The organism is Acidovorax sp. FW305-C-20-28, from assembly GCF_058783375.1.
The window spans coordinates 56,810-109,527 of sequence record NZ_JBYSYM010000014.1 but is presented as its reverse complement, the minus strand read 5'-3'; the positions used below and the strand labels follow the sequence as shown (position 1 = coordinate 109,527).

Here is a 52,718-nt window from a genome sequence, read left to right as displayed (position 1 = left end):
CCGGCGGACCATACGACCGGCTTCGAGCTTTCCTCCATGGCCGAACTGCAGTCCGCCGCCGCCGAGCTGGAGCGACTGGGCCACGCCGTGCGCGAAGGCCGGCCCGATGAGTGCGAGCAGCGCCGGGTGCAGGCCTTCATCGGCTTCAACGATCCGAGCGGCAATGCCATCGAGCTCGCCGTCGCGCCCTTCCACAGCGGCGTGCGTTTCTTCCCGACGCGCGACACGGGCAACACCGGCTTCTCGCACGTGGGCCTGCGCAGCACCGACCCGGCGCGCGACGAGCGCTTCTGGACCACGGTGCTCAGCGCCAAGGTCAGCGACCGCATCGGCGCCGCACCGCTCCTGCGCATCGACGAGGTGCACCACAAGATCGCGCTCTTCCCCTCCGCGTATGCCGGGGTGCAGCACATCAACCACCAGGTGGCGTCGATCGACGACCTGATGCGCGCCTGGTACCTGCTGCAGTCGCGCGGCATCCGCGTGGTGTTCGGGCCGGGCAAGCACCCGACCTCGGGCGCCATGTTCCTCTACTTCGAGGGGCCGGACGGCATGGTCTATGAGTTCTCCAGCGGCGTGCGCATGGTCACCGACCCCGATGCACCGCCGCGCCAGTTCCCGTTCCACCCGACCTCGTTCTGCATGTGGGGATCGGTGCCGGATATTCCGGAATTCCGCTAGGGCCTGGCTGAGACCTGCTCCATCAGCGCCAGGTAGTGCGGCAGCGGCGGGGTGGCCCGCCCCGGCACCTTGGCCAGGTCGTCGTAGCGGCGCAGGCGAATCGCCTCCTGCGCAAAAGGCTGTTCGGCAAACCGGGCGCATTCGACCAGGCCATAGGCGCCGCCCTGTAGCTCCAGGCTGTGCTGCGATGCGGGTGAGAGCGCAGCCCAATAGCCTGCATCCACCGCGCACAGGTAGCGCTTGGCGTCCACATGCATGCGGATGGGTTCGAGAACCGCATCGGGCAGCACGCCACGCAGGAACGGCAGGGCCACGTACTGGTGCAGGTCGTCATGGCGCGGCGCGCGGGCCTCGTGCTCGGCGGCGGCGGGCGCCAGCAGGTGGCCCAGGTCGTGCAGCAGGGCTGCAACCACGGTGGCCCCGGTCTCGCCGGCTTCTTCGGCGAGGTGCGCGCACTGCAGCGCGTGGTCGAGCTGGCTCACGGCCTCGCGGCCGTACTGCCTTTGCCCGCGTTCGGTGAGCAGCAGGGCGATGTCGTGCGGGGCCAGTGCCATGGCGTATCCCTAGATCATGGTTTTGCGGATGCGCGCCGACACCAGGTCGATCAGGCTCACGGTGACCACGATGATGAGCATCACCGCGCAGGTCTCGGCGTACTGGAAGCCGCGAATGATCTCCCACAACACCACGCCGATGCCGCCGGCCCCCACCATGCCCACCACCGAGGCCGAGCGCACATTGGCCTCGAAGCGGTAGAGCGTGTAGGAGATCCACAGCGGCATCACCTGCGGGATCACGCCATAGATGATTTCGTGCAGTGCGCTCGCACCGGTGGAGCGGATGCCCTCCACGGGCTGCGGGTCGATGGCTTCCACGGCTTCGGAGAACAGCTTGGCCAGCGTGCCCGAGGTGTGGATCCACAGCGCCAGCACACCGGCGAAGGGCCCCAGGCCCACGGCCACCACGAAGAGCATGGCGAACACCATCTCGTTGATGGCACGGCAGGCATCGAGCACTCGGCGCACCGGCTGGTTGATCCACCAGGGCGCGATGTTGGACGAGGCCAGCAGTGCCAGGGGAACGGCGCTCACCACCGCGAGCGCCGTGCCCCACAGCGCGATCTGCAGCGTGACCAGCATCTCCTGCACGTAGATGCGCCACTGCCCGAAGTTGGGCGGAAAGAACTCGGCCGCGTACTGGGCCATGTTGCCCGAGTCGCGGACCAGATCGAGCGGGCGCATGTCGGCGCCCTTCCACGATGCGGCCAGCACCAGCAGCAGGATGCCCCAGGACAGATACCAGGCGAGGCTGCGCTTGGGCGCCGCGGTGCCCGCCAGGGTCGCGAGCGAAGGGGTCAATGCGGAAGACATGGCAGGAACGGGCCGGGTGCGTTGCTTACTTCAGCGAAGCCAGTTGCTGGTCGATCTCGGCCAGGCGGGTCTTCTTGTCGGCGTCGGCCAGCGTGGTGTCACCTTCGATCTTGTTGCGCTTGCCGAACAGATCGAGCTGGCGGATGGGCATGAGCTGGGCATTGGTCGATGGCTTGAAGCCCGAGAGCTTGGAGATCTTCATCACGATCTCCTTCTCGCGCGCATCGGTCTTGGCGTAGTTGAAGAAGAAGTCCTTGATCTTGGCCTTGAGCGGCTCGGGCAGGTCCTTGCGCATCACCAGCGGATCGAGCGCAATCAGCGGCGAGGTCCAGACGATCTTCAGGTCCTTGAACTTCTCGGGCTGGCGCTCCTTGATCTTTTCGAGGTTTTCGCTGTTGTTGGTGGCCACGTCGACCTGCTTGTTGGCCACGGCCAGGGCATTGGTCTCGTGGTTGGCGCTGCGCACCACCTTGAAGTGGGTCTTGGCGTCGATCTTGTTCTGTGCAAAGGCGTAGTAGCCAGGCACCAGGAAGCCCGAGGTGGAGTTGGGATCGCCGTTGCCGAAACTCAGCGACTTGCCGTTCTTGAGCACATCGTCCAGCGTGGCCAGCGGGCTGTCCTTGTGCACGATCAGGTGCGAGTAGTAGCCCTGGGTGCCGTCGGCGTTGACCATCTGCGCGAACACTTCGCCGTTGGCGCGGTCCACGGCCTCCATGGCCGACTTGTTGCCCAGCCAGGCGACCTGCATCTTGTTGAAGCGCATGGCTTCGATGAGGCCGGCATAGTCGGAGGCGAAGAAGGCATTGACCTTGAGGCCGGTCTGCTTGGCCATGTCGTCCAGCAGGGGCTGCCAGTCGGCCTTGAGGTTCTGCGTCGCCTCGGTCGAGATCATGCCGAAGTTGATGTCCTGGGCGAGGGCGCCCGTCGTCAGCCCCAGGCCGAGGGCCAAGGCTGCGCACAGTTTCTTGAACATGGGTGGCTCCAGTGAAAGGAAAAACAGTCGGAAGGAACGCGCAAACGCGCAAGGGAATCGAAGAAGGCCTCAGGCGGCCTGCGCCAGGGGCTGCACCCAGCCATGGGCGGGCTGCTGCACGGGGGCGGCGGCAGGCACCTGCGGCAAGGCCGCTCCCAGGATTTCGTCGGCCTGCACGCCATAGAGTTCGCGCAGCAGCGCGGGCGTGAGGTCGGCCGAGGGGCCGTCGTAGACCACGCGGCCCTGGTGCAGGGCGACCACGCGCGGGCAGTACTTGATGGCCACGTCCACCTGGTGCAGCGAGACGATGACGGTGCTGCCGTCTTCGCGGTTGATGCGCGCCAGGATGTCCATGACCTTGCGCGAGGACTCGGGATCAAGCGAGGCGATGGGCTCGTCCGCCAGCACCACCTTGGCGCCCTGCACCAGGGTGCGCGCAATCGCGGCACGCTGCTGCTGCCCGCCCGAGAGCGTGGAGGCGCGCTGCGCATGGCAGTCGGCAATGCCCACGCGGGCCAGCGCCTCCAGCGCCAGGGCGCGCTCGTGCGGGCGGAACACGCGCAGCCAGCCGCGCCAGCGGGGCGTGCGGTGCAGCATGCCCACCAGCACGTTCATCATCACGGGCAGGCGGTCGACCAGGTTGAACTGCTGGAACACGAAGCCCACCTGCGAGCGCACCTTGCGGATGTCACGGTGGATGCGCCCGCCCTGCTGCACGCAGCGGCCGTCGACCTCGACCAGCGAGTGGCTGTCGCCATCGGCCACCACCAAGCCCGCCACATGGCGCAACAGGGTGGACTTGCCCGAGCCCGAGGCCCCGATCAAGGCCACCATCTCGCCGGCATGCACCGTGAGGTCGATGCCACGCAGTGCATGCTTGCCATTGGCGAAATGCTTGTTCAGTTGCTCTATGCGAAGGGCGATGGGCATGGCCGGCTCCAAGTCGTCTATACAAATGCAGTGTGAAAGCGCGCCGTGACAGTGCTTTGACAGTTGCGGGAAATTTGGATGTCAGAACACGTTCAGAGAACGCGCTGCCCCTCGCGCCAGACGCCGCGCACCACGGCCTGCTGCGCTCCGCCGGGCAGATCGACTAGGTGCACCTGCACCAGGTCGGCGCGCAGGCCGGGCGCCAGCTCGCCGCGGTCGGCCATGCCCGAGGCGCGTGCCGGGTTGCGCGTGACGGTGGCCACGGCCTCGGGCAGGGTGAGGATGCCGTCGTGCACCAGGCGCATCACGGCGCTCAGCAGGCTGCCGGGCACGTAATCGGACGAAAGGATGTCCAAAAGGCCCTGGCGCGCCAGCTCGGACGCCGCCACATTGCCCGAGTGCGAGCCGCCGCGCACCACATTGGGCCCGCCCATCACGGTGAGCAGGCCGCGCGCGTGCGCTGCCTGGGCCGCCGCCAGCGTGGTCGGGAACTCGGACATGCCCGCGCCTTCGGCATGGGCCTGCTCCACATGGGCCACCGTGGTGTCGTCGTGGCTGGCCAGGGCAATGCCATGGGTGCGGCAGTAGTCCACGAAATAGGCGCGGTGCGGCTCGGCATACTGCGCCTGCAGGGTGGCGGCATGCTGCACCTGGCGCTCGAACTTCTCGCTGCTCCAGCCCTTCTTGCCGGTGTAGTAGGTGCGCGCCTGCTCGATGTTCTCCCACTGGCGCTGGCCCGGGGTGTGGTCCATCAGCGAGATCAGCGACAGCCGCGGATGCCCGTGGAAGGGGCCGAACAGGTCGATGGTGTTGGGCGCCGGCAGCTCGCAGCGCACGTGCAGGTGGTGGTCGGCGCGCAGCAGATGGCGCTCGGTGCAGGTGTCGATGGTGTCGAGCACCTGGTTCCAGGCGCTGCCGCGCAGGCTCTCCGCATCGGCCTCGCCCACGCCCAGGGCGTCGAGCACGGTGGTGATGCCGGCCGCCGCAATCTCGGCATCGTGGGCCAGCAGCGCGGGCATCGCGGCCCATTGCACCTTGGGGCGCGGCATCAGGTGGCGCTCGAAGTTGTCGGTATGCACCTCAACCAGGCCGGGCAGCAGGTAGTCGCCGCCCAGGTCGATGCCCTGCAGCGCCGCCGTGCCGCCCGAGGCCAGGGCGGCGATGCGCCCGCCCTGCACCGAGAGCGAGCCCTGCACCACTTCGCCGGGCAGCACCATGCGGGCGTTGTGGAAGACCGCTGCGGTGCTCATGCGCCCACCCCGCGGAAATCCGCCACGTTCACGCGCCGCGTGGCCACGGCCGCGCCCACGTGCGCGTCGTGGAAGATGCCGACCAGCGCGGCACCGCGCGCCACGGCCTCGCGGACCAGGGCGATCACCGTGTCGGTGTTGGCCGCGTCGAGCGAGGCCGTGGGCTCGTCGAGCAGCAAGAGGGGCTTGGGCTTGATCATGTTGCGCGCGATGTTGATGCGCTGCTGCTCCCCGCCCGAGAAGGTGGCAGGTGGCAGGTGCCACAGGCGTTCCGGGATGCGCAGGCGGGTGAGCCAGGCGCGGGCGGTCTCGCGTGCCGCTTCCAGGGCGGCCTCGTCGTCGCCGGCGTCCTCGGCCAGGGGCTCGGCCACCACGTCGAGCGCGCCCACGCGGGGGATCACGCGCAGGAACTGGCTCACATAGCCGACGGTGTCGCGCCGCAGCTGCACCAGCTCGCGCGGCGTGGCCTGGGTCACGTCCACGGCCGGGCCGGTGGCCGGCTGCACGGTGATGCGGCCCGCATTGGCGCGGTAGTTGGCGTAGACCAGCTTGAGCAGCGTGCTCTTGCCCATGCCCGATGGGCCATCGAGCACCACGCATTCGCCGGGGCCGACGGCGAGGTCCACCTGGGCGAGCACGGGCAGCTCGATGCCGTTCTGGTGGTGCAGGGTGAAGCGCTTGGCCACGCCCTGGAGTTCCAGGATGGGCGCATTGGTGGGGGTCGTCATCATGGTTGCAGTACCGAGGAAACGAGGAGCTGGGTGTAGGGGTGCTGGGGGTCATCGAGCACCTGATCGGTCAAGCCCGACTCGACCACGCGGCCGCGCTGCATCACCACCATGCGGTGGGCCAGCAGCCGGGCCACGGCCAGGTCGTGCGTGACCACGATGGCCGCCAGCTGCATCTGCCGCGTGAGCTGGCGCAGCAGGTCCAAGAGACGCGCCTGCACCGAGACATCGAGGCCCGAGGTCGGCTCGTCCATGAACACCAGGCGCGGCCGGGTGACCAGGTTGCGGGCGATCTGCAGGCGCTGGCGCATGCCGCCGGAGAAGGCGCGTGGCGCGTCGTCGATGCGGCTGGCGTCGATCTCCACGCGCCGCAGCCACTCGGTGGCCGTGGCGCGCAAGCGGCCGTAGTGGCGCTCGCCCAGGCCCATGAGGCGCTCGCCCACGTTGGCCCCGGCCGACACGTCCATGCGCAGGCCGTCGGCCGCGTTCTGGTGCACAAAGCCCCAGTCGGTGCGTGCCAGCAGGCGCTGCTGCGCCTCGCTCATGGCCAGCACGTCCTGCAGCGCGCCGCTGCGGTCCTGGAAGTGCACGCTGCCCGCATCGGGCCGGGCGCGCGCGGCCACCGCGTTGAGCAGGGTGGACTTGCCCGAGCCGGACTCGCCGACCACGGCCAGCACCTCGCCGGGCCACAGGTCGAACGAGGCGTCCTGCAGCGCCACGCGCTGGCCGTAGCGCTTGCCGATGCCGCGCACACTGAGCAGAGGGGTGGGGGATGGAGAAAGGGTGGCGTCCATGTCAAGGCTCGATCGAGAAGCTCAGGCCATGCTGCGCAAAGCCCAGGGATTCGTAGAAGGCATGCGCATCGGTGCGCCTGCGGTGGGACGAGAGCGCCAGCTTGTAGCAGCCGGCCTCGCGCGCCAGCTGCACGGCGTGGGCCATCATCTGGCGGCCGATGCCCTGGCCCTTGCGGTCGGCGGCGACCACCACGTCCTCGACAATGGCCGAGGGCGCGCCCCGGTGCGCCAGGTTGTGCATGACCAGCAGGCTGTAGGTGCCGAGCACGTCGGCACCAGGCTCCGCACTTTCGCAAGCCACCCACAGGCGGTAGCTCGGGTAGGCGCGGAACTGCGCCAGCACGGCCCGCGCTTCACCGAGCGTGAGCACGTGCTCGGGGCTGTCCTCGATACCCTGGTACAGGGCCAGCACCTCGTCCAGGTCGGCCTCCGTGGCCTCGCGCACGAGCACGGCGCTCATGCGCCCTCCCCGGCCGGCACGGCGGCCGCAGACGCCTGGCGCTCCTGGCAGTAGTCGGAGTCGGAGCAGACGTGCATGCGCGTGCCCTGGTCGTCGGTGATGACCTCGTCGAGAAAACTGTCCGTGGCGCCGCACAGGGCGCAGGGGCAATCCCAGCGCTGCACCTCGAAGGGGTGGTCCTCGAAGCCCAGGCTCTCCACCGGCGTGTAGGGCGGCACGGCGTAGATGCGCTTTTCGCGGCCCGCGCCAAAGAGCTGCAGCGCGGGGTTCATGTGCATCTTGGGGTTGTCGAACTTGGGGATAGGCGACGGCGCCATCACATAGCGGTGGTTGACCAGCACCGGGTAGTCGTAGGTGGTGGCAATGTGGCCGTAGCGCGCGATGTCCTCGTACAGCTTGACGTGCATGAGCCCGTACTCGGCCAGGCCGTGCAGGGTGCGCGTCTCGGTCTCGCGCGGCTCCAGGCGCTGCATGGGCTCGGGCACCGGCACCTGGTAGACGAGGACCTGGCCCTCGGCCAGCGGCGTCTCGGGGATGCGGTGGCGCGTCTGGATCAGCGTGGCATCGGCCGTGCGCGTGGTGGTGGCCACGCCCGTGGTGCGCTCGAAGAAGCGGCGGATGTTGACGGCGTTGACCGTGTCGTCCGAGCCCTGGTCGATGACCTTGAGCCGGTCTTCGGGCCCGATGATGGCCGCCGTGACCTGGATGCCGCCCGTGCCCCAGCCGTAGGGCAGCGGCATCTCGCGCGAGCCGAATGGCACCTGGTAGCCCGGAACGGCCACGGCCTTGAGGATGGCCCGGCGGATCATGCGCTTGGTGCGCTCGTCCAGGTAGGCGAAGTTGAAGTCGCCGCCGGTGGCGGCCGCATCGGCGGGCAGGTCCATCAGCCCGGGTTCGTGGGGCGCGTTCATGCGTCGTCTCCTGGCAGGGGGGTGTCCGACGCCGTGGCGCGCATGCGGCGCACCAGTTCCAGCTCGGACTGGAAATCCACGTAATGCGGCAGCTTCAGGTGCTGCACGAAGCCCGAGGCTTCGAGGCTGTCGCTGTGCGAGAGCACGAACTCCTGCATCTGCGCAGGCGACTCCACGGGCTCGCCCAGTTCGTCGGCGCGCAGCGCGCGGTCCACCAGGCTCATGGCCATGGCCTTGCGCTCGCTGTGGCCGAAGGCCAGGCCGTAGCCGCGCGTGAACTGCGGCGGTGTGCTCTTGCTGCCCGCGAACTGGTTGACCATCTCGCACTCGGTGATCTCCATGTCGCCGATGGAGATGGCAAAGCCCAGTTCCTCGGGCGCGATCTCCACGGCCACCGTGCCCAGGCGCAGCTCGCCCACGAAGGGGTGCGAGTGCGCATAGCCGCGCTGGGTGGAATACGCCATGGCCAGCAGAAAGCCCTCGTCACCGCGCGCCAGGCTCTGCAGCCGCGTGGCACGGTTGGCCGGAAAGCGCAGCGGCTCGCGCGTGAGGTCAACGGGCGCCGGGTCGCCCTCGGGCACGGGGCGGGTCTCGATCAGCCCTTCCTGGTTGAGCAGATCCACCACGCGCGGCGTGGCGGCGGGTGCGTCGGCCAGCGGCGCGGGCGCTGCCGCAGCGGCGGGGGCCTGGCCCTGCGCCAGCAGCGTGAAGTCGAGCAGGCGCTGGGTGTAGTCGTAGGTGGGGCCCAGCACCTGGCCGCCGGGCAGGTCCTTGAAGGTGGCCGAAATGCGGCGGTGAAGCTGCATGCGCGCCGTGTTCAGCGGGTGCGTGGTGCCCAGACGCGGCAAGGTGGCGCGGTAGGCGCGCAGCAGAAAGATCGCCTCGACCAGATCGCCCGCGGCCTGCTTGATGGCCAGGGCCGCGAGCTCGGGGTCGTAGACCGAGCCTTCGGTCATCACGCGGTCCACAGCCAGCTTGAGCTGGTCTTGGATCTGCGCCACCGAGAGCTCAGGCTCCGCGGTGTCGCCCCGGCGCTGCTCGGCCAGCAGGCGGTAGCTGTTGAGGATGGCGGTTTCCCCGCCCTTGACGGCAACGTACATGGGCTTCAGGCCTCCACGGTGGCAGGATGGATGCGGGCGGTGCGCGGCAAGCCGGCGATGTGCGTGGCGGTGGCCAGCACCAGGTCCACCCCGCGCGGAAAGGCGCCGTGGTTCGCGGCCCACTGGCGCCCGAAATCCTCCGGCAGCCCGGCCACGCGCAGGTGCTGCACCGATGGGATGCCGGGGCCCGTCAGGCGCCAGGCGCCCGCGCCTTCCACGGCGGGGGCCAGCACCTGCACGTCGACCACGCAGGTGGCGGACTGGTCGGGGTACTCGTCGCTGCCACACGCCAGGCTGCTCAGGCCCGGCAGGGCGTCGCCCGCGCCCACCCAGACAAAGCGGGCCTGGGCAGGCGCATCCACCAGGACGCAGCCGGTGTGAAAGCGCAGCCAGGTGCCGGCCTGGCTGGCCGCCAGGGTGGGCGAGAGCCACAGCGTGCATTCGCTGTCGAGCAGGGCCAGCAGCACCGCGGCCGATGCGGCGTGGCCGGTGGCGGGCACCTCGGCGTCGTGCGCCATGGCGACCGGGTTGCCCGGCTGCGACAGCGCCTGCAGCACCGCGCGGAACACGCCCTGGCTGCCCAGGGCCTCGTTGGAAAAGCCCGCGCCCAATGCGGACAGGGAGGTCGTCGGGGTCGCGCTCATTCCTGGTCCTCCTCGCCGCCGTCGTCGTTGATGCTGCCGCTCTCGCGCGCCACCGTGAAGAAATCCACCCGCGTGCTCGCGGCGCGCGCCTGGCGCTCGGCCTGCTGCTGGGCCAGATGGCGGCGGATGGGATCGAGCAGGCCGGTGTCGAGCGTGGCCTGGTGCCCCGGGTCCTGCAGCAGCGCGTCGGCCAGCGCCGCCAACTGCACCTGGCGGTGCGAACGGCCCAGCACATAGGCCACGCCCACGGTGGCCTCGGCGTCTGCGGAGGGCTGCACGCGCAGCGCGCAGCGGGTGACCGTGACCTCGCCCAGGTTGAAACGCTCGCCTGTGCCACCGGCACGGCCCTGCACCATCATCAGGCCGGTTTCGGGGGCGCGCAGCCAGCGCGCGGGCAGCTCGGCATGGGCCTGCAACGCGGGCTCCAGCAGGCCGAGCGGCGCCCTGGCGAGCAGCGCCATCCAGTGCGCCCGCGCCAGCGGCCGGCCCGGGCCGGGGTTGTCAAAGGCTTGAAACATGAAGGTGGTACCCTTAAAGTTGTATAGACAAATTGAACAACTGGCGCCAGCTTAGACAGCGCGCATGTAGGTTTCATGACAGCGACCACCAGCCCCTCTTTTCTTGCCGAGCCCCCCACCCGCCCAGCCCGCGACAGCTTCTGGACCCGCATTGCGGCCGAGCTGGCCGAGGCCATCGGCAACGGCGTCTACCCACCGGGCCAGCGCCTGCCGTCGGAACATGCGCTGGCCGAGCAGTTCGGCGTGAACCGCCACACCATCCGCCGCTCGCTGGCCAGCCTGTGCAGCCAGGGCCTGGTGCGCATCACCCAAGGCAGCGGCACCTATGTGGAAGACTTCGCGGTGGACTTGGCGCTGGGCAAGCGTGTGCGCCACCAGCAGGGCCTGGCGCAGGCCGGCCTGCGCGGCAGCCTGGTGGTGCTGCAGGAGCAGACCGTGCGCGCCACGGCCGCCCTGGCCAAGGCGCTGCAGGTGCCTGTGCGCAGCCCGCTGCTGGCGCTGCGCGTGATCGGCCAGGCCGAGGGCCAGCCGTTGCACGTGAGCGAGCGCTACTTCCCCCTGCCCCGCTTCGCGGGCCTGGCCGCCGTGGTGCACGAGACCGGCTCCATCACCGCGGGCTTTTCCGCGCACGGCGTGGCCGACTACACGCGGCGCGAAAGCCGCATCACCGCCGAGCTGCCCGATACGGCCGTGGCCGCCGAACTGCGCCAGCCCGCCACGCGCCCCGTGCTGCTCGTGGAAAGCCTGAACGTGGACCTCGAAGACACGCCCATCGAATGGGCGCGCGCCTGGTTCGCGGGCGACCGCGTCAAACTCACGGTCACCCATGACGAATAACGCCACCACCTCCGCCCACCGCTATGCGGTCTACTTCGCACCCCACCCAGGCACCTTGGCCTGGCTGGCCGGCAGCCACTGGCTGGGCCGCTGCGCCGCCCAGTTGCAGCCCCTGCCCCAGCTGGACATCCACGGCGTGGCCAAGGACGAGCTGGAGCGCCTGACCGCCGCACCGCGCCGCTACGGCTGGCATGCCACGCTCAAGGCCCCGTTCGCCCTGGCCCCGGGCGTCGACTGGCTCACCCTGCACCACGCCGTGCAGACCCTGGCCCAGGGCCTGCGTCCCTTTGCCATGCCCCCCATGGTGGTGGAACGCATCGGCGACTTCCTGGCGCTGGTGCCCACGCCCGCGCACCCAGCCAATGCCGAGATCCAGGCCGCCGCGGCTGCCTGCGTGGCGCAGTTGCATCCGCTGGCTGCGCCGCTGTCCAAACAGGATCTGGCACGCCGCAGGTGTGCGGGGCTGACCGCCCGGCAGGACGAACTGCTGCAGCAGTGGGGCTATCCCTTCGTGTTCGATGAGTTCCGCTTCCACCTGTCGCTGACCGGGTCGCTCGCGGGCGCGGACGACGAGATCGTGGAGCTGGTGCAGGATGCAGCGGACCAGTTCTTTGCCGACCTGCCACCGCTGCGTTTCAGCAGCCTGGCCCTGTTCGCCGAACCGGCGCCGGGCGCTGACTTTGTGCTGCTGGACCACCTGGAGCTGGGCGCATGAACTCAGCCAGGCTGCTGTATTTCATGGGCCCCTCGGGTGCGGGCAAGGACAGCCTGCTCGACTGGCTGCGCCAGCACCTGCCGGCCGGCCTGCCCGTGCAGTGGGCGCGGCGCACCATCAGCCGCCCGGCTGCACCCGGGGGCGAGGTGCACGAGAGCACCACGCCCGGCGACCACTCCGCGCTGCGCGCTGCCGACGCGTTTGCCCTGCACTGGGAAGCCAATGGCCTGGCCTATGGCGTGCGCCATGGCGAACTGGAACCGCTGGCCCGGGGCCGCTGGCTGCTGGTCAACGGCTCACGCGCCTACCTGCCCGAGGCACTGCAGCGCTACCCGACCCTGGTGGCCGTGCACATCACAGCCAGCCCCGAAGTGCTGCGCCAGCGCATCCTGTCGCGCGGGCGCGAAAGCGCAGAGCAGGCAGAGCAGCGCGTGCAGCGCGCCCTGCAGTTCCAGGCGCCTGCGGGTGCGGCCGGCATCGAGGTACGCAACGACACCAGCCTGGACGCCGCGGGCCGCCAGTTGCTGCAGGCCCTGGAGCAACTGCCCGGCTGGCCGAACCCGGTCAGCGCCCCGGCACGCTGAAGTCCGCCCGCGCCTTGAGCGCCTTCGCGCGCGCGTGGCAGCCTTCGAGATGGTCATTGACCAGGCCCATGGCCTGCATGAAGGCATACACCGTGGTCGGGCCGACAAAGCTCCAGCCGCGCTTCTTGAGGTCCTTGGACATGGCCACCGAGCCCGGTGAGGTGATGAAGGTGCGCGCCACCTCGCGCGTGATGCGCTCGGGCCGCTCCCCCGCGGGTGGCTCGTAACGCCAGGCATAGTTCGCGAGCGAGCCGAACTCCTGGCGCAATTCCAGCACCCGCTGGGCGTTGTTGATGGTCGAGACGATCTTGCCCCGGTGGCGCACGATGGCCGCGTCCTGCACCAGGCGCTCCACATCCTTCTCGGTGAAGCGGGCCACCTGCTCCGCATCGAACTGCGCGAACGCAGCGCGAAAACCTTCGCGCTTGTTCAGGATGGTGAGCCAGCTCAGGCCCGATTGGAAGCCCTCCAGGCACAGCTTCTCGAACAGGCGCCGGTCGTCCGCCACCGGAAACCCCCACTCGCTGTCATGGTAGTGGCGGTACAGCGGCGTGGCCTGGCACCAGGTGCAGCGCGGGCAGCCGGCTTCGTCGGCGAACAGGCCATCGGGGATGGTGGTGGCGGCATCGGTCATGGCCGCATTCTAGAAACCCGCCACGCCATGCTGCTGACAAGCCCTCGCGGTTCCGCAGAGAACGCCATGTGTCTACACTGGTCAACCCAACATGCCCATCGCCCTCCGTTTCCGATCCCGCTCCACCCGCCTGGCGCTCCTGGCCGCGACCAGCCTGCTTCTGTCGGGCTGCGCTGGCAGCACCCTGGGCTACTACTGGCAGTCGGTGCGCGGCCATGTGCAGCTGATGGGTGCGGCCGAGCCGCTGGAGGACTGGATCGCGCGCAGCGACATCTCCGTGCCGCTGCGCGAGCGCCTGCAACTGGCCCAGCGCGCACGCGCCTTCGCGGTGGCGGAGCTCGGCCTGCCCGACAACGCCAGCTACCGCCGCTATGCCGACCTGAAACGCACGGCCGCCGTGTGGAACGTGGTGGCCGCACCGCCCTACTCGCTCACCTTGCACACCTGGTGCTTTCCGGTCACGGGCTGCATCGGCTACCGCGGGTATTTCACCGAGGCCGATGCCAAAGCCGAAGCAGCCCAGCTCGCCCAGCAGGGCCTGGAGGTCGAGGTCTACGGCGTGCCCGCCTATTCAACGTTGGGCTACATGAACTGGGCCGGGGGCGACCCGCTGCTCAACACCTTCATCGGCTGGCCCGAGGGCGAATTCGTGCGCCTGCTGTTCCACGAGCTGGCCCACCAGGTCGTCTACGCCAAGGGCGACACGCTGTTCAATGAATCGTTTGCCACCGCCGTGGAGCGCCTGGGCAGTGCGCGCTGGCTGGCCCAGCAGGCCACGCCCCAGGCCAGTGCGGCCTTTGCCGCAAGCGAGGCGCGCCGCCGCGACTTCCGCGCCCTGACCCAGGCCACGCGCGAACGCCTCGCGAAGATCTACGCCCAGGAGGGGGTGCCCGACAAGGAGGCACAGAAGGCCGGGGCCATGCAGGCCTTCCGCGCCGACTACGCAGCCCTGCGCGAGCGCTGGCAGGCCACGCCGGCCCAGACCGCGGGCTATGACCGCTGGGTGGCCAGTGCCAACAACGCGAGTTTCGGCGCCCAGGCGGCCTACAACGAATTCGTGCCCGCCTTCGAGGCGCTGTTCGAACGCGAGGGCCGCGACTGGCGACGGTTCTATGATGCCGTACGCGCGCTGAGCGAACAACCGCAGGCGCAGCGCCACGAGGTGCTGCGCGCCCTGCACCCCAAAGAGGAGACCCCTGGTGCCTGACATCCACATCCACCGCGAACACCATCTGGGCTTCAAGGAAGCCCGCAAGGTCGCCTTTTCCTGGGCCGAAAAGGCCGAGGAAAAATTCGACATGGAATGCACCTACGAAGAGGGCGACACCGAAGACACGCTGTACTTCACCCGCTCCGGCGTGAAGGGCACGCTGCTGGTCGACGCCCAGCGCTTCGAGATGAAGGCGCAGCTCGGCTTCCTGTTCGGCGCTTTCAAGGACCGCATCGAAGCCGAGATCGGCGAGCAGCTCGACGCGCTGCTCAATGCGCCTGCAGCCGGCAAGAAGGCCGCGCCCAAGAAGAAGGTTGCCGACGACGCCCCGGCCAAGCCCGCCGCCAAAGCGCCGCCCAAAGCCAAAAAGGCCTGACGATGGCCATGGCAACGCCTGCACACGACACCCTCAGCGAACTGCTGCACACGCGCTACAGCTGCCGCTCCTTCCTGCCCGAGGCGCTGCCCCGGTCCACCATCGAGCGCATCCTGGCCACCGCGCAGCGCACGGCCTCGTGGTGCAACGCCCAGCCCTGGCAGGTGCACATCGCCAGCGGCGCAACCCTGGACCGGCTGCGCAGCGCCTTCCAGCAGGCGATTGCCAGCACACAGCCCACGCCCGACCTGCCCTGGCCGCGCGAGTACCGCGGCTTGTACCAGGAGCGCCGGCGCGAATGCGGCTACGGCCTGTACGAGGCGCTGGGCATCGCCAAGGGCGACCGCGCCGCATCGGCCCGCCAGGCGGCCGAAAACTTCAGCATGTTCGGCGCACCGCACGTGGCCATCGTGAGCAGCGACGAGGCCCTGGGCGTCTATGGCGCCGTGGACTGCGGCGCCTATGTGGGCAACTTCCTGCTGGCCGCGCACAGCCTGGGCGTGGCCTCGGTGCCGCAGGCGGCGCTGGCCTCCTACCCCAGCGTGCTGCGCGAGGTGCTGGGCATCGGCGACGACCGCACCATCGTCTGCGGCATCTCCTTCGGCCTGGCCGACCCGGCACACCCGGCCAACCAGTTCCGCACCACGCGGGCCGATCCGGCCAGCAGCGTGGTGTGGCGCGATTGAGCATGCCCTCCCCGGGCACCCGCGTGGTGCTGCAATGCTTCAACGGCACCACCGAGGGCCCGCCGGACAGAAAACCCTCGGACGACTACTGGCGCCTGATCGGCAGCACCGGCGTGGTGCTGGAGCCCACCAATGCGCGGGGGCGCGTGCTGGTGCGCTTTGACAAGGACGTGGCAGCACTAGGCCTGGCCTGCCACAACCCTGAGCCCAACAGCCTGTTGATTGCCGCGTCCGATCTGGCCGCGATCACCTGAGGTTCAGGCCACCGCCTGCAGCCGCATGGCAGGCGCCGTGCTCGGCAGCAGCGTGCCGAACAGGTCCTTGGGATCGGCCAGCTCCGGGATCAGCTGGATGCGTTCGCCCACACCCAGCTCCAGCGCGGCAGCGCGCATGAAGCGCAGGGCCGAGAAGTCCTCCAGCGCAAAGCCCACGGAGTCGAAGACCGTCACTTCGGCATCGCTGCGGCGGCCCGGCTGGCGCCCGGCCAGCACCTCCCACAACTCCGTCACCGCAAAGTCGGCCGGCATCTGCTGGATCTCGCCCTCGATGCGGGTCTGCGGCGGGTATTCCACGAACACCCGGCCGCGCGTGAGCACCTCGGCCTGCAGCTCGGTCTTGCCCGGGCAGTCGCCGCCCACGGCGTTGATGTGCATGCCGGGCTCGACCATATCGGCGGTGATGATCGTGGCGCGCGCCTTGTCGGCCGTGATGGTCGTGACAATGTCGGCCCCGCGCACCGCCTCGGCCGTGCTGGCGCACACAGTCACCACCAGGCCCGATGGCTGCAGGTTGGCCTGCAGCTTGGCCGTGGCGGCCGGGTCGGTGTCGTACAGGCGCACCTCGGTGATGCCCACCAAGTGCTGGAAGGCCAGGGCCTGGAACTCGCTTTGCGCGCCATTGCCGATGATCGCCATCACCCGGCTGTCCGCCCGCGCCAGCGCCTTGGCCGCCACGGCCGACATGGCGGCCGTGCGCATGGCGGTGGTCAGCGTCAGTTCGCTGAGCAGTTGCGGCGCACCCGTGGCCACGTCGGCCAGCACGCCGAAGGCCATCACGGTGGACAGGCCCAGCTGCGTGTTCCTGGGGTGGCCGTTGACGTACTTGAAGGTGTAGGTCGCATCGTCGGCAATGGGCATGAGCTCGATGGCGCCGTCGCGCGAATAGCTGGCCACCCGGGCCGACTTGTCGAACTGCTCCCAGCGCAGGAAGTCTTCGGTGATGCAGGCCGCAATGCCGGCGAGGCAGGCGGCCAGGCCCTTGCGGCGCACCAGCTCCACCGCTTCGGGCGCGCTCAGGTAGAGGGTGGATGCATGGGCGTGTGGACGGGTGGTTTCGGTTCGCATGGTCTTGTCTCCGGATCGGTGGCATCCAGTGTCCGGCGGGCGCAAGGCAATGTGAATCGGCAAGAATGTGCCGATTTGCAGGCTTTGTTGCCACAATGGCAGCGCTGATTTCCATTTTGATGAATCACGGGGGCCTGCCATGGACGAACTCGACCGTTCCCTCATTGCCCTCCTGCGCGGCAATGCGCGCATGAACGTGGCCGACCTGGCGCACAAGCTCGGCGTCTCGCGCGGCACGGTGACGAACCGCATCCGCAAGCTCGAAGACAGCCAGGTGATCGTGGGCTACACCGTGAAGCTGCGGCCCGAGGCCGAGCCCGACCGCATCCTCGCTTGGATGGGCGTGCTGGTGGAAGGCAACCAGTCGCGCCAGGTGGTCGCAGCCCTGCTGGGCGAGCCCGGTGTGGCCAGCCTGCACGACACCAATGGCCGCTGGGACCTGCTGGCCGAGCTGGAGGCCGGCAGCATGGCCGAACTGGCCCAGGTGCTGGAGCGCGTGCGGCTGATCTCGGGCATCCGCGGCACCGAGACCAATATCCACCTCACCACCTACCGGTGATCCGCTAGTTCAGCCGACTTGCCCGCCCAGGCTGCGCGCCGCTTCGAGCACGCTCTTCACATAGCGCTCGTCGTAGCGGTGGGCCGGCATGGTCAGCGTGACGGCGGCGGCCACCGTGCCATCGGCCGCAAACACCGGCGCCGAGATGCCCGCCACCTCGCTGAGCCGATCGCCCACGCTGGCCAGGTAGCCATCGGTGCGGATGCGCGCGTACAGCGCACGGTCGTGCCGGCCCAGCGAGTTGGACAGCGCGGCATCGAAGGCCACCAGCACCCGCCCGCCCGTGCCCCGGTCCAGCGGCAGCAGGTCGCCCGCGCGGATGTGGTCACGGATCGGGTGCGGCGAATCCACGCGGAACTGGCACAGCCGCGCGTCGCCCTGGCGCACATGGTAGGCCGCGCTCTCGCCCGTGGCGGCCACCAGCTGGCGCAGCACGGGCATGACCACGCGGTCCAGCGAGAACGAGGCCGCATACAGCGCATGCAGCCGCCCCACCTCGGACCCGATGGCATAGCGGCCATCGTCCAGCCGCTGCACCCAGCGCGCGTGTTCCAGCGAGGCCAGCAGGCGCAGCGCCGTGCTCTTGTACAGCCGCGTGCGCGTGGCCAGCTCGGTCAGGGCCAGGGGCCCGTCGCCCTGGCGGAAGGCGGCCATCAGGCTCAGGGCGCGGTCCACGGCCGCGGCGCCGCCCGGGGCGGCATCGGCGTCAGCCACGGATTCGGAAACGGCTTTGCGGGGCATGCAACGTACAAGAGAACGCGGTTCCGTGTATTGAAACACCAAGCCCATGCCCCGTCCATGAAAAAAGCGGCCGAAGCCGCTTTTTGGAAGTTGGAGGCCCGGCCTCAGAAGGTGGGAAGGGATCCGGCGTGTCCGAGCAGGCTGCCACAACGCGTGCGATCTAGGCGCAAAGCACAGCCATAGCTCGGGCTATGGCGAGCATTTGCAACGACGAGCGCGCGTGTTTTGGCGGCATGAGCGGGCATGGCGGGTTCCTTCACACCTTCTTAGCTCAGCTCGGTGATCAGGTCGATGTACTGCTGCTTGGCGGCATCGGCTTCCGTGCCCTTGAGCGCGTTCCAGGCATCCCACTTGGCGCGGCCCACCATGTCGGAGAAGCTGGGCTTCTTCTCGGTGTTGTCGCCCACGGTGGCCTGCTTGTACAGCGCGTAGATCTTGAGCAGCGTGGCGTTGTTGGGGCGCTCGCTCAGGTTCTCGGAATTGGCTTTGGCGGCTTCGAAGGCGGCGTTCAGGTCGGCCATGGGGTTGCTCCTTGGGGTTCGAAAATAGGGGAGGGAAAGAACGGTGTCGGCAATTCTTTGCGGCGTTGTATCTTACGGGCTGTGCGCGGTGAGAGGCCGTGCAATCCATAGAGGCAAGCCCCCAAAACAACCACAACAGGTGTACATCCGATGGTGACCCGCATTGCTGCTTCCGACGCCACCCGCTCCGAGGGCCTGGCCAATCCGCTGAACACCGCCTCCCAGGTGGCCCGCAAGGCCCGGGACACCACGGCGGCTGCGGCCCGCGCGGGCGCCCAGGCCCTGCCACCGGCCGCGCGCAAGGCCGCTGGCGCCGTGCAGAAGAATGTGCGCCGCGCGGCCACCGGCATGCTGGGCCTGTCAGGCGAGCGCATGAGCAAGGTCGACACAGCCTGGCTGCGCATGGACTCGGACAGCAACCTGATGATGATCAACGGCGTGTGGACGCTGGCCCCCGGCATCACCTGGGAGGCGCTGTGCGAGCGTGTGCAGCAGCGCCTGCTGCAGTACCCGCGCTTTCGCCAGCGCGTGGTCGAGGACGCCGCCGGCGCTACCTGGGTAGAAGACCGCCATTTCGACATCGCCGCCCATGTGCTGCGCGAAACCCTGCCCCACAAGCCCGGCCAGAGCATGCAGCGCGCCCTGCAGGACCGCGTGGGCGAGCTCGCCATGGAGCCGCTGGACCCGCGCCGCCCGCTGTGGCAGATGCACCTGGTCGAGAATTTCAGAGGCGATGATGGCCAGCAGGGCAGCGCACTCATCGTGCGCATCCACCACTGCATTGCCGACGGCATCGCGCTGATCTCGGTCACCATGTCCATTGTGGACGGCGGCTCGGAGCCGCCCAAGCGCAGCCGCAAGGAGCGCGAGGCCGCCACCACGGCCGAGGACTGGATCGCCGACGCGCTGATCAAGCCCTTCACCGGCCTCACAGTGAAGGCGCTGGACCTCGCGGGCGATGGCGCGGCGCGCTCACTCAAGGTGCTGGGCGACCCCGAGAAGGCCATGCAGCACGGCCTGGCCGGCACCATGGACATGGCGCGCGTGGCCTACCAACTGGTCAGCGACGCGGCGGCCCTGGCGCTGATGCCCGACGATTCGCCCACGCGCCTGAAGGGCCAGCCCGGCCAGGCCAAGCGCGTGGCCTGGTGCCCGCCGATCCCGCTGGAGGAGGTCAAGGCCATCGGCAAGGCGCTCAACTGCTCGATCAACGACGTGCTGCTGTCCTGCGTGGCCGGTGCCATCGGCGGCTACCTGCGCAGCCAGGGCGACGACCCCACGGGCCAGGAGATCCGCGCCATGATCCCGGTGAACCTGCGCCCCATGGAAGAGGCCTGGAAGCTGGGCAACCGCTTCGGCCTGGTGCCGCTGGTGCTGCCCATCGGCGTGGCCAACCCGGTGGAGCGCGTCTACGAGGTGCGCCGGCGCATGGCGGCGCTCAAGGGCAGCACCCAGCCCATCCTGGCGTTTGCCATGCTGGCCGTGGCGGGCCTGATGATCAAGCCCGCGCAGGATGCGCTGCTCAACCTGTTCGGCCGCAAGACCACGGCCGTGATGACCAATGTGCCCGGCCCCAAGGAGCAGCTCACGCTGTGCGGTGCGCGCGTCACGCAGTGCATGTTCTGGGTGCCGCAGTCGGGCGACATCGGCCTCGGGGTCTCGATCCTGAGCTACGGCGGCGGCGTGCAGTTCGGCGTCATCACCGATACCACGCTGTGCCCCGAGCCCCAACGCATCATCGACGCCTTCGCGCCCGAGTTCGACCAGCTCTCCCTGCTCACGCTGATGCTCCCCTGGGGGGACTGAAGCCTTGCGTCGGCTCGCCCTTCTGGTGCTGGCAGTGCTGCTGCACGCGCCTGCCGGCGCCGCCGTGGTGCAGGAGCATGTGCAGCGGCCCTACTCCGTGCAACTGCAGCCTGGGCAATCGCTGCACCAGGCGCTGCAGGGCGCTACGCCCATCGCGGTGGACGGCCGCCGCTTCCACGGCTACACGCGCTGGAATGTGCGCTGGAACTACCGCTGGTGGCGCGAGGCCTCGGGCCGCTGCAGGATCACGGAGGTCACCACGCGCCTGACCACCGAGGTACAGCTGCCGGAATTGCGCGGCGCAACGCCAGCGCAGCAAGCAAGCTTCGACCGCTATCTGCGCGCGCTGTCGCAACATGAGCAAGGCCATGTGCAACTCGGGCGCGATGCAGCGCAAGCCATCGACCAGGGCATTGCCCGCCTGCCTCCAGCCGCCGATTGCCCCACGCTGGAGCGCCAGGCCGACGCGCTGGGGCGCCGGCTGCTGCAGGAGCATGTGGAACGCGAAAGGCAGTACGACCGGGACACCGGCCACGGCGCCGCACAGGGTGCACGGCTGGACTGAGCGCCTCTATTCGGAGAAGGCGGCCCGCAGGCGTGACACGCTGGCCAGCACCGCAGGCACGGGCTCACCGAGCTGCGCCCTCACGATGGCGCCCTCGACCACCAGGGCCAGCGCCTGGGCATCCTGCGCCTGCGTGGGCGATGGCGGCAGCAGGGTGGTCAGGAGGTTCTGCATGTCCTGCTTGTGGCGGCGGGCGATGCCGTTCACCTCGGGCACGGTGTCGCCCAGCTCGCTCACGCTGTTGATGAAGGCGCAGCCCCTGAAGTCCTCACGCGTGAACCACTCGCCCAGCGCAGGCGCCAGGGCCGCCAAGCCGCTATGGGCCTTGCCGTGGCGCGCCAGCGCATCGGCGAACCAGGCCATCCACAGGGCATGGCGCATCTCCAGGTAGGCGCAGATGAGGTCGTTCTTGCTCGGAAAGTGCCGGTAGAAAGTCACCTTGGTCACGCCCGATTCGGCGATCACCTTGTCGATGCCGGTGGCGCGGATGCCCTCGCGGTAGAACAACCGGTGCGCCGTGTGCAGCAGGCGCTCGCGCGCGGGCAGGTCCTGGACATCGGTGGGAATGGCAAGCAGCATGGCGCCATTGTAGACAAGTCTGTCTACATGCGTTTATGATGGCGACGTAGACAGACTTGTCTACATTCGATTGACCTGCCCCTACCGAGGTACCGCCCATGGAATCCCGCCCGCCCCTGCCCCCCTTTTCGCTCGAAACCGCGATCCAGAAAGTCCGCCTGGCCGAAGACGGCTGGAACTCCCGCGACCCGGCCCGCGTGGTGCTGGCCTATACCGAGGACACGCGCTGGCGCAACCGTGCCGAGTTCCCGGTCGGGCGCGCGGCGGCACAGCAGTTCCTTGAACGCAAGTGGGCGCGCGAGCTCGACTACCGGCTCATCAAGGAGATCTGGGCCTTCGGCCCGCACCGCATCGGGGTGCGCTTTGCCTACGAGTGGCATGACGACGCCGGCAACTGGTACCGCAGCCACGGCAACGAGAACTGGGAGTTCAACGACGCAGGGCTCATGGCCGTGCGCCATGCCAGCATCAACGACCAGCCGATCCAGGCGGCGGACCGCCTGTTCCACTGGCCCCAGGGCCGGCGCCCCGATGACCATCCGGGGCTGACCGAGCTGGGGTTGTAATCAGCTCGCCAGCCCGTCAACGGCTTGGAACATGGACTGGCGCGCCTGGCTCACGATCTGGCCCTTCCAGGCATCGGTGTCGGTGTAGAAGGCTTCCATCATCTGCGCCTTGATCTGCTTCGCCTGCTCGGCCGGGGCATCCGGGTGCAGGTTGAGCCACTGTTCAGCGCGGATCGCGTTCATCACGTCGAGCACGGGCACGGTGCCGTACTCCATCGCGATGCCCGTGCTCTCGGCGTGCGGGCATTCGTCATAGATGGCGTTCCACATCAGCCCGGTGAGGAAGGCCGAGGTCGAGGAGCCATCGTAGATCGACGTGACCGGCGTGGCGCCACCGCCATCCCACCAGGCGCGGGCACGCGCCACCGAGGCGGCATCGTCCTTGCCCGCGTAGATGCGCTCGCCATGGCCGTTCGGGCCCAGGCCGGTGTGCAGGTCGATCCAGGCAATCTGCGAGGCGCCGGCGCCATGCTGGCGCAGCACCTGGCGCAGGGTGCGGTTGCTCCAGGTGGGCTCGGTGCCCCCGAAAAACAGGCCTTGCGGAAATTCATGCTGGCCGCGCGAGATGGCGGCCTGCCAGGCGGCCTCGCCCTTGGTGTCGATGTACTGCTGCACGGCGGCCAGGTTGTCGGCGCCGGGTGGCCACTGCTCGGGCAGCAGCAGGGGCTGCACCTCGCGGTAGGCCTCGTTCACGGGCAGCGGCTTGGAAAAGTCCTGGAAGTTGCGGTTCAGGTCCACGTTCTCGTGCGTGAAGCGGCGCACATGCGAGAAGCCATAGGGGTTGAGCGCATGGATGTACAGCGTGGCCACGCCGGCCGCGTGCGCCTTGTCGCGCCACTCCTGGTCGTGCAGTGCGAACACCTGCACGCCCGTGCCGCAGTAGCCTTCCACGCCATGGCAGGCACTGCTCACGATGAGCAGCTTCTTCGCGTCGGCCGGGCCATCGCGCACCACGTCCATGGCCAGGTCCTCGCCATCGCGGCCCTTGAGCGGGTGGGCATGCGACTCGATGGGCAGGCCGGCCGCGGCCGCGCCCTCCAGAAACTTCTTGCGGGCCTGGGCGTAGCTGGGCGAAAAGGCGTCGACGATGCCGATCATGGGGCGGTTGCTTTCGTGGGTGGGGTTGGGAAGGAATGCAAACAAGGAGCGCAGGCCCGCGCAGCGGCGGGCCCGGCTGTGGGGGGGCAGGAGGCCCCCCGGAAAAGACCTCAGGCGGCCGGCTGGGCCAGCCACTCCTCGGCGAGCTTGACCCAGTAGGTCGCGCCCAGCGGAATCAGGTCGTCGTTGAAGTCGTAGCTCGGGTTGTGCAGCGTGCAGGGGCCACCGCCATGGCCCATCTCGCGGTGTGCACCGTCACCGTTGGCGATGAAGCAGTAGGCGCCGGGCTTGGCCTGCAGCATGAAGGCAAAGTCCTCGGCGCCCATGGTGGGCTCCTGCACCAGCACATTGGCCTCGCCCACGATGCCGGCCATCACCTTGCGCGCAAAGTCGGCCTCGGCTGGCGAGTTCACGGTGGGCGGGTAGTTGCGGTGGAAGTGGAACTCGCAGGTGGCGTCGTGCGCGGCGCAGGTGTGCTCGGCCACCTGCTTCATGCGCTTTTCGATCAAATCCAGCACCTCGATGGAGAAAGTGCGCACCGTGCCTTGCAGCTCGCAGCTGTCGGGCACCACGTTGGTGGCCTCGCCCGCGTGCACCATGGTCACCGAGATCACGCCCGCATCCACGGGCTTCTTGTTGCGGCTGATGATGGTCTGGAAGGCCTGCACCATCTGGCACGCGATCGGCACCGGGTCGATGCCGTTGTGCGGCAGTGCCGCGTGGCTGCCCTTGCCACGGATGGTGATCTTGAACTCGTTGCTCGACGCCATCACGGGGCCGGGGCTCACCGCGAACTGGCCCACGGGCATGCCGGGCCAGTTGTGCATGCCGTACACGGCCTCCATGGGAAACTGCTCGAACAGGCCGTCCTTGATCATCTCGCGCGCGCCACCACCGCCCTCTTCGGCCGGCTGGAAGATCAGGTACACGGTGCCGTCGAAATTGCGGTGCTTGGCGAAATGCTGCGCCGCAGCAAGCAGCATGGCCGTGTGGCCGTCGTGGCCGCAGGCGTGCATCTTGCCGGCGTGCTTGCTGGCATGGGCGAAGGTGTTGAACTCCTGCATGGGCAGGGCGTCGATGTCGGCGCGCAGGCCGATGCCGCGGCCGTTGGCCCCTCCGTCGCGCCCCTTGACGATGCCCACCACGCCCGTGGTGCCCATGCCGCGGTGGATGGGAATGCCCCATTCCGTGAGCTTGGCGGCCACCACATCGGCCGTGCGCACCTCTTCGAAGCACAGCTCGGGGTGGGCGTGAATGTCCCGGCGCACCGCTGCAATACTGGCCGCCTGGGTGACGATGGAGTCAATAACGTTCATGATATGTGTCCTTACGATTTCACAGTCTAGCCCGAGAGCAACCTATGTGCCAACCCGGGTTAATCACCAGTCAAAGCCCATGATTTCCTCCCACGCCCTCGACCTTGCGCAGACCCTGGTGCGCATGAACACCGTGAGCCAGAACTCCAACCTGGAGCTGATCCACTTCATCCGCGACCACCTGGCCAAACTGGGCGTCACGAGCCGCCTGACCTACAACGCCGACAAGACCAAGGCCAACCTGTTCGCTACGCTGGGCGAAGGCAAGGCCAGCGGCATCATCCTCTCGGGCCACACCGACACTGTGCCCTGGGATGGGCAGGATTGGACGATGGACCCCTTGAGCGCCCTCGTCAAGGACGGCAATCTGTACGGCCGCGGCAGTGCCGACATGAAGGCCTTCATCGGCATCGCCGTCTCGCACGCCGAACAGTTCCTGGCCAGCGACGCGTCGTTTGCCGTGCATTTCGCCTTCAGCTACGACGAGGAGGTCGGCTGCTTCGGCGTGAAGGAGCTGATCGCCGACCTGCGCGACGCCAACATCCGCCCGCTGGCCTGCATCGTGGGCGAGCCCACGAGCATGGTGCCGGCCATCGCGCACAAGGGCGTTTACCGCTACAAGTGCTGCGTGCGCGGCAAGGAGGCGCACTCCTCGCTCACGCCGCATTCGGTGAACGCCATCGAGATGGCGGCGCGCGTGGTGGGCCGGGTGCGCGACATGGCCGAGGGCTTCGAGCGCGACGAGCCGCGTTTCGAGGGCTTCGACGTGCCCTTCTCCACCGCCAGCGTGGGCCAGTTCCACGGCGGCATCGCCGACAACGTGGTGCCGCGCGACGCCGAGTTCCGCTACGAATTCCGCGACCTGCCCACGGCCAATGCCGCGCAGATGCAGTCCGAGGTCGTGGCTTACGCCCGCTCGCTCGAACCCTCGATGCAGAAGGTGGCGCCCCAGACCGGCTTCAGTTTCGAGACCATCTGCGAGATCCCGAGCTTCCTGGGCAGCAAGGACGACGCCGTGACCCGCCTGGCACAGGAACTGAGCGGCGAAAAGGGCACCACACTGGTGGCCTTCGGCACCGAAGCCGGGCTGTTCAAGAACGCCGGCATCCCCACCGTGGTCTGCGGCCCCGGCAGCATCCAGCAGGCGCACCAACCCGACGAGTATGTGAGCCTGGAGCAGCTCGGCCGCTGCGAGGCCTTCATGCAGGGCCTGGCATCGACCAAGGCCTTTGGCTGAGGCCCCGAAGGGTCGTCAGGTCCTCACGCGCCCGTCGCCGGTCAGCATCGACATCTCGACGAAGCTCGAGGCTGCATGGTCGGTGGCGCTGTAGGACACCTGGAAGCCCGAGATGGTCTGGCTGCCCAGGCCTTCGAGCCCGGCAATCAGGCCGTCGCGGGTGATCTTGCCGCTGCCGTTGGCCTGGCGCAGGCCTTCGGCAAAAACGCGTGCCGCCACGAAACCCTCCATGCTGGAGTAGTTGGCCTGCACCTTGTCGCCGCCCCTCTTGATGGCCTCCAGGAACTCGCGCGTGATCTGGCGCGAGGGTTGGTAGGGCGAGGGCATGACCTGCGAGACCACCACGCCGGCGCCGTCCTTGCCCAGCTCGTCGGCCAGGGCCTGGGTGCCCACGAAGGACACGTTGTAGAACGTGCCGCCAAAGCCCGCCTTGCGCGCCGCGCGCACAAAGGCGGCGCTGCCCGCATAGGCGGCGATCTGCACCACGGCATCGGGCTTGGCGGCCACCAGCTTCTCGACGGCGGCCTTCACGTCCACCGAATTGCGCTCCACTGTCGCCGTGGCCACGGGCGCCAGCTTCTGCTCGGTCAGCGCGCGCACCACGCCGTCGAGCCCGGCCTTGCCATAGGCATCGTTCTGGTGGAAGACCGCGATCTTCTTGAGCCCCAGGTTGGTGAGCTGGCGCACGATGAGCGCGGTTTCGTCGTAGTAGGACGCACGCACATGGAACACCAGCCGGTTGAACGGCTGGCGCAAGGCCTCGGCCCCGGTGAACGGGCCGAAGAACGGCACCTTCTCCTTGGTGAACAGCGGCAGCGCCGCCAGGCTGGTGGGGGTCCCGATGTAGCCGAACAGCGCGAACACATCGTCGGCCATGAGCTTTTTGGTGTTCTCGGCGCAGCGGTCGGGCTCGTAGCCGTCGTCGAGCGTGCGGATCTCGACCTGCCGCTTGCCCACGCCGCCCTGGGCATTGAGCTGGTCGAAGAACAGCTTGGCCCCCTGGTGGAACTGGATGCCCAGTTGCGCCGCCGGGCCCGTGAACGGGGCCGACTGGCCCAGCACGATGCGTCCTTCGCCCTGCGCCCGGGCGGTCTGAAAACCGGCGAGCGCCACGGCGCCCAAGCCGGCGGAAAACTGCCTGCGCCCCCAGACAATGTGGTTCATGGTGAAATCCCGGTTCCAATAAAAAAATCCAAGGGCGGTGCGCCTTTGGTGCGCCCGGACGGGCCGCGCCACAAGCGCGCCACCAACCCTGCCAGCCAGTTTAACGACCAGCCCCACCCATGCCCACGATTTCGGCCCCTGTTTCTGCAGATTCCGCCCCCCTGGTGGTGCGCGGCGCCTGCCCCCACGACTGCCCCGACACCTGCGCGCTGATCACCACCGTGGTCGATGGCGTGGCCACCCGGGTGCAGGGCAACCCCGAGCACGCCCACACCGATGGCGTGCTGTGCGCCAAGGTTTCGCGCTACACCGAGCGCAGCTACCACCCCGAGCGCGTGCTCACCCCGCTCAAGCGCAGCGGCCCCAAGGGCAGCGGCCAATTCACCCCCGTGAGCTGGGACGAGGCCCTGGCCGACATCGCGCAGCACCTGACCACCATCGCCGCGCACGACCCCGAGGCCATCCTGCCCTACAGCTACGCGGGCACCATGGGCATGGTGCAGGGCGAAAGCATGGACCGGCGCTTCTTCGCCCAGCTGGGCGCCTCGCTGCTGGACCGCACCATCTGCGCCTCGGCCGGTGCCGAGGCCCTGGTGCAGACCCTGGGCGGCAAGGTGGGCATGAAGGTGGAGTTCTTCGCCGAGGCGCAGCTCATCCTGATCTGGGGCAGCAACTCCATCGGCAGCAACCTGCACTTCTGGCGCTATGCGCAGCAGGCCAAGCGCAACGGCGCCAAGCTGGTCTGCATCGACCCGCGCAAGACCGAGACGGCCGACAAGTGCCATGAGCACATCGCCCTGCGCCCGGGTACCGATGCCGCCCTGGCCCTGGCACTGATGCACGAACTCATCGTGCACGATTGGCTGGACCATGACTACATCGCGCGCCACACCCTGGGCTGGGAAGGCCTGCGCGAGCGCGCCCTGCAATGGCCGCCCGAGCGCGCGGCCGAGGTCTGCGGCATCTCCGTGGAGCAGATCCGCCAGTTGGCAAAGGACTACGGCACCACCAAGCCGGCCGCCATCCGCCTGAACTACGGCATGCAGCGCGTGCGCGGCGGCGGCAATGCCGTGCGCGCCGTCACCTGCCTGCCCGCGCTCACGGGCGCCTGGCGCCACCGCGCGGGCGGCATGCTGCTGTCGAGCTCGGGCCAGTACCCGGTGCAGCGCGCCGTGCTGCAGCGCCCCGACCTGCTCGCGGGCCGCCGGCCGCGCACCATCAACATGTCCACCATTGGCGACGACCTGCTGCGTCCGGCCTCGCCCAGCTTCGGACCCCAGGTGCAGGCCGTGGTGGTCTACAACAGCAACCCCGTTGCCGTGGCGCCCGATTCGGGCAAGGTGGTGCAGGGCTTTGCGCGCGAGGACATTTTCACCGTGGTGCTGGAGCATTTCCGCACCGACACGGCCGACTACGCCGACTACGTGCTGCCCGCCACCACGCAGTTGGAGCACTGGGACGTGCACCTCTCGTACGGCCACACCGACGTGGTGCTCAACCGCCCGGCCATCGCACCGCTGGGCGAGGCCCGCTCCAACGCGCAGATCTTCCGCGACCTCGCCGCACGCATGGGCTACACCGACCCCTGCTTTGCCGACGACGACGCCACCCTGTGCCGCCAGGCCTTCGGCGATGCAGTGGACTTTGCCGAGCTCGAAGCCCGGGGCTTTGCCACGCTGGCCATGCCCGACGCGCCGTTTGCGGAGGGCAACTACCCCTCCCCTTCGGGCAAGTGCGAGTTCTACAGCGCACGCCTGGCCGCCCAGGGGCTCGACGGCCTGCCCGACCACCTGCCCAACTACGAGCTGCAGGGCAGCTCGGCCGCCTACCCGCTGGCCATGATCTCGCCGCCCGCGCGCAACTTCCTCAACTCGACCTTCGTCAACGTGAAGACCCTGCGCGACATCGAGGGCCGGCCGCTCCTGGAGATCCACCCCGACGACGCCGAGGCGCGCGGCATTGCCAACGACAGCGTGGTGCGCGTGTTCAACGCCCGCGGCAGCTACCGCTGCCACGCCAGCGTGTCGCGCCGCGCGCGGCCCGGCGTGGTCAACGGCATGGGCATCTGGTGGCGCAAGCTGGGCCTGGATGGAACCAACGTCAACGAGATCACCAGCCAGGCCCTGACCGACCTGGGCCGCGCCCCCACCTTCTACGACTGCCTGGTGGAGGTGGAGGCGGTGGACGAGGCGGCCTGAACCGTCACGCCCCGGGCGCCAGCGCCAGGTAGTGGTGCACCACGGGCTTGTCCGGGCCCTGGTGGAAGCGCAGCGCCTGCGCCTGCAGGTCGGCATCGGCCTGGGAAACCCGGTCGTGCTGGCGCAGGTGCTCGGCCCAGGATTCGACCAGGAACCATTCGATCACGCGCCCGGGCTCGCCCGTGTGCTCGGCCACGCCCCAGGCATAGGCCCCGTCGCGCCGGCGCTCCGCGGCCACCAGCTGCATGGCCTGCAGGAAGGCCGGCTGGTCCTCCTTGCGGATGCGGTACTCCACCTGCACCATGACCGGGCCGCGGTCCTGCGCCACAGGCTCGGCCAGCAGGGGCTCGGGCCAGTGGCGCGAGGGCTGCAGGTCCGCCTCGCCCGTGGGCAGCTTCACGCGGTGGAACACGAAGGCCACCACCACCAGCCCGGCCGCGCCGAGGAGCAGTGTGGTCGCCACCCCGAGTTGCCCCGCCACCAAGCCCCAGCCCAGGCTGCCGGCCGCCATGGCGCCGTTGAATACCATGAGGTAGATGGCCAGGCCGCGTCCACGCACCCAGTTGGGCAGCACCGCCTGGGCCACGCCGTTGAGCGTGGTGAGCGCAATGATCCAGCCCAGGCCCAGCACCAGCATCAGCGCCACGGCGGCCCACTGCGGGGGCGCCAGAGTCAGCACGGCCATCACGCCGGCCGTGAGCAGCGACGCGGTGAGCACCAAGCCATCGGTGTCGAGGCGGCGGCGCAGTTTCGGCAGCAGCACGGCGCCCAGGATGGCACCCGCCCCCACAGCCCCCAGCAGCACGCCGTAGAACCCGGCCGAGCCGCCCAGCATGCGCCGGGCCACCAGGGGCAGCAGCGCCCACACGGAGCTGGCGAACAGGAAGAACACAGCGGCGCGCAACAGCACCACATGCAGCTCGCGGCTGGCCCGGGCATAGCGCACACCGGCGCGGAAGGCGCCGAAGAACTGCTCGCCGCGCCCCGTGTCCACCGCCGCCGGCCGGCGCCACCACAGCAGCGCCGCGATCACGAACACATAGCTCAGCACGTCCAGGCCATAGGCCGCGGCCGCGCCGAAACTGGCCAGCAGCAGCCCGCCCACCGCCGGGCCCACGGCGCGTGCGATGTTGATGCCCAGCGAGTTGAGCGCCACGGCGTTGCGCAGCTCGCTGCGCGGCACCAGCTCGGGCACGATGGACTGCCAGGTGGGCCCCATCAGTGCTGCACCCACACCGCCCAGGAAGGTCAGCGCGATCAGGTACTCCACCGTGAGCGTGTGGGTGTGGGCCAGCAGCAGCAGGGCGCCGCTCACCCCGGCCAGAAGGACCTGCACGGCAATGAGGAAACGCCGCCGGTCCAGGATGTCCGAGAGCACGCCGGCCGGCAGCGCCAGCAGGAAGACCGGCAGCGTGGCCGCCGTCTGCACCAGGGCCACGGCCGTGGGGCTGGTGGACAGCTCGGTCACCATCCAGGCGCTCGCCACGTCGCGCATGAAGCTGCCGATGTTGCCCAGGATGGTGGCGGCCCACAGCACCGCGAACACCGGCAGGCGCAGCGGGGCAAACGCGCCGCCGCTGGCTGCCGCTGCGGGTTGCGCGGAGGGGTGTTGGTGATCATGCGCCATGCAGGCCTCCCAGGTCGTACCAGGCCACAAGGACGAATCCGCCCGCCAGGCCCCAATGTTCGAAGAATGCGTTGGCCGTGGCCCGGCGCTCCGCCGGGGCAGCCTGCCAGAAACGGTCGGCCACAAAGGCGGCCAGCACCGTGAAGCCCGCCAGGGCGAGTGCCCCCAGCCAGCGGTACCAGCCCGAGACCACGAGGGCCGAGGCCCCGAGTTGCAGCGCGATGGTGGCCAGCGCGATGGGCGCGGCCGGCGCCAGGCCGAAGTGCCGCATCTCGGCCACGGCACCTTTGAGGTCGCGCGCCTTGGCAATGCCACCCTGCAGGTAGGCGGCGCACAGGCACAGCAGGGCCAGCGACTGCACCCAGGGTGCGGTCGCTGCGGAGTGGAGGGCCTCGGCCATCACACCGCCCAGCAGGCGCAGCCGAGCGCCCCCCAGAAGCCCTTGAGGTCGGCAATGGGCAGTTGGCTGCTCCAGGCCGTGGCGTGCTGGTGGCCGTGCACATTGCAGTCGTTGGCGCAGGCGCAGGCGGCCGCCGCGCGGCGCATCACGGCCTGCAAGGGCACGCCTTCCTTGTCACCCCAGGCGCCATAGCCGCCGAAGGTGCGCACAGGCGACCAGTCGGGCATGGCCGGCGGCGGCGCGGCGCCATCGTGCGCAGCGAAGTCGCCCGCGCCGTAGACCACCTTGCCGCCCACCACGGTGAGCAGGGCCGTGGTGTCGGCGATGTCGGATTCGGGGCAGGCGAAGAAGTCGCGGTCGGGCACCACCAGGTCGGCGAGCTGGCCCACCTCGATGCGGCCCTTCTTGCCCTCTTCGTTGCTGAACCAGGTCACGTTCTCGGTCCACATGCGCAGCGCGGCCTCGCGGTCCAGGCAGTTGCGCTGGGGGGTCAGCTGCAGGCCGCCCACGGTCTTGCCCGTGACCAGCCAGGACAGCGACACCCAGGGGTTGTACGAGGCGACGCGCGTGGCATCGGTGCCGGCGGAGACTTTGACGCCTTTTTCGAGCATGCGCTTGACGGGCGGCGTGGCCTCGGCCGCGCCAGCGCCGTAGCGCTCGACAAAGTACTCGCCCTGGTAGGCCATGCGGTGCTGCACGGCCACGCCGCCGCCCAGCGCGGCGATGCGGTCGATGGAGCGCTCGGAAATGGTCTCGGCGTGGTCGAAGAACCAGTTCAGGCCGGCCAGCGGCGTGTCCTGGTTGACCTTCTCGAACACGTCGAGCGCGCGGGTGATGGTCTCGTCGTAGGTGGCGTGCATGCGCCAGGGCCAGCGGTTCTGCGCGAGGATGCGCACCACCTTTTCGAGGTCGTCCTCCATCTCCGGGCCCATTTCGGGCCGGGGCTGGCGGAAGTCCTCGAAGTCGGCGGCCGAGAACACCAGCATCTCGCCCGCGCCGTTGTGGCGGAAGTAGTCCGTGCCCTGCTTGTACTGCGAGGTGGCCGTCCAGTTCAAAAAGTCTTCCTTCTCCTGCTTGGGCTTTTGCGTGAACAGGTTGTAGGCCAGGCGGATGGTGAGCTGGTCGGCATCGGCCAGTTCCTGGATCACGGCGTAGTCGTCGGGGTAGGCCTGGAAGCCCCCGCCCGCGTCGATGGCGCCCGTCACGCCCAGGCGGTTGAGCTCGCGCATGAAGTGGCGCGTGGAATTGACCTGGTAGTCATGCGGGAGCTTCGGGCCCTTGGCCAGCGTGGCGTACAGGATGGCGGCATTGGGCTTGGCCAGCAGCAGGCCCGTGGGGTTGCCCGCGCTGTCGCGCACGATCTCGCCGCCCGGGGGCGCGGGTGTTTCGCGGGTGTAGCCCACGGCGCGCAGCGCGGCGGCGTTGAGCAGGGCGCGGTCGTACAGGTGCAGGATGAACACCGGTGTATCGGGCGCCACGGCATTGAGCTCGGCAATCGTGGGCAGGCGCTTCTCGGCGAACTGGTGTTCGGTGAAGCCGCCCACCACGCGCACCCATTGCGGCGCGGGCGTCACGGCCACCTGGCGGCGCAGCATGGCCATGGCATCGGCCAGGCTGCGCACGCCGTCCCAGCGCAGCTCCATGTTGAAGTTCAGGCCGCCGCGGATGATGTGCAGGTGGTTGTCGATGAGGCCGGGCAACACGGAGCGGCCCTGCAGGTCGATGACGCGCGTGCCGGGGCCGGCCAGCGGCAGGATCTCGCGGTCCGTGCCGACCTGGGTGAAGCGGCCGCTCTGGATGGCCACGGCGCTGGCCGTGGGCTGGGCCCGGTTGAGCGTGGTGAAGCGGCCGTGGTGCAGGATCAGGTCGGGCGTGCTGGTCTGGGCCATGGGAGGGGTTCTTTCGGGGACGGGAGGGGAAGGCAGGGGCCGCAGTATCGGGCACCTGCCGGGTAAGAAGGATGAAAAGACGGGGCCAAAGCCCCTGCCGTCAGCCTTCGTGGGCGTTGAACATGGTCTTGGCGTAAGTGATCCCCAGACCGTACCCACCGCCGAACTTCTTGGCGATGCCCGTCGTCATGTCATAGGTCTCCGTGCGGGCCCAGTCGCGCTGCAGCTCCAGCAGGTACTGCAGGGAAGTGATGGGCCGGGCGCCGGCCTGCACCATGCGCTCCATGGCGCGGTTGTGGGCCTCGGTGGAGATGTCGCCGCTGGCGTCGGCGATCACATAGACCTCGAAGCCCTGGTCCAGGGCCGACAGGGCCGGCCCGACGATGCAGACACTGGTCCACAGGCCGGCCAGCACGATGCGCGGCTTGCCGATGGCGTTGATGCGCTCGATCACGGCAGCATCCTCCCAGGTGTTCATGGAGGTGCGGTCCAGCAGGGCCTGGCCGGGGAATGGAGCGGTGACTTCCTCGAACATGGGGCCCGAGAAGCTCTTTTCGGCCACGGTGGTGAGGATGGTCGGCACCTTGAACCCGGCCGCCGCGCTGGCCACCAGGCCGGCGTTGGAGCGCAGCGTGATCGCGTCGATGGAGTGCGTGGCAAAGGCCATCTGCGACTGGAAGTCGATCATCACCAGGGTGTGGTCGTTGGGGGTGAGCAGCGTGGAACCGGCGGTGGGCTTGGCGATGGGCATCATGGGAATTTCCTGGAAAGTGATGAAAGCGATGAAAAGGGGCTGAGCAAGAACCGGGCTCAGCGGGGCATGGTGGGCAGCTCGTTGGGGCGCAGGTCGAACACCAGCACCTCGGCCTGTTCGCCGTCGGCAAAGCGCAGCGCCTCGGGTTCGCGGATGCGGGCGCCATCGCCTTCGGACAGGCGCTCGCCGTTGACCGTGAGGCTGCCACGGGCCACATGCACATACACATGGCGGTCGGCCCCCACGTCCAGCGTGGTGGACTCATCGCCGTCGAACAGGCCGGCATAGACCCGGGCGTCCTGGTTCACGGCCAGGGAGCCGTCCGTGCCTTCGGGCGAGATGATCTGGCGCAGGCGGCCGCGCTTGTCGGCCTCGCTGAAGTGCACCTGCTGGTAGCGGGGGGCGGCACCGCGCACACCAGGCACCAGCCAGATCTGCAGAAAGTGCACGGGCTCGTCGCCCGAGTGGTTGAACTCGCTGTGCTCCACGCCGATGCCGGCACTCATCATCTGCACATCGCCAGGGCGGATGACCGAGCCTGTGCCCATGGAGTCCTTGTGCTCCAGAGCGCCTTCGAGCACGTAGGAGAAGATTTCCATGTCACGGTGGCCGTGGGTGCCAAAACCCTTGGAAGGGGCCACGCGGTCGTCGTTGATCACCAGCAGGTCCGAGAAGCCTTGCTGCTTGAGGTCGCGGTAGTGGCCGAACGAGAAGGTGTGGCGCGAGTGCAGCCAGCCGTGGTTGGCGTTGCCGCGTTGGTGGGCTTTGCGGATGTCGAGCATGGTGATTTCCTTTCTTCAGATTCGATGCAGTTCACACTGGGCGCCTGGGCCTGCCATCCGGCAGTTTTCAGAGAGCTGCAGTGCTCGGGTGAAGAAAGTATCTCGCCGCAGAGGGGGCCTTAGGTTGAAACATCAGCGGCTCTATGATCGATAATTTCGATGATGAAAATTCCGCGCCTTCCAACATGCTGAAACTGACCCTGGAAGCCATCGAACTCGTGGACGCCATCGCGCGGCACGGCTCCTTCGCCGGCGCGTCCGAGCAACTGCACAAGGTGCCCTCCACCATCTCCTATGCCGTGGGCAAGCTGGAGGAACAACTGGGCTTTGCCCTGTTCACGCGCAACGGGCCGCGCGTGACCCTCACGCCTGCGGGGCAGGAGATGCTCAAGGAAGGGCGCTGGCTGCTGGTGGCCGCCGGCCACCTGGAATCGCGCATGCGCCAGATCGCCACGGGCTTCGAGTCGGAGCTGCGGCTGGTGCACGACTCGCTGATCCCCACCAGCGCCTTCAACGACGACATCTGCGCCTTCGAGGACCTCAACTGCGGCACGCGCCTGCGCATTGGCTGCGAGGCGCTCACCGGCACCTGGGAGGCGCTGCGCGAGGGCCGGGCCGACATCATCGTGGCGGCTGGCGAAGGCCCGGCCGGCGGCGGCTACAAGGCCGTGGCCGTGGGCAGCCTCGCGTTCGCCTTCTGCGTGACGGCCACGCACCCGCTCGCGCAACTCAAGCGCCCGCTGGCGCGCAACGACCTGCTGGAGCACACGGCTGTGGTGGTGGGCGATGGCGCGCGCTCGCTGTCGGACCGCACGGTGGGCCTGCTCGCGGGGCAGCGGCGCATCACCGTGCCCTCCATGGCGGCCAAGATCGCCTGCCAGAGCGCAGGCCTGGGCCATGGCTTCGTGCCGCGCGCCTGCGTGCGCCACGAGCTGGAGAGCGGCATCCTGGTGGAACTGGTGGTGCAGGAGCCCCGCGCCGACGAAACCTTCTGGCTGGCCTGGAAGCCCGAGCACATGGGCGAGGCGCTCAAGTGGTGGCGCCAGCGGCTGGACCGGCCGCTGCTGCCGGGGATCCTGCCGCATTGAAGCCGCCGGGGCCAACGCCCCGGCGCCAGGCTTCAGCCCAGCCGCTGGAGCACGGCGTGCGCGCCCTGCTCCGACGAGGCCGGGTTCTGCCCGGTGATCAGGTTGCCATCGACCAGCACATAGGGCGCCCAGTCGGCCCCCTTGGAGTACTGGCCGCCATTGGCCTGGAGCATGTCTTCCACCAGGAAGGGGACCACCTTGGTCAGTTGCACGGCCTCTTCCTCGGTGTTGGTGAAGCCGGTGACCTTCTTGCCGTCGACCAGCGGCTTGCCGTCCGGTGCCTTGGCATGGCGCAGCACGCCGGGGGCATGGCAGACCAGGGCCAGGGGCTTGCCGGCGGCAAAGGTCTTCTCGATGAGCGCGATCGACTGGGCGTCCTCCGCCAGGTCCCACAGCGGGCCATGGCCGCCGGGGTAGAACACGGCGTCGAAGTCCTCGGCGCGCACGCTGGCCAGCACCACGGTGTTCGCCAGCGCCTTCTGTGCGTCGGCATCGGCCTTGAAGCGGCGCGTGGCATCGGTCTGCGCGCCCGGGTCGTCGCTCTTGGGGTCCAGCGGGGGCTGGCCGCCCTGGGGCGATGCCAGCGTGATCTGCACGCCCGCGTCCTTGAACACGTAGTACGGCGCGGCAAACTCTTCGAGCCAGAAGCCCGTCTTCTTGCCGGAGTCGCCCAGCCGGTCGTGCGAGGTCAGGACCATCAGGATCTTTTTCGTCATGGTGTGGCTTTCAGGGGGGTGGATGAAATGGAAGGTTCTTACAATGCCGCTTCGAGCACGCGGCGGCTCACCGCCAGGGTCACGTCGCGGTGTTCGCCCAGCGTGACCATGCCGTGCGCTTCGAGCTGCGCCACCAGCTTGGGCACGCTGTCCGCGCCCACGCCGTAGGCCGACAGGCGGGTGGGGATGCCCATGCGCTCGAAGAAATCGCGCGTGGCGGCAATCGTGGCGTCGATGCGCTCGTCATCGGTGCCGCTGCGGATGCCCCAGACCCGTTCGCCGTACTGCAGCAGCTTGGCGGCCTTGGCTGCGCGTTGCGCATGGAGCAGCGAGGGCAGCACCACGGCCAGCGTGCGCGCGTGGTCGATGCCGTGCAGGGCCGTCAGTTCGTGGCCGATCATGTGCGTGGTCCAGTCCTGCGGCACGCCGGCACCGATCAGGCCGTTGAGCGCCAGGGTGGCCGTCCACATCAGGTTGGCGCGGTCGGCATACACCGGCTCGGGTGCGGCCAGGATGCGCGGGCCCACCTCGATCAGCGTCTGCAAAATGCCCTCGGCAAACCGGTCCTGCACCACGCCGTCCACCGGGTAGGTCAGGTACTGCTCCACCGTGTGCACGAAGGCATCGACCACGCCGTTGGCCAGCTGCTGCGGCGGCAGGGTGTAGGTCTTGGTCGGGTCGAGCACCGAGAACACCGGGTAGGTGTGCTTGCTGCCGAACGCCAGCTTGGCGCCCTTGGCGCGGTGCGTGATGACGCCGCCGTTGTTCATTTCCGAGCCCGTGGCGGGCAGCGTGAGCACCGAGCCGAAGGGCATTGCGCCGGTGACATTGCGGCCATGCTGCTCCAGGATGGTCCAAGGGTCGCCACCGTCGAACTGCACGGCTGCGGCGATGAACTTCACCGCGTCGATCACCGAGCCGCCGCCCACGGCAAGCAGGAAGTCGAAGCCGCCCTCGCGGATCTGCGCCACGGCCTTCATCGAGGTCTCGTAGCTCGGGTTGGGCTCGATGCCGCTGAAGGTGGCGTGCTGGCGCGCGCCGAGCGCCGTGCGCACCTCGGCCAGCGTGCCGGTCTTCTCGGCGCTGGCGCCGCCCACCAGGATGAGCACCTTGGCCGCGGCGGGCACCAGGGTGGCGAGGTCGGCGATGCGGCCCTTGCCGAAGGCGATGTGGGTAGGGTTGTGGAAGTCGAAGTTGAGCATGGGGGGTCCGTGGGGTTGTGGTGGTGAAAATTGGAAAGGAAGTTGATTGAAGTAGACCGGTCGGCTAGTTAATCAAATGAGCAGTGTTTGGACTGGAAACCTTTGTGTTTAGGCGGGCTGGTGAGATGCCTTGGCTTTGCCCGTGGCGGCGCGTGTGGCCTTCGGCGTGGCGGATGCCCATTGGGCACCGAGCCCGGCATCCTCGCCGCCCAGCAAGGCATCCGTGGCGCGGAGCGCGTGCTCGAACGAGGAGCCATCGCGCCGCAGCTTGGCCAGCAGGCTGGCGCCCAGCCACATTTCGTAGAGCGTGAGCGCCATGGCCTCGGGGTCGGTGGTCGCCGGCACCGAGCCGTCCTGCACGGCCTCGCGCAGGCAACGGGCGAGCCGCGCCACGATCTGCGTGGTGCCATCGCGCAGGGCGATGCGCATGGTGTCCGACATGTCGGCCACCTCGGCGCTGAGCTTGACCACCAGGCACTTGCTGCCCTCTCCCGCACCGGCATCGCAGGCCGGGCCGTCCACCCCGCACTGCGACACGTTCCAGTAGGCCCAGTAGCGCATCAGCCGCACGCGGGCGGGCTGGCCATCGGGCGCCAGCATCTGCTCGAGGTGGGCCAGGTAACGCTCCATGTAGCTGGCCAGCAGGGCCTCGCCAAAGCGCTCCTTGGAGCTGAAGTAATGGTAGAACGAGCCTTTGGGCACGCCGGCCGCGGCCAGGATCTCAGCCAGCCCCACGCCCACAAAGCCCTTGGTGGCGATGAGGCGCTCGCCACAGCGAAGGATGTGGGTCTTGGCGGAGGGTTGGCCGGTGGTCACGGGGGCTATTATGCGCCGATTAGACCGGTCGTCTAGAACCCTGGCAAGCCGACCCTGCCGTCAACAGGGTCAGCGTGCTTCGAGCAGCGGCGGCAGACGCTCGGCCAGCATGTCGATGACCACGCGCGTCTTCAGGGGCAGCGCCCGCGCCTGCGGCCACACGGCGCTGAGCGCATAGCCAAAGGGCTGCGGCTCCTGCAGCACCTTCTGCAGCCGGCCCTCGGCCACGGCGTCGGCCACCAGCCAGGCGGGCAGGCGCGCCAGGCCCACGCCTTGCATGGCGGCCATGGCGGCGACCTCCAGGCTGTTGCAGCTGAAATGAAAGCGCGAAGGTGCGATGAAGTCGATCACACGCCCCGCATCGTCGTTGAATTGCCAGGGGTGCGGCCCGGTCTCGCGTGCATAGCCGACAAAGCTGTGCGCCGCTGGCTCGGCAACCAGTGCCTGCATGTCCGCCGGCCGGCCATGTGCCGCCAGGTAGGCCGGCGAGGCATACACACCCATCCACTGGTGGCCGAGCGGCCGTGCAACCAGCGCCGCGCTGTCGCCCAGCGGGCCGCTGCGCACGGCCAGGTCGATGCCCTCTTCGATGAGGTCAATGCGCCGGTCGCTGAACGCCAGCTCGAAAGCCAGCTCGGGGTGGCGCTGGCCCAGCTCCATGAGCAGCGGCGCCAGGCGCACGCGGCCGATCAGCTCGGGGGCGGTGATGCGTACGCGCCCGCTGGGCACGAGGCGTCCGACTTCGAGCGCGGCGTCGGCCGCATCGAGCTCATCGAGCGCACGGCGGCAGCGCTCGTAGTAGGCCTGGCCGTTCTCGGTCAGGCTCTGGCTGCGCGTGGTGCGCTGGAACAGCCGGGTGCCCAGGCGCTCTTCGAGCCGCGCCACGCTCTTGCCCACGGCCGAGCGTGTGCGCCGCAGGCGCTGCGCGGCCAGCGCGAAATTGCCGGCCTCGACGGCCGCGACAAAGGCTTCGATGCCTGCAAGGCGTTCGCTCATTGGTTCTTTTCAGTCGCCATTCATGGGATGAAATGGCGTCACTGCAGAGTGGATATAGCCAATAGCATGGCCCATCTTTTCTCGAACCGCAAGGAGCCCGACATGGCCGAACCCCACACTTCCCACCGCTGGCAGATCACCGATTTCGGCCGCCAGCACCTGCAGCGCGCCGAGGTGCCCGTGCCCCCGCCCGGCCCCGGCCAGATCCTGGTGCGCGTGGAAGCCGCCTCGCTGAACTACCGCGACCTGATGATCACCGACAACGCCTACGGCTGGACGCCGCCGCTGCCCTTCGTGCCGGGGTCCGACCTCGCGGGCACGGTGCTGGCCGTGGGCGACGGTGTCACGCGCTGGCGCGGTGGGGAGCGCGTGATCAGCACCTTCATGGCCGGCTGGATCGATGGCGCCATGCCGCCCGAGGCGTTTGCCTTGGGCGGCCCGGGCCCCGGCACGCTGGCCTCGCATGTGCTGCTCGACGCCCAGTGGGCCGTGGCCGCGCCCCGCACACTCGACGCAGCCCAGGCCAGCACCCTGCCCTGCGCCGCGCTCACGGCCTGGTTCGCGCTGGTCGAACAGGGCGCGCTGCGCGCCGGACAGACGGTGCTGATCCACGGCACCGGCGGCGTGGCCCTGTTCGGTCTGCAGTTCGCGCACATGCACGGGGCCCAGGCCATCGTGGTCTCGGGCGCACAGGACAAGCGCGAGCGGGCCCTGGCACTGGGCGCCAGCCAGGTGCTGGCGCGCGACGCCGACTGGCCCGCCGCCGTGCGCGAACTCACGGGCGGCCGCGGTGCCGACCAGGTGCTGGAAACCGTGGGCGGCCCCAACCTGGGCCGCTCGCTGGAGGCGCTGGCGCAAGGCGGCCGCCTGTCGGTGATCGGCGTCCTCGCGGGCGGCGAAATCAGCGGTTCGGCCTACCACGCGATCCGCAGCCGCGCGACCCTCCAGGGCCTGAGCGTGGGCCACCGGCGCGCGCTGGAGGACATGGTGCGCGCCATCGACGTGAACGCCCTGGCGCCGGTGATCGCCGCCGAGTACGCCTTCGACCAGGTGCCCGAGGCCTTTGCGCACCTGGAACGCGGCGCCTTCGGCAAGGTGGTGGTGCGGTTCTGACGCACACCTATGCAGTCAATCCGAGGTCAGCCGTTTGGCGGGCTTGCGGATTGCGCTGCTGGGCTGGCTTCCTGTGCGCCCTTGAGATCGGGATCTGTCTTCCGTAGCCTGCGCACCCCGGAAATGATGCTGACCACCACACACGCGATGAGCACCGCCCCAGCGAAACCAAGGATCAAAAGCTCTCGAAGCCACATCGCCACGAAACGCCAGACATCGAAGTCCCGCTCGCTGGGAAATAGACATACCTCGGAGTAGTAGATCAAGGAGATCACCAACGCCACAGTGCCTGCCAAGAAGGCGATCATTCGCAAGAGCGCCAGTGCAGTGCCTTCTGACGCCCTGGGCACCGACGAAGGCGAAGGGGGTGCGGGGCACGGTGTATCAGGTGGCATTCGTACCGCCTTGCAGCGATAGCGCATTGCAATGCATCAGCAGCGCGGGACCGTCCGGCGTCACGACCTCGCGCACGGGGTGAAAGCCCGCATGCGTATAGCAGCGGATCGCGCGCGCATTGTCCGGGCGCGGGTCGGTCTGCACCAGGGTCACTGCCGGGTCGGCCAGCAGTTGCTGGACAAAGGCCCGCACCATGGCGCGACCCATGCCCTGGTTCAACTGGTCCGCATGCGCGAGAAACTGGTCGATGCCGCGCACGCCGGGGTCGGTCACGTCCTCCCACCAGCCATCGCCCGAGCCCATGGCGGCATAGGACTGGATGAAACCGATGGGTGCTCCGTTGAGCGAGGCGATATAGGCCAGCGTGGCGCCTGGGGCGCCCTGCTCCGCCACCAGGTCCGCATGCAGCTCGTCGATGCTGTCTGGCGGCTCCCACCATTGCGCGACATGGGGCTGCAGCAGCCAGCCATGCAGCAGGGGCAGGTCCTGCGCGCGCAGCAGGTCAAAGCGAAAGCCGGTCACTGCACTCCCCGCGCTCAGGCCGGCCGCCGGGCCATCAGCGCCCACAGGCCTGCAGCGCCCAGCAGCGAGCCCCCGGCCAGGTTGAAGCGGCGCTGCGCGCGCGGCGAGGCCAGCAAGCGGCTGGCCGAACCGGCGAACACCGCGTAGGCCGTGGCGTTGAGCGCCGCCAGGGTGACGAAGGTGGCGGCCAATATCCACATCTGCTGTGCGATGGGTGCACCCGGACGGATGAACTGCGGCAGGAAAGCCACGAAAAACACGATGCCCTTGGGGTTGAGCGCCGTGACCAGGTAGGTATTGGCGAACAGCTTCCAGCGCGAGCCGGGGGCCTTGGGTGCGGTGATCTCCGCCACGCCCACGCCGGCGCGCAGCATCTTGAAGGCCAGGTACAGCAGGTACAGGCCGCCGGCCCACTTGATGACCGTGAACCAGAAGGCCGAGGTGGCCAGCAGCGTGCCCAGGCCCAGCAGCGATACGGCCAACGCCGTCGAGTCCCCCAGCGCCACGGCCGCGACCAGCGGCACATTGGCGCGACGCCCGTGGGCCATGGAATAGCTGATCACCGTGAGGATGGTGGGGCCGGGGATGATGAGCATCACCGCGCAGGCGGCGACAAAGGCGAACCAGACTTCGAGGGACATGGGGCAGTGCTCCAGGGGACAATAGGTGGTGCGCCAGTATGGCAAAAATGGCGCACGCCCGTTAAGGTGCGGCATCCTGCCCACCCCACGGAGCCGCCCCATGGACACCGATTTTCCCAGCGCCGTCCCGGAGATTCCGGTGACCGACATGGCGCGTGCCCTGCAGTACTACGAGAAGCAATTGGGCTTCAGCATCGACTGGGGGCGCGACGGTGGGCCGATCGCGGGCATCTCGCAAGGCCGCAGCCGCATCTTCCTGACCACCGCCGAGATCCGCGACTACTTCCACAGCCAGCCGCCGGCGGTGGTCTGGTTCAACCTGGACAGCCAGGACGCCGTGGACGCGCTGCACCGGCACTGGGCGGGCCGGGGCGCGACCATTCTTCACCCGCCCGAGTCCAAGGAATGGTCGCGGCTGCACGAGTTCGTGGCCACCGACCCGGACGGGAATTTCCTGCGCGTGTTCTACAACTTCTGACCGCGTCAGTAACCCGCCGGGATGTCGGGCTCGACCAGTTGCAGCAGCAGGGTCAAAGACTCCTGCCAGCCCAGGTAGCACGACTCGGCGGGGATCACGGCGGGGATGCCCTCTTGCACCACGCTCATCTCGGTGCCGCAGGACACGGGGGTCAGCGTGACGGTGGTGGTCATCTCGCCGGGCAGGTTGGCATCGTCGAAGCGCGCGCTGTAGCGCAGGCGTTCGCCCGGCACCAGCTCCAGGTAGGTCCCGCCAAACGAATGGCTGCCGCCCGCGCCGTGGTTGGTGAAGGACATGCGGTAGGCGCCACCGACGCGGGCGTCGAGCGCATGCACCTCGGCCGTGAAGCCGTGCGGCGGCAGCCACTTGACCAGGGCCTGCGGTGTGAGGAAGGCGCGGTAGATGCGGTCGGGCGTGGAACGGATCACGCGGTGGAGGCGGACGGTGCCGGTGGTAGCAGTGCTCATGATCGAATGCCTGTGAAGAAGCAGAGGACGGCCCTCTGTGGACTACGACGTGCGACCATGGCCCAGATCGACACCGAGCAGCCCAGGGTAATCCCTTATTTTTCGGAATCGCTGCGCGCAAGGTCTACCAGCAGGTCCAGCCGCCGCACCGTGGCCCAGGTGTCGCGCTTGAAGGCGCGGTGGTCGCCCTCGGCCCCCGAGTCGAGGAACACCGACTCCACCGTCACGCCCTCGGCAGCCAGGGTCTGCAAGGCCTCGTCCCGGTGGGTGCGCAGGTGCTCCGCCCATTCCTGCACCCGGGGCAGGGAGCCGGGCTGAAGCCGGATGCGGGCACAGACGACGTCTTCGGGCAAGGTGGCGGACCTCGCTCGCGCAAGAAAAAAGGGCCACTATCGCCGGTGCACCCGGCGATGGCAACCCTTTGGCACAGGGGCAGAGAGCCCCAGTGGGAACCGGTCAGTCGAGTTTCACACCCGCTGCCTTGATGATCTCACCCCAGCGCTTGGATTCGGCACGCGCCATGGTGCGGAACTGCTCGGGCGTGCCGGGCAGCGGTTCCATGCCGAAATCAGTCATGCGCTTGAGCACGGCGGGGTTGGCCAGCGCCTTGTTGAGGTCGCCGTTCAGGCGCGCGGTGATGGCGGCCGGCAGGCCCGCGGGGCCCAGGATGCCCTGGAAGGCATAGACCTCGGTATTGGGCACGCCGGCCTCGGCCAGCGTGGGCACGTCGGGCAGGGCCGACACGCGCTTGGCCGAGCCGATGGCCAGGGCACGCACCTTGCCACTGGTGATGACGGGCAGTCCTGCCGCCAGGTCCAGGAACATGCAGGGCACCTGGCCGCCCATCACGTCCTGCAGCGCCGGCGCCGCGCCGCGGTAGGGGATGTGCGTGAGGAAGGTCTTGGTGCGGTTCTTGAACATCTCCATCGCCAGGTGGTGCGGCGAGCCATTGCCGGGCGATGCGTAGTTGAGTTTGCCGGGGTTGGCCCGCGCATAGGCCAGGAATTCCTTGAGCGTCTTGGCCTCGAAGGACGGATGCACCACCAGCGCCAGCGGAAAGCGGCTGATGCCGCCCACATAGGTGAAGTCCTTCTCGGGGTTGAACGGCAGCTTGGTGAACAGGTGCTCGTTGAAGGCCAGCACAGCGTTGTCGGCCGACATGAAGGTGTTGCCGTCGGGCTTTGCCGTGGCGACCATCTGCGCGCCGATATTGGTGGCCGCGCCGGGGCGGTTGTCCACCACGATCTGCTGGCCCAGGGTCTGGCGCATGGCCTCGGCCACGGTGCGGGCCAGCACATCGGTGCCGCCGCCGGCCGGGTAGGGCACGACCCAGCGCAGGGGCTGGTCGGGCCAGGCCGCCTGGGCCTGGGCCCAGGGCGCCGCGGCAGAGGCACCGGCGGCCGCCAGGGCGGAAAGAACAGTTCGGCGTTGCAGGGTCATGGTTGTCTCCGTGATGTGAAGAAAGAAATCAGGTGGCCGGCGGGGCTGGCTAGCGCTGCGCCTGGGGCGCCGGTCCCTGGCGCGTGCCCGGTGGCGCGTGGGGCACGCGCGTGACGCGGAAACCCTTGGCGGCCATCAGGGCCGGCAGGCCCTCCGGGCCCACCATGTGCAGCACGCCCACCGCTGCGAACACGGCGTGGCCCGCCGCATGCTGGGCAGCGATGCCATCGGCCAGCGCGGGATTGCGGCCCTGCACGATGCGCGCGTAGTCGGCACGGTCTTCTACCGTTTTCAGGCAGTCGCACCAGTCGCCATAGTCGCGCAGGGTGTCGAGCTGCCCTTCGGCCCAGGCCTGTGTGAGGGTGGTGATGATCTTGCGCGCCTGGCCGCCTTCAAGCTGGCGCAGGCCTTCTTCCAGCGTGCGAGCGACCTTGGCCGGGTCGTCCGAGACCAGCAGGGCGATCTGCGCCTCGGCGGACTCCAGCGAGACCACCTTCTTGTCCATGGCGCGCGCCAGGCCTGCGAGGAACAGGTCGATGCCATAGGCCGGGTCGATCCCCACGGTGCGTGCCGCCAGCCCGACCAGCGACATGAGCTGGATCTCGGGCCGCAAGCGCACCAGGGTGGCATCGGCGCACAGGGCTTCGCGCTGCGCGCGCAGGCGCCGGGCCAGCGACTCGGGCAGCGGAGGTGTCTGGGGCCCGGGCAGCACGGCCGTGGCCAGCCCGCCAGCCACCGCCGGGTCCATCAGGTCCACTTCGAGCGCGATGCGGTCTGCGCGGCGCAAAGCTTCGCGCACTGAAGGCCCGGGCAGCACCCAGCCGCGCTCGGCGGCGTGGATGGTGCCGTAGAGCCAGCTGGTGCGGCCGTCCTTCTCGATGCGCCAGAGCAGGCCGCGGTCACGGTCGTCGCGCCGGGCCACCTCGGCATCGGCAGGCCCGATGGGTGTGGCTGCGGGCGGGCAGGCGCGGGCCGGCTCCACCGGAGCCTGGGCCTGCACCGCCCAGGCAGGCAGCAGCAGTGCCAGGCTAGCCGCGCCGGCGCGCAGGCACCGGCTCAGACCCCAGGCCATCAGCTCGGCTCCACGATGGCTTGGTCAATGGCACCGAAGATGCTGGCGCCGTCCTTGCCCTTGACCTCGATGCGGATGGTGTCGCCGAACTTCATGAACTCGGTGCTGGGCTTGCCGTCCTGGATGGTCTCGATGCAGCGCTTCTCGGCGATGCAGCTGTAGCCCTTGGGCCATTCGGTGCGGCCGCCCTGCTCCACGCCCTTGTTGCTCACGGTGCCGCTGCCGATGATGGAGCCGGCACGCACGTTGCGCGTCTTGGCCACGTGGGCGATGAGCTGGCCGAAGTGGAAGGTCATCTCGGGGCCGGCATCGCACATGCCGACCTTGCGGCCGTTCCAGGTGGATTGCACCACGAGGTCCAGGCGGCCGTGGTTCCAGGCGTCGCCCAGCTCGTCCAGGGTCACGGCCACGGGGCCGAAGGCAGTGGCCGGCTTGCTCTGGAAAAAGCCGAAGCCCTTGGCCAGCTCGGCCGGGATCAGGTTGCGCAGGCTCACGTCGTTCACGATGGTGACCAGGCGGATACCGTCCAGGGCCTGCTCGGGCGTGCTGCCCATCTTCACGTCGCCGGTGATCACGGCGATCTCGGCCTCGAAGTCGATGCCCATGGCCTCGCTGGGCACCACCACGTCGTCGCAGGGGCCGATGAAGTCGTCGCTGCCGCCCTGGTACATCAGCGGGTCGGTGTAGAAGCTCTCGGGCACCTCGGCATTGCGCGCCTTGCGCACCAGCTCCACGTGGTTGATGTAGGCCGAGCCGTCGGCCCACTGGTAGGCGCGCGGCAGCGGGGCCATGCACTGGGCCGGGTCGAAGGGGAAGGCATGGCGCGCACGGCCGGCGTTGAGCTGGTCGTACAGGTCCTGCAGTTGGGGCGAGAGGAAGCCCCAGTCGTCCAGCACCTGCTGCAGCTTGCTGGCGATGCCGGTCGCATAATGGGCCGTGCCCAGGTCGCGCGAGACGACGACCAGTTGGCCGTCGCGCGAGCCGTCTTTGTAGGTGGCGAGTTTCATGGAGGCAGGATCCTTTGTCTCTGGACGGTCAACCCGCAGCGCAAATTACGCTTGGGTAAATTGATTTAACTAAACAAAACCATCAAATTTTAGTGCACATGGACAAAGAACGTGCAGGTATCCAGTCCGTGGAGGTCGGCTTTGCCCTGCTGGAAGGACTCACGCGCGCCCGCGGGCCGCTCATGCTCAAGGACCTGGCGGCCTCGGCCGGCATGAGCGCGGCCAAGGCCCACCGCTACCTGGTGAGCTTCCAGCGCCTGGGCCTGGTCACGCAGGACAGCCGCACCGCACGCTACGACCTGGGGCCGGGGGCGCTGAAGCTCGGCCTGGCCTCGCTGGCGCGGCTCGACGCGGTGCGACTGGCGCGCGAGCGCATGCCGGCGCTGATGGAGCAGATCGGCCACACGCTGGCGCTGGCGGTCTGGGGCAACCATGGGCCCACCATCGTGCACTGGGAAGAGTCGCCCCAGGCCGTGACCGCCAACCTGCGCCTGGGCGACGTGATGCCGCTGCTGTCATCGGCCACGGGCCGCTGCTTTGCCGCCCACCTGGCACCCGAGGTGGCCGCACCGCTGCTCCAGGAAGAACTCGCCCGCGCGACCAAGATGCGCCGCACCGACCTGCCCACCACCATGGACGAGGTGCAGACCCTGCTGGCCGACGTGCGCGCGCGCGGCGCGGCGCGCGTGGTGGACACGCTGCTGCCCGGCATCGTGGGCTTTTGCGCGCCGGTGTTCGACGCCGACGGCCACCTGGAGCTGGGCATCACCACGCTGGGCTCGGTCGCCACCTTCGACCCCGAATGGGGCGGCGCCATCGACACCCCGCTGCGCGCAGCCGCGGCCCAGCTCTCGCACGACCTGGGCGCAGGCGCCGCATGATGCCGGGGCCATCCCGCTGATGCCCCGGCGCGCGCTGATCGCCCTCACCGCGCTGGTGCTGGCCCTGCACTGGCTGCTGCTGCGCGGCGTGCCGCTGGCCTGGGACAGCCCGGCCGCCCCCACGGGCCAGGTGTTCAGCACGCGCACCATCGCGGCGGCGCCCGCGCCCGTGGCAGCACCGGAGCCCGCACCTTCGGCCGCGCCTGCCCCGCCGCCCGCGGCGCCAGCCCCCGCACCGCGCAAACGCACGCCACGCCCTCCAACGGCCACCGAAGCCGCGCCCGCCCAGCAGCCCGCAACCCTGTCAGATCCCGTGCCCCCGCCCGAACCGGCCACGGAGGCGACAAGGTCCACGGCCGTGGTCGAGCCCCCTCCTGCCGCGCCGGAGCCCGCGGCCTCTGCCGCTGTGGCGGCCGCATCCAGCCCGGCCGCTCCCGCTTCCGCACCGGCGGAAGTGAATCCCACGGCCGCCGGCATCGACATCGCGCCCCCCGGCAGCGGCACGGGCCAGAACGCCAGCGCCGCAGCGCCACCGGTGCAGATTCCGGCCCCGGTGCGCCTGACCTACGAGGTCAAGGGCCAGGCCAAGAAGTTCGACTACACGGCACGGGCCGAGCTGCTGTGGCAGCACGATGGCAGCCGCTACGAGGCGCGCCAGGAGGTGAGCGCCTTCCTCCTCGGCTCACGCACCCAGCGCAGTACCGGCCTGGTCACCGCCCAGGGCCTGCAGCCCGAGCGTTTCGGCGACCGCTCGCGCAGCGAGCAGGCCGCGCATTTCGACTATGGCAAAGGGCTGGTGACCTTCAGCGCCAATACGCCACAGGCCGCCATTGGCCCCGGCGCGCAGGACCGGCTGAGCATGTTCATCCAGCTGGCGGCCATGCTGGCGGCCGACCCCGCACGCTACACGCCGGGCACGCAGATCACGCTGACCACCGTGAGCGCCCGCAATGCCGACCGCTGGACCTTCAGCGTCGAAGCCCCCGAAACCCTGCACCTGCCCGTGGGCGCCACGCCCGCCCTGAAGCTGCTGCGCCTGCCGCGGCGCGACTACGACCAGAAGGCCGAGCTGTGGCTGGCGCCGGGCCTGGGCTACCTGCCCGTGCGCATCAAGCTCACCCAGTCCAATGGCGATTTCGCCGACCTGCTGCTGCGCGGCAGCGACAAACCCTGATCGGCGGCCTGCAGTCGCGGCGCTGTGCACCGCCGGTGCGGCGGATGCGTTGTAGGAGAGTGGCGCGACCGGTGTTGCATTCTTCCCACCCGGGGCGAAATCCCCCTGCGAAACTGTCGCTGCGCACAATTCGTGAAATACTGTTACCACGCAGAGCCGGCCCCCAGGGCTTGAACTCTGCCGACCCGCTGTCATCTGACATTCATATCGACAAAGGGAACACGATGCACATGCTCTACGACTCCGAATCCTTTGTGGTGGTCCATATGCTGCCCGACGCCCGGGAGTCCGCTGGCCAGGCGCTCAACGACACGGCACCGCCCAAGCCCCAGCTCGCACGCCACGGCTTCGAGATCGTGGACAAGCGCTCGGGCAAGGAGGTCTACCTGGACGGATCGTGGGCCGAGATGTTCCAGCAGCAGATCCTGGCCTGGCAGCGTGACACCCCGACGCAGGAAGAAGTGGAAGACGCCCTGGACCGCTACGCAGGCCTGGCGCAGAACCCCGTCGTGGTCCACTGACGCACGTCCCTCGGCGGATCACTCCGCCGGGTAGATCCGCCGGAAAAGCGGCTCCACCAGGATCAGCACGGCGATCAGCCGGCACACCTGGAAGGCTGTGACCACGGGCACGCCCAGCTGCAGCACCTTGGCCGTGATGGCCATCTCGGTGATGCCGCCCGGCGATGTGCCCAGCAGCAGCGTCACCCAGGGCAGGCCCGTGCCCCAGGCGAGCAGGCCCGCAAACAGCGCGCAGATGCCCATGAGCCCGAAGGTGCCCAGCGCCACCGTGCCCAGCCAGCGCGGCGCCGTGCGCAGGAAGTCGGCGCGGAAACGCACCCCCAGGCTGACCCCGATGACGAGCTGGGCCGCGTTGGACAGCCCCTGCGGCACGGCCGAGAAGACGATGCCCGCCATGGCAAAGCCCATGGACACCACCAGCGCCCCCATGAACCAGGGGTTGGCACGGCCCAGTTTGTCCATGGCCAGGGCGCCCGCCCCCGTGAGCACGGCCAGCAGCGCCAGGCCCGGCCAGTCCACCACGCGCGTGGCCGGGGGCAGGATGTCGAGGCCGTGCAGTCCGCTCCACTGCAGTGCAAAGGGAATGGTCACGGTGACGATGAGCAGGCGCAGGCTGTGGCTCGCCGCGACGAGGTCGGTGCGTGCGTTCTCGCGCTCGGCCAGCAAGGTCATCTCCGACGCGGCGCCGATGGCGCCCGAGAAATAGCTGGTCGCACGCATCATGCTCGCCGGCACGCCATGCATGCGCGGCGCATGCACGCGGTACAGCCAGGCGCCGAACAGCCAGCCCAGCACCAGCGCCCAGGCGATGCCCAGCGCGATGGCCCACCACAGGCCGGCCACCAGGCCCATGACCTGGGGCGTGAAGTACAAACCCAGTGCCGCGCCGATGGTCCACTGCCCGGCATTGCGCAGCGGGCCCCAGCTTTCGGTGGGCGCACCGGCGATGGACAGCAGCGAGGTGGCCAGCAGCGGGCCGATCATCCAGGGCAGCGGGGTTTGGAGGGCCACGCAGGCGGCGGCCGCCGTCCAGGCCACGGCCAGGGTGAGCAGCACGCGGGTGGCGAATTGGAAATAAGTACGCATACGAAAGGCGGGACCTGCGAGTATCGCCCGCGCACGCCGATGGCCCCGAAAGCCCTGCACTGCCCGTAGGGCATGGCAGGCATCGCCAGCTACGCGGACCGAAGATCCGGCCCCGGATCGCTGCAGGCGGCCTGCGCCAGCAGCGACAGGCGCTGCACCAGCGGCGCGAACAGCTCCACGGGCGTGTGGCCATAGCCCAGCACCAGACCGTTGTCCTCGGGCCGGGGCTGCAGCGCGAAGGCCGACAGCGGCGCAGGCGCCATGCCGTGCTCGCGTGCGGCGCTGGCGATGGCCTGGTCCGGGTAGCCGGGCGGCAGGCGCAGCAAAAGGTGCATGCCGCAATGGCCGCCCTCGATGCCATGGGGCACCGCCAGGTGCTGCCCCAAGGCGGCGCGCAGCTGCTGCTGGCGCTCGCGGTAGAGGCGGCGCATGCGGCCCAGGTGGCGGCCGAACTGGCCACTGTCGATGAAGTCCGCCAGCGCCAGTTGGGCATGGCGCTGGCCGCCGCGCAGCATTTCGGCCAGGGGCCGGCGCACCGCGGCAAGCACCGCCTCGGGCAGCACCAGAAAGCCGATGCGCAACGCGGGGAACATGGTCTTGCTGAAGGTGCCCACATAGAGCACCGGCGCCCCATCGGCCAGGCCCTGCATGGCGGCGATGGGCTCGCCACCGTGGCGAAACTCGCTGTCGTAGTCGTCCTCGATGATCCAGGCGCCATGGCGCCGCGCCTGCTCCATGAGCGCCAGGCGCCGCGCCACCGACAGCACGGCCCCGCCCGGGTACTGGTGCGAGGGCGAGGTGTAGACCAGGCGCGGCGTGTGCGCGCGCCAGTCGGACTCATCGGCCACCAGGCCCTGCGCATCCACCCGCATGGGCACGGTGTGCAGGTCACCCGCATGCAGGGCCGACTGGGCGCCGCGGTAGCCGGGGTCCTCCACCCAGGCCGTGTCGCCGGGGTTGCTGAGCAGGCGCACGCACAGCACCAGGGCCTCCTGCGCGCCTTCGGTGATCACCACCTGCTCCGGTGCGCAGCGCACGCCCCGGGCCAGCGCCAGGTGGCGCGCAATGGCGGTGCGCAGCGCCATTTCGCCCAGCGGGTCGCCATAGCCCAGGGCGGCAGGGCCGCCATCGCGCAAGGCACGGTCGAGTGCGCGGCGCCAGGCAGCCAGCGGAAACTGCGACAGGGCCGGCATGCCCGGGCTCAGCCAGTGGGCCGCTGCCGGGCGTGGCACCCTCGGCTGGATCCGTGCCAGGCGCGCGGCCGTCGCAGGCAGCGGTGCGGCCCGCACGGGCACCACGCCTGGCACCGGGGGCAGCAGCGACGCCACGCGCGTGCCCTGCCGGTCGGAGTGCACATAGCCCTCGGCCAGCAGGTGCTCATAGGCAGCCGTCACCGTATTGCGCGACAGGGCCAGGGCCTCGGCCAGGGCGCGCGAGCCGGGCAGTGGGCTGCCGGCGGCGAGCCGCCCGTCCAGGATGGCCTGCCGCAGCCGCTGGAACAGTTGGCGCCGCAGCGGTTCGGCCCCCGGGTGGTGGTCCAGTGCCTGCTCCAGCAGGGTCTGGGGGACCGGGAGGGCATCTTTCGGGAGAGCGTTGCGCATTCGTGGCACCTGAAAATCATCTGCATCTGGCACTTTTCGCAATGCCACGCTCAGTTTACCGTGGAGGCTCGGTCGGGCCCATGGCCCGCTCCCGTTTCTTTTCACTCCCTGCAACCAAGGACCTTCCCCGCATGGCATCCACCCTGAACGCCTACCAGCAACCCATCGGCCCCGCCCTGCCCGGCTGGAGCGCGCGCCCGCGCCCCGCACGCGACACGATCGAAGGCCGCTACTGCCGCCTGGAGCCCCTGGATGCGGCGCGCCACGCCGCCCAGCTGCATGCCGCCTATGTGAAGGCCACGGACGGTCGCCACTGGACCTACATGACGGTGGGCCCGTTTGCCGACGAGGCCAGCTACCGCGCCCATTGCGAGCAGGCGGCGGCCAGCGCCGACCCGCTGCACTATGCGGTGATCGACCAGCGCACCGACAAGGCCGTGGGCACGCTGTCGCTGATGCGCATCGATCCCGCCAACGGCGTGGTCGAGGTCGGGCATGTGATGTTCTCGCCGCTGCTGCAGCGCACCCCGATCTCCACCGAGGCGCAGTACCTGCTGATGAAGTACGTGTTTGCCGATCTGGGCTACCGGCGCTACGAATGGAAATGTGACAGCCTCAACGGGCCCTCGCGCCAGGCGGCCGCGCGCCTGGGTTTCAGCTTCGAAGGCATCTTCCGCCAGGCCATCGTCTACAAGGGCCGCAGCCGCGACACGGCCTGGTTCTCCATCGTCGACAGCGAGTGGCCAACGCTCAAGGCCGGCTTCGAGCGCTGGCTGGCCGCAGACAACTTCGATGCCCAGGGACAGCAGCGCGCGTCGCTCACGGCACTGCGCGCGGCAATCCCGGCGGTAGCGACGGCCTGATCGCCCCGGCCCGCGGGGCCTGGCGCCGCGCAGCCATCTCGCGCCCCATGGGCTCCAGGGCGTCGGGCCGCAGCAGCTGCAGCACGGACGGG

General features: G+C 69.2%; 60 protein-coding genes and 1 pseudogene (2 of these 61 running past the window's edge). 21 read left to right on the top strand and 40 right to left on the bottom strand.

Features of this window, described 5'->3' with window-relative positions; genetic code table 11:
• On the top strand, positions 1-681 hold the 3' portion of the coding sequence (locus AC3WOH_RS17375) for a VOC family protein (protein ID WP_492230533.1). It extends 186 nt beyond the left edge of the window; the window shows 681 of its 867 coding nt (coding positions 187-867); its start codon lies beyond the left edge, outside the window; it ends in the stop codon at positions 679-681.
• On the opposite strand, the gene AC3WOH_RS17370 is transcribed toward AC3WOH_RS17375, so the two are convergent.
• From AC3WOH_RS17370 to phnG, 12 genes are all read right to left on the bottom strand, one after another.
• Positions 678-1,235 (bottom strand): phosphonate degradation HD-domain oxygenase, encoded by a 558-nt coding sequence (locus tag AC3WOH_RS17370; protein WP_492230532.1) that lies wholly within the window; start codon positions 1,233-1,235, stop codon positions 678-680. The two genes, AC3WOH_RS17375 and AC3WOH_RS17370, sit on opposite strands and share 4 nt — an antisense overlap.
• A 9-nt stretch (positions 1,236-1,244) precedes the next feature.
• Complete coding sequence (gene phnE / locus AC3WOH_RS17365; RefSeq protein ID WP_492230531.1) at positions 1,245-2,051, bottom strand: phosphonate ABC transporter, permease protein PhnE; 807 nt, start codon at positions 2,049-2,051, stop codon at positions 1,245-1,247.
• Between the two features lie 25 nt (positions 2,052-2,076).
• Positions 2,077-3,024, bottom strand: a complete 948-nt coding sequence (gene phnD / locus AC3WOH_RS17360; RefSeq protein WP_492230530.1) for a phosphonate ABC transporter substrate-binding protein — start codon at positions 3,022-3,024, stop codon at positions 2,077-2,079.
• Between the two features lie 69 nt (positions 3,025-3,093).
• Positions 3,094-3,954, bottom strand: a complete 861-nt coding sequence (gene phnC / locus AC3WOH_RS17355) for a phosphonate ABC transporter ATP-binding protein (RefSeq protein ID WP_492230529.1) — start codon at positions 3,952-3,954, stop codon at positions 3,094-3,096.
• 92 nt (positions 3,955-4,046) lie between these two features.
• Complete coding sequence (locus AC3WOH_RS17350) at positions 4,047-5,204, bottom strand: alpha-D-ribose 1-methylphosphonate 5-triphosphate diphosphatase (RefSeq protein ID WP_492230528.1); 1,158 nt, start codon at positions 5,202-5,204, stop codon at positions 4,047-4,049.
• A complete protein-coding gene (gene phnL / locus AC3WOH_RS17345) occupies positions 5,201-5,932 on the bottom strand; it encodes a phosphonate C-P lyase system protein PhnL (RefSeq protein WP_492230589.1) in 732 nt (243 codons plus the stop codon). The genes AC3WOH_RS17350 and phnL overlap by 4 nt, the downstream gene beginning before the upstream one ends.
• Positions 5,932-6,726 (bottom strand): phosphonate C-P lyase system protein PhnK, encoded by a 795-nt coding sequence (gene phnK, locus AC3WOH_RS17340; RefSeq protein ID WP_492230527.1) that lies wholly within the window; start codon positions 6,724-6,726, stop codon positions 5,932-5,934. Before phnK ends, phnL begins: the two co-directional genes overlap by 1 nt.
• Position 6,727: 1 nt before the next feature.
• On the bottom strand, positions 6,728-7,186 hold the full coding sequence (locus AC3WOH_RS17335; RefSeq protein WP_492230526.1) for a GNAT family N-acetyltransferase: 459 nt from the start codon (positions 7,184-7,186) through the stop codon (positions 6,728-6,730).
• Complete coding sequence (locus tag AC3WOH_RS17330) at positions 7,183-8,097, bottom strand: alpha-D-ribose 1-methylphosphonate 5-phosphate C-P-lyase PhnJ (protein ID WP_492230525.1); 915 nt, start codon at positions 8,095-8,097, stop codon at positions 7,183-7,185. The genes AC3WOH_RS17335 and AC3WOH_RS17330 overlap by 4 nt, the downstream gene beginning before the upstream one ends.
• On the bottom strand, positions 8,094-9,197 hold the full coding sequence (locus tag AC3WOH_RS17325) for a carbon-phosphorus lyase complex subunit (protein ID WP_492230524.1): 1,104 nt from the start codon (positions 9,195-9,197) through the stop codon (positions 8,094-8,096). The genes AC3WOH_RS17330 and AC3WOH_RS17325 overlap by 4 nt, the downstream gene beginning before the upstream one ends.
• A 5-nt stretch (positions 9,198-9,202) precedes the next feature.
• Complete coding sequence (phnH, locus tag AC3WOH_RS17320) at positions 9,203-9,841, bottom strand: phosphonate C-P lyase system protein PhnH (RefSeq protein ID WP_492230523.1); 639 nt, start codon at positions 9,839-9,841, stop codon at positions 9,203-9,205.
• On the bottom strand, positions 9,838-10,359 hold the full coding sequence (phnG, locus tag AC3WOH_RS17315) for a phosphonate C-P lyase system protein PhnG (RefSeq protein WP_492230522.1): 522 nt from the start codon (positions 10,357-10,359) through the stop codon (positions 9,838-9,840). Before phnG ends, phnH begins: the two co-directional genes overlap by 4 nt.
• A 75-nt stretch (positions 10,360-10,434) precedes the next feature.
• On the opposite strand from phnG, the gene phnF reads away from it, so the two are divergent.
• From phnF to phnN, 3 genes are read left to right on the top strand one after another with little or no spacing between them, the layout of a single operon-like run.
• Positions 10,435-11,196, top strand: coding sequence for a phosphonate metabolism transcriptional regulator PhnF (gene phnF / locus AC3WOH_RS17310; protein WP_492230521.1), 762 nt, complete (start codon positions 10,435-10,437; stop codon positions 11,194-11,196).
• Positions 11,186-11,911, top strand: coding sequence for a DUF1045 domain-containing protein (locus tag AC3WOH_RS17305; protein ID WP_492230520.1), 726 nt, complete (start codon positions 11,186-11,188; stop codon positions 11,909-11,911). Before phnF ends, AC3WOH_RS17305 begins: the two co-directional genes overlap by 11 nt.
• Positions 11,908-12,495, top strand: coding sequence for a phosphonate metabolism protein/1,5-bisphosphokinase (PRPP-forming) PhnN (gene phnN, locus AC3WOH_RS17300; protein ID WP_492230519.1), 588 nt, complete (start codon positions 11,908-11,910; stop codon positions 12,493-12,495). The genes AC3WOH_RS17305 and phnN overlap by 4 nt, the downstream gene beginning before the upstream one ends.
• Here phnN and AC3WOH_RS17295 read toward each other — a convergent pair.
• Positions 12,476-13,129 carry a DNA-3-methyladenine glycosylase I gene (locus AC3WOH_RS17295; protein WP_492230518.1) on the bottom strand — a complete coding sequence of 218 codons (654 nt, stop codon included), beginning with the start codon at positions 13,127-13,129 and terminating at the stop codon, positions 12,476-12,478. The genes phnN and AC3WOH_RS17295 overlap by 20 nt on opposite strands.
• Positions 13,130-13,220: 91 nt before the next feature.
• Between AC3WOH_RS17295 and AC3WOH_RS17290 the strand changes: the two genes are divergently transcribed.
• Genes AC3WOH_RS17290 through AC3WOH_RS17275 form a run of 4 tightly spaced genes read left to right on the top strand, consistent with a single transcriptional unit; the run spans position 13,221 to position 15,655 of the window.
• Positions 13,221-14,336: an aminopeptidase gene (locus AC3WOH_RS17290; protein WP_492230517.1), complete on the top strand. Its 1,116-nt coding sequence runs from the start codon at positions 13,221-13,223 to the stop codon at positions 14,334-14,336.
• Positions 14,329-14,715: a polyhydroxyalkanoic acid system family protein gene (locus AC3WOH_RS17285; protein ID WP_492230516.1), complete on the top strand. Its 387-nt coding sequence runs from the start codon at positions 14,329-14,331 to the stop codon at positions 14,713-14,715. The genes AC3WOH_RS17290 and AC3WOH_RS17285 overlap by 8 nt, the downstream gene beginning before the upstream one ends.
• An 8-nt stretch (positions 14,716-14,723) precedes the next feature.
• Positions 14,724-15,401: a nitroreductase gene (locus tag AC3WOH_RS17280; protein WP_492230515.1), complete on the top strand. Its 678-nt coding sequence runs from the start codon at positions 14,724-14,726 to the stop codon at positions 15,399-15,401.
• Positions 15,398-15,655, top strand: coding sequence for a hypothetical protein (locus tag AC3WOH_RS17275; protein ID WP_492230514.1), 258 nt, complete (start codon positions 15,398-15,400; stop codon positions 15,653-15,655). The genes AC3WOH_RS17280 and AC3WOH_RS17275 overlap by 4 nt, the downstream gene beginning before the upstream one ends.
• A 3-nt stretch (positions 15,656-15,658) precedes the next feature.
• Here the strand turns inward: AC3WOH_RS17275 and ocd are convergent, their stop codons facing one another.
• The gene (gene ocd, locus AC3WOH_RS17270) at positions 15,659-16,744 is read right to left on the bottom strand and encodes an ornithine cyclodeaminase (RefSeq protein ID WP_492230513.1); all 1,086 of its coding nucleotides are present in this window, start codon (positions 16,742-16,744) and stop codon (positions 15,659-15,661) included.
• A 139-nt stretch (positions 16,745-16,883) separates the two neighbouring features.
• Between ocd and AC3WOH_RS17265 the strand changes: the two genes are divergently transcribed.
• The gene (locus tag AC3WOH_RS17265; RefSeq protein ID WP_492230512.1) at positions 16,884-17,303 is read left to right on the top strand and encodes an Lrp/AsnC family transcriptional regulator; all 420 of its coding nucleotides are present in this window, start codon (positions 16,884-16,886) and stop codon (positions 17,301-17,303) included.
• 9 nt (positions 17,304-17,312) lie between these two features.
• On the opposite strand, the gene AC3WOH_RS17260 is transcribed toward AC3WOH_RS17265, so the two are convergent.
• Positions 17,313-18,044 carry an IclR family transcriptional regulator gene (locus AC3WOH_RS17260; RefSeq protein ID WP_492230511.1) on the bottom strand — a complete coding sequence of 244 codons (732 nt, stop codon included), beginning with the start codon at positions 18,042-18,044 and terminating at the stop codon, positions 17,313-17,315.
• Between the two features lie 266 nt (positions 18,045-18,310).
• Positions 18,311-18,565 (bottom strand): acyl-CoA-binding protein, encoded by a 255-nt coding sequence (locus AC3WOH_RS17255; protein WP_007860945.1) that lies wholly within the window; start codon positions 18,563-18,565, stop codon positions 18,311-18,313.
• 150 nt (positions 18,566-18,715) lie between these two features.
• Between AC3WOH_RS17255 and AC3WOH_RS17250 the strand changes: the two genes are divergently transcribed.
• Together AC3WOH_RS17250 and AC3WOH_RS17245 are read left to right on the top strand one after the other, a co-directional pair.
• Positions 18,716-20,371 carry a wax ester/triacylglycerol synthase family O-acyltransferase gene (locus tag AC3WOH_RS17250; protein ID WP_492230510.1) on the top strand — a complete coding sequence of 552 codons (1,656 nt, stop codon included), beginning with the start codon at positions 18,716-18,718 and terminating at the stop codon, positions 20,369-20,371.
• 4 nt (positions 20,372-20,375) lie between these two features.
• Complete coding sequence (locus AC3WOH_RS17245; protein WP_492230509.1) at positions 20,376-20,936, top strand: DUF922 domain-containing Zn-dependent protease; 561 nt, start codon at positions 20,376-20,378, stop codon at positions 20,934-20,936.
• A 6-nt stretch (positions 20,937-20,942) separates the two neighbouring features.
• Here AC3WOH_RS17245 and AC3WOH_RS17240 read toward each other — a convergent pair whose 3' ends face one another.
• Positions 20,943-21,515 (bottom strand): TetR/AcrR family transcriptional regulator, encoded by a 573-nt coding sequence (locus AC3WOH_RS17240; RefSeq protein ID WP_492230508.1) that lies wholly within the window; start codon positions 21,513-21,515, stop codon positions 20,943-20,945.
• 98 nt (positions 21,516-21,613) lie between these two features.
• Between AC3WOH_RS17240 and AC3WOH_RS17235 the strand changes: the two genes are divergently transcribed.
• Positions 21,614-22,081 (top strand): nuclear transport factor 2 family protein, encoded by a 468-nt coding sequence (locus tag AC3WOH_RS17235; RefSeq protein WP_492230507.1) that lies wholly within the window; start codon positions 21,614-21,616, stop codon positions 22,079-22,081.
• On the opposite strand, the gene AC3WOH_RS17230 is transcribed toward AC3WOH_RS17235, so the two are convergent.
• Entirely contained in the window at positions 22,082-23,179 is a 1,098-nt protein-coding gene (locus AC3WOH_RS17230; protein ID WP_492230506.1) for a M14 family metallopeptidase, read from the bottom strand.
• Between the two features lie 110 nt (positions 23,180-23,289).
• Entirely contained in the window at positions 23,290-24,495 is a 1,206-nt protein-coding gene (locus tag AC3WOH_RS17225) for a M20 aminoacylase family protein (protein WP_492230505.1), read from the bottom strand.
• Between the two features lie 79 nt (positions 24,496-24,574).
• Here AC3WOH_RS17225 and argE point away from each other — a divergent pair, with 79 nt between their 5' ends.
• The gene (gene argE / locus AC3WOH_RS17220; protein WP_492230504.1) at positions 24,575-25,732 is read left to right on the top strand and encodes an acetylornithine deacetylase; all 1,158 of its coding nucleotides are present in this window, start codon (positions 24,575-24,577) and stop codon (positions 25,730-25,732) included.
• A 15-nt stretch (positions 25,733-25,747) separates the two neighbouring features.
• On the opposite strand, the gene AC3WOH_RS17215 is transcribed toward argE, so the two are convergent.
• Complete coding sequence (locus AC3WOH_RS17215) at positions 25,748-26,896, bottom strand: ABC transporter substrate-binding protein (RefSeq protein WP_492230503.1); 1,149 nt, start codon at positions 26,894-26,896, stop codon at positions 25,748-25,750.
• 119 nt (positions 26,897-27,015) lie between these two features.
• Here AC3WOH_RS17215 and AC3WOH_RS17210 point away from each other — a divergent pair, with 119 nt between their 5' ends.
• Entirely contained in the window at positions 27,016-29,094 is a 2,079-nt protein-coding gene (locus AC3WOH_RS17210) for a molybdopterin-containing oxidoreductase family protein (protein ID WP_492230502.1), read from the top strand.
• 4 nt (positions 29,095-29,098) lie between these two features.
• Here the strand turns inward: AC3WOH_RS17210 and AC3WOH_RS17205 are convergent, their stop codons facing one another.
• The 5 genes from AC3WOH_RS17205 to AC3WOH_RS17185 form a co-directional block, all read right to left on the bottom strand.
• The gene (locus AC3WOH_RS17205; RefSeq protein WP_492230501.1) at positions 29,099-30,721 is read right to left on the bottom strand and encodes an MFS transporter; all 1,623 of its coding nucleotides are present in this window, start codon (positions 30,719-30,721) and stop codon (positions 29,099-29,101) included.
• The gene (locus AC3WOH_RS17200) at positions 30,711-31,121 is read right to left on the bottom strand and encodes a DoxX family protein (protein WP_492230500.1); all 411 of its coding nucleotides are present in this window, start codon (positions 31,119-31,121) and stop codon (positions 30,711-30,713) included. The genes AC3WOH_RS17205 and AC3WOH_RS17200 overlap by 11 nt, the downstream gene beginning before the upstream one ends.
• Positions 31,121-33,010: an amidohydrolase gene (locus AC3WOH_RS17195; RefSeq protein ID WP_492230499.1), complete on the bottom strand. Its 1,890-nt coding sequence runs from the start codon at positions 33,008-33,010 to the stop codon at positions 31,121-31,123. Before AC3WOH_RS17195 ends, AC3WOH_RS17200 begins: the two co-directional genes overlap by 1 nt.
• A gap of 100 nt (positions 33,011-33,110) precedes the next feature.
• On the bottom strand, positions 33,111-33,761 hold the full coding sequence (locus AC3WOH_RS17190) for a hydrolase (protein ID WP_492230588.1): 651 nt from the start codon (positions 33,759-33,761) through the stop codon (positions 33,111-33,113).
• A 59-nt stretch (positions 33,762-33,820) separates the two neighbouring features.
• On the bottom strand, positions 33,821-34,546 hold the full coding sequence (locus tag AC3WOH_RS17185; protein WP_492230498.1) for a pirin family protein: 726 nt from the start codon (positions 34,544-34,546) through the stop codon (positions 33,821-33,823).
• A gap of 185 nt (positions 34,547-34,731) precedes the next feature.
• On the opposite strand from AC3WOH_RS17185, the gene AC3WOH_RS17180 reads away from it, so the two are divergent.
• Positions 34,732-35,634 (top strand): LysR family transcriptional regulator, encoded by a 903-nt coding sequence (locus tag AC3WOH_RS17180; RefSeq protein ID WP_492230497.1) that lies wholly within the window; start codon positions 34,732-34,734, stop codon positions 35,632-35,634.
• A 32-nt stretch (positions 35,635-35,666) separates the two neighbouring features.
• Here AC3WOH_RS17180 and AC3WOH_RS17175 read toward each other — a convergent pair whose 3' ends face one another.
• The 4 genes from AC3WOH_RS17175 to AC3WOH_RS17160 all read right to left on the bottom strand — a co-directional run bounded on the left by AC3WOH_RS17175 (position 35,667) and on the right by AC3WOH_RS17160 (position 39,364).
• Positions 35,667-36,350 carry a type 1 glutamine amidotransferase domain-containing protein gene (locus tag AC3WOH_RS17175; RefSeq protein ID WP_492230496.1) on the bottom strand — a complete coding sequence of 228 codons (684 nt, stop codon included), beginning with the start codon at positions 36,348-36,350 and terminating at the stop codon, positions 35,667-35,669.
• Between the two features lie 38 nt (positions 36,351-36,388).
• Positions 36,389-37,552, bottom strand: a complete 1,164-nt coding sequence (locus AC3WOH_RS17170; protein ID WP_492230495.1) for an iron-containing alcohol dehydrogenase — start codon at positions 37,550-37,552, stop codon at positions 36,389-36,391.
• Positions 37,553-37,660: 108 nt separating this feature from the next.
• The gene (locus AC3WOH_RS17165; RefSeq protein ID WP_492230494.1) at positions 37,661-38,368 is read right to left on the bottom strand and encodes a TetR/AcrR family transcriptional regulator; all 708 of its coding nucleotides are present in this window, start codon (positions 38,366-38,368) and stop codon (positions 37,661-37,663) included.
• Positions 38,369-38,437: 69 nt separating this feature from the next.
• The gene (locus AC3WOH_RS17160; protein ID WP_492230493.1) at positions 38,438-39,364 is read right to left on the bottom strand and encodes a LysR substrate-binding domain-containing protein; all 927 of its coding nucleotides are present in this window, start codon (positions 39,362-39,364) and stop codon (positions 38,438-38,440) included.
• 102 nt (positions 39,365-39,466) lie between these two features.
• Between AC3WOH_RS17160 and AC3WOH_RS17155 the strand changes: the two genes are divergently transcribed.
• The gene (locus AC3WOH_RS17155) at positions 39,467-40,477 is read left to right on the top strand and encodes a zinc-dependent alcohol dehydrogenase family protein (protein ID WP_492230492.1); all 1,011 of its coding nucleotides are present in this window, start codon (positions 39,467-39,469) and stop codon (positions 40,475-40,477) included.
• A 26-nt stretch (positions 40,478-40,503) separates the two neighbouring features.
• Here the strand turns inward: AC3WOH_RS17155 and AC3WOH_RS17150 are convergent, their stop codons facing one another.
• From AC3WOH_RS17150 to AC3WOH_RS17140, 3 genes are all read right to left on the bottom strand, one after another.
• Positions 40,504-40,785 carry a hypothetical protein gene (locus AC3WOH_RS17150; protein WP_492230491.1) on the bottom strand — a complete coding sequence of 94 codons (282 nt, stop codon included), beginning with the start codon at positions 40,783-40,785 and terminating at the stop codon, positions 40,504-40,506.
• A 76-nt stretch (positions 40,786-40,861) separates the two neighbouring features.
• Positions 40,862-41,395, bottom strand: coding sequence for a GNAT family N-acetyltransferase (locus tag AC3WOH_RS17145; protein WP_492230490.1), 534 nt, complete (start codon positions 41,393-41,395; stop codon positions 40,862-40,864).
• A gap of 14 nt (positions 41,396-41,409) precedes the next feature.
• Entirely contained in the window at positions 41,410-42,036 is a 627-nt protein-coding gene (locus AC3WOH_RS17140; protein ID WP_492230489.1) for a LysE family translocator, read from the bottom strand.
• 100 nt (positions 42,037-42,136) lie between these two features.
• Between AC3WOH_RS17140 and AC3WOH_RS17135 the strand changes: the two genes are divergently transcribed.
• Positions 42,137-42,514, top strand: a complete 378-nt coding sequence (locus tag AC3WOH_RS17135) for a VOC family protein (protein ID WP_492230488.1) — start codon at positions 42,137-42,139, stop codon at positions 42,512-42,514.
• 5 nt (positions 42,515-42,519) lie between these two features.
• On the opposite strand, the gene AC3WOH_RS17130 is transcribed toward AC3WOH_RS17135, so the two are convergent.
• The 5 genes from AC3WOH_RS17130 to AC3WOH_RS17110 form a co-directional block, all read right to left on the bottom strand.
• Complete coding sequence (locus tag AC3WOH_RS17130) at positions 42,520-42,981, bottom strand: SRPBCC family protein (protein WP_184859183.1); 462 nt, start codon at positions 42,979-42,981, stop codon at positions 42,520-42,522.
• A gap of 95 nt (positions 42,982-43,076) precedes the next feature.
• Positions 43,077-43,334: a DUF6176 family protein gene (locus AC3WOH_RS17125; RefSeq protein ID WP_492230487.1), complete on the bottom strand. Its 258-nt coding sequence runs from the start codon at positions 43,332-43,334 to the stop codon at positions 43,077-43,079.
• Positions 43,335-43,437: 103 nt separating this feature from the next.
• Positions 43,438-44,415: a Bug family tripartite tricarboxylate transporter substrate binding protein gene (locus AC3WOH_RS17120; RefSeq protein WP_492230587.1), complete on the bottom strand. Its 978-nt coding sequence runs from the start codon at positions 44,413-44,415 to the stop codon at positions 43,438-43,440.
• Between the two features lie 55 nt (positions 44,416-44,470).
• On the bottom strand, positions 44,471-45,493 hold the full coding sequence (locus tag AC3WOH_RS17115) for a TraB/GumN family protein (protein WP_492230486.1): 1,023 nt from the start codon (positions 45,491-45,493) through the stop codon (positions 44,471-44,473).
• Positions 45,493-46,500 carry a fumarylacetoacetate hydrolase family protein gene (locus AC3WOH_RS17110; protein WP_492230485.1) on the bottom strand — a complete coding sequence of 336 codons (1,008 nt, stop codon included), beginning with the start codon at positions 46,498-46,500 and terminating at the stop codon, positions 45,493-45,495. Before AC3WOH_RS17110 ends, AC3WOH_RS17115 begins: the two co-directional genes overlap by 1 nt.
• 98 nt (positions 46,501-46,598) lie before the next feature.
• Here AC3WOH_RS17110 and AC3WOH_RS17105 point away from each other — a divergent pair, with 98 nt between their 5' ends.
• The 3 genes from AC3WOH_RS17105 (at position 46,599) to AC3WOH_RS17095 (ending at position 49,076) form a co-directional block, all read left to right on the top strand.
• Positions 46,599-47,381, top strand: a complete 783-nt coding sequence (locus tag AC3WOH_RS17105) for an IclR family transcriptional regulator (RefSeq protein WP_184859191.1) — start codon at positions 46,599-46,601, stop codon at positions 47,379-47,381.
• Positions 47,382-47,400: 19 nt separating this feature from the next.
• Positions 47,401-48,555: a DUF3108 domain-containing protein gene (locus AC3WOH_RS17100; RefSeq protein ID WP_492230484.1), complete on the top strand. Its 1,155-nt coding sequence runs from the start codon at positions 47,401-47,403 to the stop codon at positions 48,553-48,555.
• A gap of 224 nt (positions 48,556-48,779) precedes the next feature.
• Positions 48,780-49,076 carry a BTH_I0359 family protein gene (locus tag AC3WOH_RS17095; RefSeq protein WP_184859195.1) on the top strand — a complete coding sequence of 99 codons (297 nt, stop codon included), beginning with the start codon at positions 48,780-48,782 and terminating at the stop codon, positions 49,074-49,076.
• Between the two features lie 18 nt (positions 49,077-49,094).
• Here the strand turns inward: AC3WOH_RS17095 and AC3WOH_RS17090 are convergent, their stop codons facing one another.
• Both AC3WOH_RS17090 and pdxR read right to left on the bottom strand, forming a co-directional pair.
• Positions 49,095-50,162 (bottom strand): AbrB family transcriptional regulator, encoded by a 1,068-nt coding sequence (locus AC3WOH_RS17090; RefSeq protein WP_492230483.1) that lies wholly within the window; start codon positions 50,160-50,162, stop codon positions 49,095-49,097.
• An 89-nt stretch (positions 50,163-50,251) separates the two neighbouring features.
• Positions 50,252-51,763, bottom strand: coding sequence for a MocR-like pyridoxine biosynthesis transcription factor PdxR (gene pdxR / locus AC3WOH_RS17085; RefSeq protein WP_492230482.1), 1,512 nt, complete (start codon positions 51,761-51,763; stop codon positions 50,252-50,254).
• A gap of 131 nt (positions 51,764-51,894) precedes the next feature.
• On the opposite strand from pdxR, the pseudogene AC3WOH_RS17080 reads away from it, so the two are divergent.
• Positions 51,895-52,602: pseudogene (locus AC3WOH_RS17080) on the top strand (GNAT family N-acetyltransferase); the annotation flags it as partial.
• Here the strand turns inward: AC3WOH_RS17080 and AC3WOH_RS17075 are convergent.
• A protein-coding gene (locus AC3WOH_RS17075) for a hemerythrin domain-containing protein (protein WP_492230481.1) crosses the window boundary here: on the bottom strand, positions 52,583-52,718 show its 3' end. Its footprint extends 455 nt past the window's final position; only the last 136 of its 591 coding nucleotides appear in the window; its start codon lies off the right edge, out of view — the gene reads right to left on this strand; it ends in the stop codon at positions 52,583-52,585. The pseudogene AC3WOH_RS17080 and the gene AC3WOH_RS17075 sit on opposite strands and share 20 nt — an antisense overlap.

What these genes read in the sequence shown, in the direction of transcription:
- AC3WOH_RS17240 (WP_492230508.1), bottom strand. Translation starts at nt 21,515, where the DNA reads ATGCTGCTTGCCATTCCCACCGATGTCCAGGACCTGCCCGCGCGCGAG.
- AC3WOH_RS17330 (WP_492230525.1), bottom strand. Translation starts at nt 8,097, where the DNA reads ATGAACGCGCCCCACGAACCCGGGCTGATGGACCTGCCCGCCGATGCG.
- AC3WOH_RS17335 (WP_492230526.1), bottom strand. Translation starts at nt 7,186, where the DNA reads ATGAGCGCCGTGCTCGTGCGCGAGGCCACGGAGGCCGACCTGGACGAG.
- AC3WOH_RS17305 (WP_492230520.1), top strand. Translation starts at nt 11,186, where the DNA reads ATGACGAATAACGCCACCACCTCCGCCCACCGCTATGCGGTCTACTTC.
- AC3WOH_RS17255 (WP_007860945.1), bottom strand. Translation starts at nt 18,565, where the DNA reads ATGGCCGACCTGAACGCCGCCTTCGAAGCCGCCAAAGCCAATTCCGAG.
- AC3WOH_RS17250 (WP_492230510.1), top strand. Translation starts at nt 18,716, where the DNA reads ATGGTGACCCGCATTGCTGCTTCCGACGCCACCCGCTCCGAGGGCCTG.
- phnL (WP_492230589.1), bottom strand. Translation starts at nt 5,932, where the DNA reads ATGACGACCCCCACCAATGCGCCCATCCTGGAACTCCAGGGCGTGGCC.
- AC3WOH_RS17140 (WP_492230489.1), bottom strand. Translation starts at nt 42,036, where the DNA reads ATGTCCCTCGAAGTCTGGTTCGCCTTTGTCGCCGCCTGCGCGGTGATG.
- AC3WOH_RS17105 (WP_184859191.1), top strand. Translation starts at nt 46,599, where the DNA reads ATGGACAAAGAACGTGCAGGTATCCAGTCCGTGGAGGTCGGCTTTGCC.
- AC3WOH_RS17325 (WP_492230524.1), bottom strand. Translation starts at nt 9,197, where the DNA reads ATGTACGTTGCCGTCAAGGGCGGGGAAACCGCCATCCTCAACAGCTAC.
- AC3WOH_RS17170 (WP_492230495.1), bottom strand. Translation starts at nt 37,552, where the DNA reads ATGCTCAACTTCGACTTCCACAACCCTACCCACATCGCCTTCGGCAAG.
- AC3WOH_RS17095 (WP_184859195.1), top strand. Translation starts at nt 48,780, where the DNA reads ATGCACATGCTCTACGACTCCGAATCCTTTGTGGTGGTCCATATGCTG.
- AC3WOH_RS17295 (WP_492230518.1), bottom strand. Translation starts at nt 13,129, where the DNA reads ATGACCGATGCCGCCACCACCATCCCCGATGGCCTGTTCGCCGACGAA.
- AC3WOH_RS17350 (WP_492230528.1), bottom strand. Translation starts at nt 5,204, where the DNA reads ATGAGCACCGCAGCGGTCTTCCACAACGCCCGCATGGTGCTGCCCGGC.
- AC3WOH_RS17130 (WP_184859183.1), bottom strand. Translation starts at nt 42,981, where the DNA reads ATGAGCACTGCTACCACCGGCACCGTCCGCCTCCACCGCGTGATCCGT.
- AC3WOH_RS17195 (WP_492230499.1), bottom strand. Translation starts at nt 33,010, where the DNA reads ATGGCCCAGACCAGCACGCCCGACCTGATCCTGCACCACGGCCGCTTC.
- AC3WOH_RS17290 (WP_492230517.1), top strand. Translation starts at nt 13,221, where the DNA reads ATGCCCATCGCCCTCCGTTTCCGATCCCGCTCCACCCGCCTGGCGCTC.
- AC3WOH_RS17225 (WP_492230505.1), bottom strand. Translation starts at nt 24,495, where the DNA reads ATGAACGTTATTGACTCCATCGTCACCCAGGCGGCCAGTATTGCAGCG.
- AC3WOH_RS17185 (WP_492230498.1), bottom strand. Translation starts at nt 34,546, where the DNA reads ATGCTCGACATCCGCAAAGCCCACCAACGCGGCAACGCCAACCACGGC.
- AC3WOH_RS17190 (WP_492230588.1), bottom strand. Translation starts at nt 33,761, where the DNA reads ATGCCCATCGCCAAGCCCACCGCCGGTTCCACGCTGCTCACCCCCAAC.
- AC3WOH_RS17260 (WP_492230511.1), bottom strand. Translation starts at nt 18,044, where the DNA reads ATGCCCCGCAAAGCCGTTTCCGAATCCGTGGCTGACGCCGATGCCGCC.
- AC3WOH_RS17230 (WP_492230506.1), bottom strand. Translation starts at nt 23,179, where the DNA reads ATGATCGGCATCGTCGACGCCTTTTCGCCCAGCTACGCCCAGGCCCGC.
- phnD (WP_492230530.1), bottom strand. Translation starts at nt 3,024, where the DNA reads ATGTTCAAGAAACTGTGCGCAGCCTTGGCCCTCGGCCTGGGGCTGACG.
- AC3WOH_RS17150 (WP_492230491.1), bottom strand. Translation starts at nt 40,785, where the DNA reads ATGATCGCCTTCTTGGCAGGCACTGTGGCGTTGGTGATCTCCTTGATC.
- AC3WOH_RS17115 (WP_492230486.1), bottom strand. Translation starts at nt 45,493, where the DNA reads ATGGCCTGGGGTCTGAGCCGGTGCCTGCGCGCCGGCGCGGCTAGCCTG.
- AC3WOH_RS17135 (WP_492230488.1), top strand. Translation starts at nt 42,137, where the DNA reads ATGGACACCGATTTTCCCAGCGCCGTCCCGGAGATTCCGGTGACCGAC.
- AC3WOH_RS17210 (WP_492230502.1), top strand. Translation starts at nt 27,016, where the DNA reads ATGCCCACGATTTCGGCCCCTGTTTCTGCAGATTCCGCCCCCCTGGTG.
- phnC (WP_492230529.1), bottom strand. Translation starts at nt 3,954, where the DNA reads ATGCCCATCGCCCTTCGCATAGAGCAACTGAACAAGCATTTCGCCAAT.
- ocd (WP_492230513.1), bottom strand. Translation starts at nt 16,744, where the DNA reads ATGCGAACCGAAACCACCCGTCCACACGCCCATGCATCCACCCTCTAC.
- AC3WOH_RS17200 (WP_492230500.1), bottom strand. Translation starts at nt 31,121, where the DNA reads ATGGCCGAGGCCCTCCACTCCGCAGCGACCGCACCCTGGGTGCAGTCG.
- AC3WOH_RS17100 (WP_492230484.1), top strand. Translation starts at nt 47,401, where the DNA reads ATGCCCCGGCGCGCGCTGATCGCCCTCACCGCGCTGGTGCTGGCCCTG.
- phnG (WP_492230522.1), bottom strand. Translation starts at nt 10,359, where the DNA reads ATGTTTCAAGCCTTTGACAACCCCGGCCCGGGCCGGCCGCTGGCGCGG.
- pdxR (WP_492230482.1), bottom strand. Translation starts at nt 51,763, where the DNA reads ATGCGCAACGCTCTCCCGAAAGATGCCCTCCCGGTCCCCCAGACCCTG.
- AC3WOH_RS17160 (WP_492230493.1), bottom strand. Translation starts at nt 39,364, where the DNA reads ATGAGCGAACGCCTTGCAGGCATCGAAGCCTTTGTCGCGGCCGTCGAG.
- phnN (WP_492230519.1), top strand. Translation starts at nt 11,908, where the DNA reads ATGAACTCAGCCAGGCTGCTGTATTTCATGGGCCCCTCGGGTGCGGGC.
- AC3WOH_RS17155 (WP_492230492.1), top strand. Translation starts at nt 39,467, where the DNA reads ATGGCCGAACCCCACACTTCCCACCGCTGGCAGATCACCGATTTCGGC.
- AC3WOH_RS17370 (WP_492230532.1), bottom strand. Translation starts at nt 1,235, where the DNA reads ATGGCACTGGCCCCGCACGACATCGCCCTGCTGCTCACCGAACGCGGG.
- argE (WP_492230504.1), top strand. Translation starts at nt 24,575, where the DNA reads ATGATTTCCTCCCACGCCCTCGACCTTGCGCAGACCCTGGTGCGCATG.
- AC3WOH_RS17265 (WP_492230512.1), top strand. Translation starts at nt 16,884, where the DNA reads ATGGACGAACTCGACCGTTCCCTCATTGCCCTCCTGCGCGGCAATGCG.
- AC3WOH_RS17180 (WP_492230497.1), top strand. Translation starts at nt 34,732, where the DNA reads ATGCTGAAACTGACCCTGGAAGCCATCGAACTCGTGGACGCCATCGCG.
- AC3WOH_RS17215 (WP_492230503.1), bottom strand. Translation starts at nt 26,896, where the DNA reads ATGAACCACATTGTCTGGGGGCGCAGGCAGTTTTCCGCCGGCTTGGGC.
- phnF (WP_492230521.1), top strand. Translation starts at nt 10,435, where the DNA reads ATGACAGCGACCACCAGCCCCTCTTTTCTTGCCGAGCCCCCCACCCGC.
- phnE (WP_492230531.1), bottom strand. Translation starts at nt 2,051, where the DNA reads ATGTCTTCCGCATTGACCCCTTCGCTCGCGACCCTGGCGGGCACCGCG.
- AC3WOH_RS17280 (WP_492230515.1), top strand. Translation starts at nt 14,724, where the DNA reads ATGGCAACGCCTGCACACGACACCCTCAGCGAACTGCTGCACACGCGC.
- AC3WOH_RS17110 (WP_492230485.1), bottom strand. Translation starts at nt 46,500, where the DNA reads ATGAAACTCGCCACCTACAAAGACGGCTCGCGCGACGGCCAACTGGTC.
- AC3WOH_RS17235 (WP_492230507.1), top strand. Translation starts at nt 21,614, where the DNA reads ATGGAATCCCGCCCGCCCCTGCCCCCCTTTTCGCTCGAAACCGCGATC.
- AC3WOH_RS17090 (WP_492230483.1), bottom strand. Translation starts at nt 50,162, where the DNA reads ATGCGTACTTATTTCCAATTCGCCACCCGCGTGCTGCTCACCCTGGCC.
- phnH (WP_492230523.1), bottom strand. Translation starts at nt 9,841, where the DNA reads ATGAGCGCGACCCCGACGACCTCCCTGTCCGCATTGGGCGCGGGCTTT.
- AC3WOH_RS17205 (WP_492230501.1), bottom strand. Translation starts at nt 30,721, where the DNA reads ATGGCGCATGATCACCAACACCCCTCCGCGCAACCCGCAGCGGCAGCC.
- phnK (WP_492230527.1), bottom strand. Translation starts at nt 6,726, where the DNA reads ATGGACGCCACCCTTTCTCCATCCCCCACCCCTCTGCTCAGTGTGCGC.
- AC3WOH_RS17175 (WP_492230496.1), bottom strand. Translation starts at nt 36,350, where the DNA reads ATGACGAAAAAGATCCTGATGGTCCTGACCTCGCACGACCGGCTGGGC.